Source organism: Fodinibius saliphilus, from assembly GCF_005869845.1.
Taxonomy (GTDB): domain Bacteria; phylum Bacteroidota; class Rhodothermia; order Balneolales; family Balneolaceae; genus Fodinibius; species Fodinibius saliphilus.
This window is the reverse complement of record NZ_VAWF01000001.1, coordinates 1672471-1730141: the sequence shown is the minus strand read 5'-3', so window position 1 is coordinate 1730141 and position 57671 is coordinate 1672471. Positions and strand designations below refer to the sequence as shown.

Sequence of the window (57671 nt, the reverse complement as noted above, 5' to 3'; positions counted from 1 at the left end):
TATTCCAGAGCAAAAGGAACGTAAACAATTTATTTCGCATGAACTGCCTGGTGATGAATTTAAAGAGATATCTGAGGTAAGTAAGACGGTAGTAGCCCAGCAGACAGCGGGTCTCAATTTTATTAACATCAGAAGCATTTTGTCTAATGCTCTCCAAAATAAGGAGAAGATAACCCACGACCGTCTTGCAGAGGCAAAGAAAGAACTTATCGAGGCAGAAGCTTATGGGCTATTGGAATTTGTTGAAACAGATTACTCTTTAGATGACGTTGCCGGACATACCAAGGTAAAAGAACATTTGCGGCATGCGGTTGCTGCACTCAAAAATGGCCGGCAAGATGTACTGCCCATGGGATATTTGGTGTGTGGATCGGTTGGTACGGGTAAGACTTTCTTGGTAACCTGTTTTGCAAATGAAGTTGGAATTCCGATGGTGAAACTGAAGAACTTCAGGAGTCAATGGCAGGGAGTAACGGAGGGGAATCTTGAAAAAATATTGGGGCTGTTGAAAGCAATGGCTCCTGTAGCAGTAATGATTGACGAGGCCGATGCCTATTTGGGTGATCGGGATGCAAGTGGAGACAGCGGGGTATCGAGTCGTGTATTCTCTCAAATTGCTACTTTTATGAGCGATACACGAAATCGCGGACAGATTCTCTGGTTCTTGATGACGGCGCGTCCCGATCTGATGCCGGTGGATCTTAAACGTCAGGGTCGAGCAGAAGAGCACTTGGCTCTATTTCCTCCTCATACAGAAGAGGAGCGGATAGAACTTTACGAGGCTATGAAAAAGAAAACTGGTTTGGAGCTTACCGAAGATTATGTGCCTCAGGTTATTGCACAGGGATTAAAATCGTTTTCCGGTGCTGATATGGAAGCTGCCCTAACACGTGCTAAATTTCGTGCTGCTGCTGAGGGCAAAGAGAAGGTAACCCCCGAAATACTAGATCTGGCTCTTAATGACTTTTTGCCGCCTACCTATCCTGAAGAGGTAGAGCTGCAAACGCTTAGCGCTGTTATAGAGTGTACTTCAAAAGAACTGCTTCCCGAACGATACCAAGAAATGGATCGAGGGGAGATTCTTTCTAAAATTGAAGAATTAAAATATCGAATTGGCTAATAAGTACGTATCCGTTGTTCTAAAACCCGCCTGATATTTCTCAGGTGGGTTTTTTTATGGCTAATGAAAATCTTTATTGGATCAATCAAAAAATTAAACCAAATGGTTGAATTTGTTAGTTGGTACTGATATCTTGATCTGTAGTCAGAAAGCAGGAAGATTATGAGAGTTTTTTTTGATTGATGTCAACCAGATGGTTGAACAAGTAAGTTGGTTAATTTTTAACAGGATTTATTGATCATGACTAAAGAAGAGAAAGATACCGAAGAATTAATTTTTGATGCCGCATGCCGTGTGTTTCAGCGTGAAGGGTATGATGGGGCAAGAATGCAAGAGATCGCTGATGAGGCGGATATCAATAAATCGATGTTACACTATTATTATCGAAGTAAAGACAAACTTTTTCAGAAAGTTTACCAACGAGAGATGAGTCGTTTTTTTCCGGTTATTTTTGGGGTACTAGGCTCTGACATGCCGATAGATGAAAAGGTTGAGCAAATTATTGATACCTATTATGCTTTTCTGGAAGGGAATCCGAATATTGTTCAATTCCTGTTTCATGAGATGAATAAAAACCCCGAACGATTAAAAGAGTTTGTGGACAAGCAGGGAGCCCATCCGCCAAGAAAATTATTACAGCAGCTGAAAAAAGAGGCGGAAGAAGGAAAGATGGATAATGTTAAACCACGACAATTTTTAACAAGTATTGTCGGTTTGATTTTGTTCCCCTTTTATGCCCAGGCGATGATAAAGGGTGTCTTTGATATGGATGAGGAAGGTTTTGTTGAATATCTGAAAGAGCGAAAAGGCTTTTTACTCAATTTTATTTTGAATGGAATTAACTATAAAAGACAATGAAGATACTAGCATCCATTTTATTTATTGCAACTTTTACAGCCGATCCGGCACCATCTGACTCTGTGGGCCTGCAATATTGTTACGATAGTGTTTCAGAAACTTACCCAGTGGCGAAAAAGATAGACTTGCAACGCAAAATAACTGCGTTGAATAAAAAGATTATCAATACCGGATACTATCCTCAGCTGAATATCGGTGCTAAAGCAAGTTATCAATCGGAGGTAACGGAGTTTGGAATACCGGGTATGGCTACTGCTCCATCAGTAAGTAAAGATCAGTATGAAGCAAAAGTTAATGTTACTCAAAATATTTTTAACGGGGGTGCGGTAGGTATTCAAAAAGAGCTTGAACACGCAAAGGGTATGCAAGATATTCATGAGATTGAAGTAGAAATGCATCAAGTCCGATCTCAAATTAATCAGGTATATTTTGGAATTCTCTTATCGAAGCAGCAACAAGAGGTAAATGGCTTACTGATCGATAATTTAAAAGAGCAATTAGCTTCAGTAAAAGCAAAAGTACAAAATGGAGTTTTATTACGAAGTCAACAAAATATCTTGGAGGCTGAATTAATAAAGGCCCAACAGGATTCGGCAACTATTCAATCTACTATTCGGGCAAGTTACAAGGTACTCAGTGAGATCATCAATGACGATATTTCTCCTTCTACGCCTCTGACACTTCCTAAGGTTAATGTTAGTTATCGATCGTTACAACCCAAACGAGCAGAGTATGATCTATTTGATGCTACTCAAAAACTGATGGAGCAGAGAAAGGAGTTGGTCGAAACGAAAAAGTTACCCAAGGTATCAGCTTTTGGCTCTGCTGTATACGGAAGACCGGGTTATAACTTTTTGAACGATGATTTCCATGAATACTACATGGTTGGTATTCAGCTACAATGGAGCCTGTTTAACTATTTGAATTCAGATCGTGAATTGCAGGCGCTTAATATTGAACAGAAAAAAATAGAACAGAACAGAAAAGCATTTAATCGCCAATTGAATAGCCAATTGGAAAGGATAGGAGAACGTCTGACAGTAATAAGAGAAAATATTAAAGGCGATAAACAGATTATAAAACTACGCAAACAGGTTGTTAAAGAAAGCGCTAGTAAGCTAAAAAATGGTTCTATAACAGCAACAGAGTATGTGACGGAATTGAACCAGGCAAATAAGGCGAAGCTCTCTCTCTTTATTAACCAAGTAAAACTTAGCGAGGCTCAGATTGAATATGCAACGGTACTTGGAGTACCATTGAAATAAATTGAATAGGAGGTTTGTGATGCATATTAATAACAAAATTTATAGGCAATTTACGGTGGCTATTGTTGGGATCTGGTTAGCGATAGATGCTCTAAATAAGTTATTTGCTTCTCAGGTTTCTAGTCTTACGTACCGGTTTTACGAATATGGAATCCTGGATTTGATGATTCCCTGGGCTTGGATACAATTATTTGTTGTTATGCTGTATATACGAAAGAAAAGTCGTTCTACAGGGTACGTTTTGCTAACTGGAGGATTGCTATTGATAAGTTTTTTTCGCCTACAGAATGGAGATGGGATAGCAGTTCAGCTACTACTCATATTTGCAACAACTTTCGAGCAGTTGATAGGCTCTTTTTCGACTAAGAACCTTAGCAAAAAGATACAAAGTATGTTATGTAACAATTTTACGACTATAAAAAGACATTTTGACTGTTAATAAAACAAGGGCACTACAAATGCTGGTTTGCAGTGCCCCGAAATATAATCAGAGCATCATAAGATGCTCCTCAATCATTTAAAATGTACGGAGGTACATTATGCAAGTCAATAAACAAAAAGTTATAGGACTCACATTTATTCATATTATGATATTAATGGTTTGGGCCGGCGCAACTGTCAATGCTCAAACCACCACACCGTTACATTGGGGTGCAAAAGCCGGGGTCAATGTCTCATCGCTCTACGGTGATGCCGTTGATGATGTTGAGGCTTTAGCAGGATTTAACGGGGGACTTTACCTGAATTACCGTTTTAGCAAAAGCTGGTCTTTACAGCCAGAAGTGTTATTTAGTATGAAGGGGGGAGAAACAAAAAATAGTTTGTCCGGTCAAGCTATTACAACTGAGTATGAGTTGGGATATTTATCGATTCCAGTTCTGGCAAAATATCATTTCACAACAAATTTAAATATTGAGCCCTCCATATATTTTGGACCACAATTGGGTTTTGGGTTATATGGAGATGCTAACGGCCGGGAAATTGATGATAGTCTTGCGGATGCTGAGTTTGGATTGGCATTTGGCGGTGGTATAGATCTGCTCACTGCTAAACAGTCAACAGATTTAATACAACGTGTAGGCTTAGATCTGCGATATACATTAGGATTAACTGATACTTTTGACGTTTCCGGCGATCCCGAAGCTAAGAATGGCGTTTTTAGTGCGGTTTTTGCAGTTGGGTTTTAACCCACAATACGTACCCTAACCCACAAATCTGGCAGGATGGAACAGTTCCTGCCAGGTTCTATTAAAAAAGCGGAAGATATTATGTTTTTAATTAGTTCACGAAGGGGCTTTACAAGCAACAAAGCATTCAGCAATACTGATCTAGTCAGTATCATTGGGGATGTGAAAACTCGGGTTTTAACAACAGAAGAGCGATTCTTATCACATATTTTGTCAGAAAAAATACTGTTAATTGTACACGGCTTTAATAATCCCTTCTCGTATATATTGCCGGAATACATGCAGTTGAGAGAGCAGTATAAAAATCAGCTTGGTAATCATTATGACTACATAGTGGGATATACGTGGCCTGCAGGAGAATCTGAGATTGATTACTTCCAAGCCAAGAAGAACACCGATACCGCTGCAAACCGATTAAATGACTGGCTCTGTAAATTAGATGATATCAACTGTACAGTTGATATTGCCGGCCATAGTATGGCTGCTATGGTGGGATATAAATCCTTATCGCAAGAAACTTCTGCCCAAATTAGGAATATTTTTTCATTTGGGGCTGCTATACCAAAGAAAATGCTTTTGAAAGAAAATATAGTGAATCAGGCTTTAGGAAAAGTAGAACATGTGTACGCCTTCTATAATCGCAATGATCATATTTTGAAATATCTGTTTCGATTGATGGAAGGATCCCAAGCTTTGGGATGTGCCGGACTACCAAATAGTGGGTATTTTGAAAATCAAAAGGGAAAGATAACAGCGATAGATTGTACCGATATTAATATCAGTCATACAGGTTATATGCGGTCATCTGAAGTGACAGAATTTATGGAAGCTGTTTTGCGAGGTCAGGATACAGGGCGATTTACCAAGCTTGAAAAAAGAGATATGGATACTTCTTCCTCTCTCAGAATGGATTATGAGTACGCGTTAAACTGAAGTTAAATATTGAATTTTTATAACTAAATATATGTCAATCATGAAATCTTGGATACGTAAAAATATACCGACGATGAATGTGGGAAAATGGTTAATCGCGAGGTCAGTATATCTGATAATCACTTTAATACTAGTGCAGTTTTCTTTATCCGGCTGTGGAAATAATGGAAAGTCTGATGCATACGGGCAGTTTGAAGCTACAGAGACAACGATATCAGCAGAAGCATCTGGGAAGCTTCTACAATTTAAGGCCTCAGAAGGATCAAGACTTGATACCGGACAAAAAGTGGGGATGATTGATACTACGCAGATGGTACTTCAGCATGAAGAGTTGGAATCTCAGTTGGAATCTATTGAGGCCCGTATTACGAATATCAATGCCGAGGTAGAGGTGCAAAGAGAAGAACTGGCTTTGGCGCAATCGAACCTCAAGCGAATTCGTGCATTAAAAGAAGACAGGGCGGCTACTGAACAGCAATTGGATGATGCAGAGGCAAGAGTAAAGACGACAAAAAAGCGAATTCGTGCACTGCAGACACAGAAACAGTCGGTGCGGGCAAATATCAAAGCAACTCAGTCACGTATAGCCCAACTGAAAGAAAAGATATTGGATGCTCGTATTGTAAATCCGGTAAGTGGAAGGGTTCTGACTACTTTCGTAGAACAACATGAGTTAGTACAACAGGGACAGCCGCTCTACCAGATCGCCAATCTAGATACACTGGATCTTCGCATCTATATCAGTGGCGCACAGTTGCCTTCAGTAAAACTGAACCAACAGGTTGAAGTGTTAGTGGATAAAAATGCAGCTGAAAACCAATCGTTAAGTGGGAGAGTCAGTTGGATCTCCTCAAATGCAGAGTTTACCCCTAAGATGATACAGACCAAAGAAGAACGGGTGACCCAAGTGTATGCAGTCAAAGTAAAAGTTCCTAATCCGAAAGGGATACTTAAAATAGGCATGCCAGGAGAGGTTAATTTCAAATAAAAAAATCAAAAAATAGCTATCGGTTAATTTATTGGCCGAGTTATAACTGGTAATAATTAACGATTAACCAAACCTATGAAACCCATTAAGATCCAAAACGTTACGAAAAGCTACGGAACTGAGGAAGCCGTTAAGGGTATCTCTTTTGAAGTGGATGAGGGTGAGCTCTTCGGTTTGATTGGTCCCGATGGCGCTGGTAAAACAACTATTTTTCGGATTTTGACAACACTGCTTACGCCTGATAAGGGAGAGGCTTTCGTATTGGCCAAGGATGTGGTTGAAGATTATAGAAATATCCGCTCTCGTGTAGGGTATATGCCCGGACGTTTTTCGCTTTATCAAGACCTCTCGGTACAAGAAAATGTGGAGTTTTTTGCATCTGTATTCGGAACGACCGTTGAGACCAACTACGATCTGATTAAACCAATTTATAGGCAGTTAGAACCATTTAAAGATCGCCTGGCGGGAGCATTGTCGGGGGGGATGAAACAGAAGTTAGCATTGAGTTGTGCTCTTATTCATAAGCCGGAAGTCTTATTTCTTGATGAACCAACAACCGGTGTGGATGCAGTATCCCGAAAAGAGTTTTGGGAGATGCTACACCGCCTGAAAGAGCAGGACATTACGATTCTAGTTTCAACCCCTTATATGGATGAGGCTGAACAATGCGATCGTATTGCCCTCATACAGCAAGGTAATATCTTATCTATCGATACCCCCGAGCATACCACCAACAGCTTCGATTCAAGATTATGGGCAATTAAATCAAATAATAAATATCAGCTTTTAAAGCGTCTTAATGAATATAAGTATGCCGAGTCGGTACAGCCTTTTGGAGAGTATGTGCACTACACCGATCAGAGGGTAGATGCCAAAAGTTCCGATTTGAAAACCTATTTAGAATCACAGCAGATAAGCAGTCCGGAGGTTAAAGAGATAGAACCGGATATCGAAGATACATTTATGCGATTAATGGAGCAGGAGGATAATGATGGATGAATTAATGATAAAAGCAAATAGGTTAACCCGTATGTTTGGTGATTTTACCGCTGTGGACCATATCTCTTTTGAAGTTGGACAAGGAGAGATATTTGGATTCTTGGGTGCTAATGGCGCGGGTAAAACAACGGCAATGCGGATGCTGACGGGGCTTTTAAGTCCTACCGAAGGAGAAGCCGAAGTGGCCGGTTATGATGTTTATGAACAACCGGAACAGATTAAGAAACGTATTGGATATATGAGTCAAAAGTTTTCGCTGTATGAAGATTTGACCGTGCGTGAAAATATCAGGTTGTATGGAGGGATCTATGGATTGTCGGATAAAGAGATCGCACATAAATCAGGTGAACTCATTCAGACTCTGGATATGCAAGAACTGCAGGAAAAACGAATTGGCTCTTTGCCGCTGGGTTGGAAGCAGAAGCTGGCGTTTTCAGTAGCGGTGCTGCATGATCCCCATATCGTTTTCCTGGATGAGCCTACCGGTGGTGTTGATCCTATAACACGCCGACAATTCTGGGAGCAGATTTATAAAGTAGCTGATGAGGGGACCACCGTTTTTGTGACGACCCATTATATGGATGAAGCAGAATACTGTGACCGGGTATCTATTATGGTTGACGGGCGCATTGATGCCCTAGATACTCCGGCCGGATTAAAAGAACAATTTGAAGCTGAGGATATCGAAGAAGTATTTATTAGGCTGGCTCGAGGTGCCAATCGTAGTGAGTAACAGCATACAAAATAAGCTGGATGCATTTATTGGTTTCGTTGTAAAAGAGTTTAAGCAGATCTATCGTGATAAGCGTACCCTGCTTGTTCTTTTTGGGATGCCCATTATTCAGATGTTGCTATTTGGTTTTGCAATCCGAAATGAGGTGGAGAATGCTCATATTATGGTGCTGGATGCTTCGCAAGATCAGGTAACTCGACAGCTAATTAATAAAATTGATGCCTCTAATTATTTTACTGTAAAAGGAGAAATTTCGAATTATGATAAGATCGACGAGCTTTTTCAACAGGGGAATATTGATGAGGTACTGGTTTTTGAGGCGAATTTTGAGCGTAAGCTGAAACGTGGCGAACAGCCTTCGATTAACATTATTACGGATGCTTCAGATCCTAACCTGGCGCAGCTTATTCAGCAGTACTCTACCTCAATTATCATAGATTATCAGAAAAAACGGGCTCAAGGTGGGCAGCCGAGACAGGGGGGCGTTACCACCAATGTAAGTATGCTTTTTAACCCGGAGTTGGAGAGCGTAAACCTTTTTGTACCGGGACTCATTGCTGTAATATTAATGCTTATTTCAGCGTTGATGACCTCCATTTCTATCACCCGTGAAAAGGAAATGGGGAATATGGAGATCTTGCTGGTTTCGCCATTACGCCCCGGGCAGATTATTATTGGCAAAGTGCTGCCTTACTTGGTTTTGGCCTTTGTAAATGTATTAACAGTCTTAGCCTTGGCACGATGGGTCTTTGGAGTGCCGTTTCGAGGATCATACGGGCTATTCTTGGCAGAATCACTGCTATTTATCTTTACTGCCTTGGCACTGGGGGTCTTTATCTCGGCACGGGCCAACGACCAGCAAACGGCAATGATGGTATCACTGGCAGGGTTACTATTGCCGACGGTCTTGTTATCCGGATTTATATTTCCGATCTCCAGTATGCCTGTTCCCCTTCAGTTATTAAGTAATCTTATTCCCGCGCGATGGTTCCTCGTAATCGTACGCAGTATAATGCTCAAGGATTCTAGTTTGCTTTTTGTGTGGAAGGAGACCTTGATTTTGGGCATGATGACAGCCGGATTTGTTCTGATGGGGATCCGAAGTTTTAAGGAGCGATTAGAATAAAGGGCGGTGAACAAGTAAACTTTTTTTGAAAAAATAATTGTATAAAAAATAAAAGATTTAGCTAATGAGAACGATCAAATTTCTGCTGCAAAAAGAGTTTCTCCAGATTTTCCGTAATAAAGGAATGCTGCCGATTATATTTCTGATGCCTATAGTTCAGTTGGTATTGCTGTCTTTTGCTGCTACCTATGAATTGAGGGAGGTGAATTTTCACTTAGTAAATTTTGATCAATCGGCTACTTCTCAGCGCCTGGTTAATAAATTAGAGGCTTCGGGATATTTTAATCTGGACAGTCGTTCCTTTGATGTGAATGATGGTATTGAAAAGATGCGGAGAAATGAAGTCCGTATGATGTTGGTGATACCCGACGATTTTGATCGTAAGTTAAATGCTGGTCAAACCAGTTCGGTACAGTTGAATATTGATGCAGTGGATGGTACTACTGCCGGATTAATACAGGGCTATGGGCAGTCGATTATCCAGGATTTCAGCAGTGAGATTGAACCTGAAGTTAGAGTAACGAAGCAGCCCCAAAAAGCAGGAATAAATATTGTGCGTGCCAGCTGGTACAATGCGAACTTGGATTATATCAAATATATGGTACCTGGTATTCTGGTAGTACTGGTGTCGATGATTGGAATGTTTCTTTCGGGGATGAATATTGTGCGTGAACGTGAAATTGGTACTATAGAACAATTAAATGTTACTCCTATAAAGCGCTACCAGTTTATTACAGGCAAGTTACTTCCTTTTTGGATTATTGGTCTTTTTGAACTGGGATTGGGATTGCTCATTATGCGGTATGGTTTTCAAATTCCCTTTGTAGGTAGTGTCTGGATCTTGTTTATGGTAGCGGGCATTTACCTGTTAGTGGTAGAAGGTATTGGGCTTTTTATATCTACAGTAACAGATACACAACAACAGGCGATGTTTATTGCTTGGTTTTTGATGGTTGTCTTTATTTTGCTTGGTGGTCTTTTTACCCCTATAGAAAGTATGCCGGGGTGGGCCCAGGATTTAACGGTTGTCAATCCTATTGCTCACTTTATTGAGATCATGCGTAAGGTACTGCTTAAAGGTGCAGGGTGGGGCGAAATTGGTCAGCAGGTTGGGGTGCTTAGCTTGATGGCTGCTATAATATTGCCTGCTGCTGTTTTCCGATATCGTAAGGCTACTTCATAAAACCTTGTCATCTTATGCTTGCCATCGTTAGTGTCTATTTTTTGTTATTGCAAGTTGTATCCTGCGATTCGCCCCAGCCCTTTTTAAAACTCCATAAAAAACAGTGTCATTACACGGAAGAGTGTTTTTACTCTGACGAAGTAATCTTCTTTTTAAGGTTCACTTAGGCTCTGAAGGCTGCCCTTCAAAGTTTAAGTTGCTATGATAGGGAGATCGCCACGTTTTGTTTCAGGATTTCAGTATAAATATGAAAATTACAGTAGAGTAAGATGTGAAGATTAAAGATTGAGTCGCATAAATTATAAAGTTAAAATATTTTTAATTTCTCTTTCATAAGAGTATTCAATCCAATATTCTTAACGATTCACTTTATACAACAATATTTACCGCAGAGATGGCTGATAAGTTAGAATCGATAAGAAAATTACTCGACGAAACAGACAAAAAGATTATAAAAGCGCTAGCAAAGCGTCAGGAGCTGGTACGTGAAGTATCATCATTTAAGCTGGATGAAGAACGTAATATCCGTGATACTGACAGGGAGGAACAGCTGCTGAGTAAAATCACAAAACTGGCACGTGAAGCTGGTCTGGATCGCTATTTTGCTGAAGAGCTTTTTAAAGATATCATCCATCATTCTGTTCGCTTTCAAACGCATACCCTGGTTGATCACCAAAACGCCAAAAAAGATGATGAAATTGTACAGGTAGCATACCAGGGAACCGACGGAGCTTTTAGTCACCAAGCGGCTTATCGCCATTTTGAGGAACGTTATGCTGAAGTTCATTCCTACGGTTATAATACTTTTCAACAGGCAGCAAAGGCAGTAAAAAATAAAGAGGTCGACTATGCCATACTGCCGATAGAAAATACGACAGCCGGTTCAATTAACGATACCTACAATATTCTTGGAGAAGGAGACCTTCATATTGTTGGAGAAGAAGCGTTGCGTATTGTTCATTGTCTGTTAGCGCTCGAAGATGTAGCTATTGAACGTATTCGTAGGATTATGTCACACCCCCAAGCTATTTCACAGTGCAGTAATTACTTGGCAAAACTGCACGACTGCAAAATAGAATCCTATATCGATACAGCGATGTCAGCTAAAAAAGTGTTGGAGGATGGCGACCTTTCGCAGGCCGCGATTGCCGGTAGTTATGCAGCAGAGATATACGGACTTGAAATTTTGAAGCGTGATATTGCTAATCAGCCTGAAAACTTTACTCGTTTTGTCATTGTGGGGCGCGACCCGGTTGAAGTGGATCTGCAGATTCCATGTAAAACGTCGTTATTGATGGTGACTTCGCACGATAAAGGGGCTCTTATCAAATGTCTCAATGTGATTGATGACCATGATATTCGAATGACGAAGCTTGAATCCCGTCCTAAGCCCAATGAACCTTGGAAGTACCAGTTTTACCTGGATATCGAAGGGAACATTGCGAAGCCTGATACGAGGGTAGCTTTAGAAGAGCTGGAGCAGGAAGCCAGTTCGCTTAAGGTACTTGGGTGTTATCCGGCCCAAGTTGGGAATGGAGATGATTGATCGCAGGGGACCGTTTACAGTTTCCTTTTTTTAGTGATCAATGAACAGTTATTTTAAAGCTAAGTGAGTTTAGTGATCTATTTAAGTGTTGATGTTCTAGGTGCTAAGTGTCCAACTTCTAAGTTTGAAGTGGTTGGGTAAGCTTTATATCAAAAAATTATCGTATCATCACTTTTCCATCGCTGGTAGTACCGTATGAGGTTGGATATTGAGTAGAATAACAAAAATGTAGCTGCCAGATAGGCTACCGATTCGGGGTTGGCGATGATAAGGGCCGCAATGATGAGGGTGATTATTCCCAAGAGTGCAAATTGAAATCCAAATAAAAGGATAAAGCCAAAGAAGGCTAAAAAAGTAGCAAGAGTAGCGGGAATAAGCTCCGGGAAAAAGAAGATGATAACGCCACTGACAATAGGAATGGCAGCAACCGCAGGTGATACTCTGAACATCACAAATAGTAATCCCAGCCCAACGAGATAGGCTCCTGCTATCAAGTACAAAAAGTTGGGATAAGCAAGAGTGAGAACACCTGTTGCCAGGGCTAGCAAGGCGTTAAAGAGTTGATGCTGTCTGCCTTTGTGTTCAACATGAATGCGGTACTGTTCGAGCATGTCATCAGGATTAATTTACACTTATCTTCATTAGTAGTATGTATAAAAATTTACATACGTCAAATACTCTTTTTTAGCCTACTTTAGTTTTGCCATCTTTCCACTCAATCGTAGCGGGGCGATCGGCATCAAAATTCTCCAGTGTTTGAACCCAGTTCCCTTTTTGCCAGATACGAGAATATCCTTCTTCCAGGGCGGTATTAGGATTTTTGAGCTCCAATCGATGTTGTAGTTCCGAAAGTTTTTCCCGCTTTTGCATAAAGTGAAGTTTTTTTCGATGTCGCAGCCGTTCCGTCAGATTATTAACACGTTCATGATTATTAGCAACGGTTTGTTTGACCACTCGTAAAGCATGTGATTGTACCAACTGCTGTACTCGTTCCTTTTTCTCGCTCACCCGACTCTCCATGATATCATGTAAGCGATTGGTAAGGTCATCAGCATACATACGTACTTCATTGATGTCAGGGGTAGCTACAATAGCTGCCTGGGTTGGGGTAGCAGCACGGGCATCGGCCACGAAATCTGAGATGCTAAAGTCAACTTCGTGACCCACTGCACTGATAGTAGGAACTTTGCAATTAAAAAGTGCGCGGGCTACAGCTTCCTCATTAAATGGCCAGAGGTCTTCCAACGAACCACCGCCACGACCAACAATGAGAAGGTCTACATTGTTTTCCAGGGAGAAATGATTGATTGCTTTAACAAGTTCAGGGGCAGCATTTACGCCCTGAACACTTGCATGATGCAGCAAGACATCTGCTATAGGCCAGCGGCGCTCCAGGGTATCCCGTATATCATGAAACGCGGCACCGGTAGCCGAAGTGATAACGCCTATTTTGAAAGGGAATTTGGGTAGTGGTTTTTTATGGCTATCCTCAAAAAGCCCTTCCTCTTTCAGCTTTTTTTTCAGCTTTTCAAAAGCTTCTTGCAGTGCACCTTTTCCGGCTTGTTCCAGTGAACGAACAATAAGCTGATATTTGCCGTGGGGGGGATACACCTGGATGTCACCTCCGGCAATAATGTGTTGTCCATCTACTACTTCTGCATCAATAGATCTAGAAACACCGCGCCAAATTACGCACGAGAGCTGTGCATCTTCGTCTTTGAGCGTAAAATAGGTATGTCCGCTTCGGCTGGTAGATGCATTGCTGACTTCTCCCTCTACTTTAACATCCAGAAAATTTCCTTCGAGCACTGCTTTAATATCTTGGGTTAGTTCGGTGACAGAGAGCGTTGCAGATTCGAAAAGGTCAGACTGAGGCATGTTGAGTAGAGAACAGTTTATAGTTGAAAATGATCAGTTACAGTTAGCAGCGGCTTGTCACAAAGTATTTTCTGGAGAAGACAAAGTGATAATATATGTATTAAAGAGAATCGACAAAATCAGCTTCATCAGCGCCTTGGTTTTTGTATATTTAGCTTCATCAAAAATAACGGAAAGTTTTTATGAGTTACACACCTAATTTACTGCTTAAAAATATAAAGCCGGTTGGCGGCGATTTTGACGGTTCAGATATTGTTGATCTTCGTATTATCGACGGGAAAATTGCTGAGATCGGTAATGAACTAAATCCCAAAGAAAATGAAGAGGTCCATGACGGGAAAGAAGCCTATCTTTCCGGTGGTTGGATGGATATGCATGTACATTTGCGTGAGCCCGGTTATGAGCACAAGGAAACCATCGAGACCGGTTGTGCTGCGGCAGCTTTTGGTGGTTTTACGGAGGTAGCATGCATGCCGAATACGAACCCTGCTATTGACAGTCGAGATGTAGTAGAGTTTATCAAGAAAAAAGCAGAAGACCTCCCGGTTGAAGTTCATCCGATTGGGTGTGTATCTAAAGAGCGAGAAGGTAAATCTATTGCTGAAATGGGGGATATGAAGAAGGGAGGTGCTGTCGCATTTAGTGATGACGGTGATCCCGTTTATAATGCTCAGCTTATGCGCGTGGCACTGGAGTATTCTTCCATGCTGGAGATGCCTATTATTAATCATGAAGAGGATCTAAAGCTTTCTCGCCCCGGTCATATGCACGAAGGGAAAGAGTCGGCCAAGCTCGGCATTGACGGCACTCCGGGAATAGCTGAAGAGGTGATGATTGCCCGTGATATTTTATTAGCAGAATTTACCGGCGGTCATATTCACGTGGCACATATCAGCACGGCCAAAGCGGTGGATTTAGTGCGTCAGGCGAAAGCCAAAGGTATTAATGTGACTACAGAGGTATGTCCACATCATTTTGACTTGACGGATGAAGAGATTGAACGACGCGATTTTGATACGAATGTAAAGATGCATCCCCCGCTTCGCAGCCAGGAAGATGTAGATGCGATGATCAAAGGATTAGCAGATGGTACTATTGATGCGATCTGTACCGACCATGCACCACATGCTATCCAGGAAAAAGAGGTAGAGTTTATTTATGCTCCTAATGGAATTATTGGGTTGGAAACAGCTTGGAGCGTGAGCGTACGGCAGCTTTTGGATTCGGGTGTTTTAGATCTGAACGAACTTCTTGCCAAGATAGTAGAGAAACCACGAGAAATTTTAAATCTTGAAATCCCTAAAATAGAAAAGGGAGCTAAGGCCAATTTGACGCTCTTTAATATTGATGAGGAGTGGACCTTTGATGAGGATAAAGTGCATTCTAAGTCCGCAAATTCTCCATACCTGGGTGATCAGATGAAAGGGCGAGCTGAAGCAATCTATAATAAAGGGCGATTTGTTATTAATGAGATATAATCTCAGAAGGGAAATATATGCGAAATTAAAATAGATTGCATAATCTTATCTTTCTATTCACGTTCTAGGTCTTAAGAAAAAGTGTAACTTAATTTTATACTTCATTAATCTGCAGAATGCAGATCCCCATTTAGAGGTCGCTGAATTATAATCTTGATTCATGTTCACAGTATTGTATCGCTATACAGTAATTATTGGTGTTAGTCTCCTCGTACTAACATCCAGTCTATATGCTCAACAGTTTCAAGATGCAGATTTTGGCGTTATTCCTGATTCTTTATACCACTTAAGCAGTTCTGGAGCTCCTTATACTATTACTAATAAGGAGATGGACGTCTCTTTTGAAGAAAAGGGGGGCTCTATCGTTGCCACTCTTGAACATCATGTTCGTCTCAAAGTGTTTGATAAAACAGCTCGAGAGGCTTCTATTATTTCTATTCCATATTATTATGATAACAACATGGAACGGATTTCAGATATCAGTGGGTGGACGCACCTGCCGTCAGGGAATCAGATAGCTTTACGACAGGATGATATCCGAACGGTAAATATCAACTCACGGTATAACGTTAAAGAGTTTACCATGCCGACGGTTGTTGATGGGGCTATATTGGAATATCGATATACTATTGAGCGTCGTTATATAGAGGAGTTACCCGACTTTTTCCTCTCACATCCTGTTCCTACTGAAGCTGCTAAGCTGACGATAACCTATCCCAACTATTTGCGCTACAAGCAGTTGACGGAAAACTATAGTGGATCGGTTGATAACAGTTTTGTCTATACGGATACCAGCTCTGTTCCCAAGATTTTTACTATTCCACAGCCCAAGCCTATCGTCACAGAACGGTGGATGGCCTATGATATCCCTGCTACCGAGAAGGAACCCTACATAACATCTTTGGATGATCACCGGGCGAAATTTAAATTTATGATGAGTGAGTTCGGGATCCCGCGACAGACGCTTGATATCGGTTGGGATGTGGTGGTTGCCAAGCTCCGTAAGAATACAAATCCACTGACTGAGATAAGAAAAAACAGCTATGCTCATGCAAAGGGGGATTCTATTGCCAAGGCACATACCGGGAATAACGCAAAAGAGATTCAGAATCACGTTTTCCGATATTTGAATGAGCGGATGAGTTTTTCCGGAGCTCATTCTCCCTATAGTAATACAAGAAGCAGAGCCGTTTTAGCAGGCGAGGTTGCTGATCAGGCTGCAATCAATCAAACGTTGGTAGCAATGCTTCGTGGGGCAGGAATTAAAGCTTTTCCGGTGCTGGTTTCCACAAGAAAATCGGGTGCTATTAATAAAAGTTTCCCCTCTTTCTACCAGTTTAATGCCCAAATGGTACGCTCACACATCGAGGGGCAAACATATGTAATGGACGCCAGTTTTAGCCACAGTCAGCCCGGACTTATTCCTGTGGATATGTACAATGATGAAGGATTAGAGTTTAAGACTCGTTCTTTTGAGTGGTTTAAGATAGCCCCTAATAAAAGTCGATTCGATATCGAAGTGGACGTTGAAGCTCAGCTGACATCCCAGGGAACCCTAAGAGGTACGATTATATCCCATCAAAAGGGATATCCTACACAGCAGATACGTAGGCAGCGTACTGATGGGATGAATGATGCCGATATTGTTAGTAGAGCTCTATTTGACGGATATGGGGATATAAAATTAGATAGTGTAAGTATTCGTAATTTAAATGAATATGACCGCTCGGCAGAGATTTCTGCTCGTTTTGAAATTGAAGATTATGCAACTAGTTTTTCGAATGGTCTGGAGTACCGTCCCATGATTGTGGGCTACCGGATGAGTAATCCTTTTGGCGATGCCAGCCGCGATCTGCCAGTTACATTGGATGCTCCTGAAAAGCTTAATGTTTCATATTCAATTACATTGCCTTCCGGTTTTTCTGTTGAGGGTATAAGACGAGATCAGTCTCTGAGTATGGATGGGGCCGAATTTAGCGAGCTGTACAAGCTGGAACCGGAACAGTTAAATTACAGTTACCAGATCAATATTAACCGGAAAGATTTTTCAGTACAGCTATTTCCCCAGCTATATAATTTGTATAGCCGATGGGTGCAGCTTAGTAATAGTAAGTGGCTTATTAAACGATAGCAATTGTATTTTTTTTAAATTTAACTAACTCAAATAATGCCCATGCTTTTGGCTATTGAAACAGCAACAAATGTTTGTTCTGTTGCTTTTTGTAACGATGAAGGATCCACATATGAACAACGGGTAGAAGAGCGTGGTACGCACTCTGAGACGCTTTTTCGGTTTATAGAACAATTAAAGCAAGACCATGGTTTTATAGTTCGTGAACTTGAGGCTGTACTGCTAAGCCAAGGGCCTGGTTCTTATACCGGTCTGCGAATTGGAGCGAGTGCGGTAAAAGGGCTGTTGTTTGATACGGAGGTTCCTTTGTATGGCATTAACACCTTGGCGTCTTTTGCTATGCAGGCATTTTCAAACAATGATGATTTGCAAACGATACATAGTATAATTGATGCCCGGCGCGTGCACGTTTATCATCAACAGTTTGATGTAAAGGATGGGATACTGAGCACCAATGACGAGGTGGAGGTCATCCCCATTGAAGGATTTGAAGGAATGGTTCGGAAGGGTGATGCCATTATTGGTACCGGCTTACCAAGAATTAATGACCAGGTAACGAATAAGACAACTACCTTTGGGGCCGACGCCATTACTGCAAAGTCACTCATTAAACTCTACCAGGCAGGGGCTGAACCTTTCATTGAACAAGCCAGTCCCGCATCTTATGAACCAAAATACTATACTTCTAATCAGGTGAGATGAAAGAGGGCATTACCAAGCTTTGATCTTTGTGTTAAGCGAATACTGTCGTCATTTTTTCTTTTACGAGGAATATAACTCTCTCGGAGCTGTTGGGTGATAAAATGTGCAAAAGCCTATAATAGTGATTGCAAACTGGATTAATATTTCTGTAATGACGATAGCATCCTGTTTATTCGATGGTAATACTGTTTATCTTAGCACAAGAGGAATACTTGTATTTTTTTTACATTGGTCGATCCGGTCAATTAAATTTAGTTATTACGATAATTCACCGAACTTATCGCTCTTGAAATCTCTGACAACTTGCATTACCTCTTCTATGCTATTCATCAGAAACGTTCCCAGGGCAGCTATAATTGGTTTGATATGTTTAACGGTAAGTGCTTATCAAGATTAAGTACTTACAACTTTTTAATATTAAATTAATTAACATAAATCTAATTAGGCAGAGAGGATTACAGTATCCTAAATAAAGAGGCGCAAAAAAGATTTTAGCTTCAGGCCAGAATCGTTATTTTTGGAATCCATTTATCACAAATGAAATTGCTCTATTATGGCTTGGTTTAAGAGAAAAGATAAGAATATACAGACGGATCAGCGAAAGGATATGCCGGAAGGTGTTTGGGTAAAAGTACCCAAAACCGGAGAAACTGTTCACCGTCGAGAATTGGAGGACAATCTGTGGGTAGACCCGCTGAGCGGATACCACTTTCGGATTGGGAGTGAAGAATATTTTTCTTTCCTATTTGATGACGGGGAGTTTGAAGATATTGGCCAGGAAATTCAGCCAACTGATCCCCTGGAGTTTGAAGATCGTAAGAAATACAGTGATCGTCTGGAAGAATATCAGGAAAAGACGGGTCTGTCTGATGCAGTACGCGTTGGAGTTGGAAAGATGAATGATCTGGATGTGGTTATTACCTGTATGGACTTCAGTTTTATTGGTGGTAGCATGGGGTCTGTAGTTGGTGAACGTATTGGTATGGCTATTGATCACGCCCGGGAAAACAAGAAACCACTTATTATTATTTCACAGTCGGGAGGGGCACGGATGATGGAGAGTGTACTCAGCCTCATGCAGATGGCTAAAACGTCTGCAAAACTTGCTCAACTAGAAGAAGAAGGCGTTCCCTATATTTCATTGATGACCAATCCAACTACCGGTGGAGTTACCGCTAGTTTTGCTATGTTGGGTGATTTTAATATAGCAGAACCAGAGGCACTTATCGGTTTTGCGGGACCTCGTGTAATTCGCCAGACCATTGGCCGTGATCTGCCAGAAGGTTTCCAGCGGTCAGAATATTTGCTTGATCATGGATTTCTGGATTTTATTACGCCACGTAACAAAATTAAGGGCAAGCTTACCCAATTGTTAAAGATATTACTTCACAAATACGAGGAGTAGTTCATTACAGCAGTTTAAAAGCTAATTGATGTTGTCCGGCTTTGCGTATAGTAGCTTATACTGTACGGGGTAATACTTCTATGTGCTTGGATCAATTAACAAAAAAGTTATTAAAACAATGAGAAAGCTTTTATTTCTGTTTCTATTATGCGGTTGGATTATACAGCCGGTACAGTCACAGCAAAAGAAAGAAATCACATTCGATAATGTAGTAAATGGAACTTTTTCTCCCTCGGGTATCCAACAGGTTAACTGGATGCAAGACGGACAGTATTATACGGCTGTAGAGCGTACAAAAAGAGATATTGAGCTTCGTAAATATAATATCCTAACTGGAGATTATGAGGTATTGGTTACTACTTCTGACCTTAAGGTTGAAGGGCGTAGCAAGCCTATTTTAATTCAAGGATACCAGTTTTCTGCAGATGAGACTAAGATCTTGATAAAAACTGATGTAGAGCGTATCTGGCGTCGCAGTACCCGTGAACATTATTTTATTTATAATCTTAAAACGGAGAATACCCAGAAGCTTACACAGTCAACCAAGAAACAACAATATGCCAAGCTATCTCCCTCTGGTGATAAGGCTGCTTTTGTTCAAGACAATAATTTGTACCTCGTAAATCTTAAAAGCGGTGAAGAGAAAGCTATTACAACTGACGGGAAGTTTAATCACATTATTAATGGAGCTACCGATTGGGTGTATGAAGAAGAATTTGGTATTGCGCGGGCATGGTATTGGTCTCCTGATGGAGAAAAAATTGCATTCTATCGATTTGATGAAAGCCGGGTAAAAGAATTTTTTATGACCGATTGGGGAGACCTGTATCCTGGTTTAACACGTTTTAAATACCCTAAAGCCGGTGAAAAGAATTCAGTTGTAAAGATTGGAGTTTATGACTTAAAGCAAGATAAAACCACTTGGATGGATGTCGGTTCAGAAAATGACCAGTATATTCCTCGAATTAACTGGACAAAAGATTCTGACCTATTAGCGATTCGTCGCATGAATCGTCTGCAAAACAAACAGGACCTTATGTTGGCTGATGTGAAATCGGGCCAAACAGAAATTATCAAAACAGAGACCAGCGATGCCTGGATTGATGTTAACGATAATCTTAAGTTCCTGAAAAATGGAGAGCAGTTTATCTATACCAGTGAAGAGTCCGGTTATAATCATATTTATTTGTACAATATGTCGGGTGAACGTATTCGACAGATAACCGAAGGGGATTGGGAAGTAACCAACTACCTGGGCTATAGCGAAGATAATGGCAAGATTTACTATGTGAGTACTGAGGAATCTTCTTTAGAACGTCACTTGTACAGTGTTAATATTGATGGGAGTGGTAAGAAAAAGCTGACTGATGGCACGGGTTGGAATCGTATTAACATGAGTCGTGATTATAAATACTATATTGAGACTTCTTCAGCGCCTCAATCTCCGCCACAATATACCCTGCATAAGGGCAGTGGAGAAAAAGTACGTGTTTTAGAAGACAATCAGGAGTTGGAGGATACCCTCACTAAATATGCTATGCCGTCAAAAGAGTATATCGAGATCCCCCTTGAGCAAGCTACATTAAATGCATACATCCTTAAACCTCACGACTTCGACCCGAAAAAGAAGTACCCGGTCTTATTTTATGTATATGGCGGTCCGGGCAGCCAGACTGTATCTAAGCGTTATGGGGGGAGTCAACGTCCTACATGGCACCGATACCTGACAGAACAAGACTATATTGTTGTAAGTGTTGATAATCGAGGAACCGGGGCTCGCGGTCGTGATTTTGAAAAACAGGTATATAAGAAACTGGGACAGTACGAGGTTCAAGACCAGATTGCATCCGCAAAGTACTTAATTGATGAATACAATTTTATTGATGAGTCTCGTTTAGGCATCTGGGGATGGAGTTACGGAGGATATATGTCGAGCTTGGTTCTGGCCCAAGCTAACGATATCTTTAGTACGGCTATTGCTGTTGCACCGGTAACCAACTGGAAGTATTACGATACCATTTATACCGAGCGTTTTATGCAGACGCCACAGATGAATCCCGAAGGATATAAAAAAGGATCGCCCTTAACTTATGCGGGACAGATTAAGGGTGAGTACTTGTTAGTCCATGGAACGGGGGATGATAATGTCCATTTCCAGAATGCAGTTGAAATGGTTGATAAACTTATAGCTGAAGATGTGCAGTTCGAAACAATGTACTATCCGAATAGAAGTCACGGTATCTATGGTGGAAATACCCGTAACCATCTGTTTAAAATGCTTAATAACTTTATTATAGACAATCTCTAGTATGGGACGAGTTCAGTTTGCCGATTACGCAAAAATATATGTTACCGGTGGAAACGGCGGACCGGGATCAGTACATTTTCGAAGAGAAAAGTATGTGCCTCGTGGTGGTCCAGATGGGGGAGATGGCGGTGATGGCGGTGATGTGATTGTAAGAGGAAACGAGCAGCTTAATACCCTCTTAGATCTCCGGTACCGAAAGTATGTAAATGCCAAAGACGGAAATCGGGGGGGATCCAGTAAAAAGAAAGGAAAATCGGGGGATGACGAAATCCTGGAAGCACCCTTAGGTTGTGTGATCTATGATGCCGATACCAAGGAGCGGTTAGGTGAGATTACTGAACATGATCAAGAGATTGTTGTGGCTGAAGGAGGCAAGGGGGGGCTTGGCAATTGGCATTTTAGAACAGCTACTAATCAAACTCCCCGCCATGCACAGGATGGGGAAGAGGGAGAAGAACGAGCCATAGAGATTGAGCTGAAGCTAATTGCTGATGTTGGACTTGTAGGCTTTCCTAATGCTGGTAAAAGCACTTTGCTATCAGCGATGTCGGGAGCCAAACCCAAGATCGACTCCTATCCTTTTACTACCCTTTCTCCGAATCTTGGAGTAGTAACGATGCCAGACTACCGCACCTTTGTAATGGCAGATATCCCGGGTATTATTGAGGAAGCACATGAGGGACGGGGACTGGGAATACAGTTTTTGCGCCATATTGAACGGAATAATCTATTGCTTTTTATGGTGAGCTCTCAGCAAGATATCGAGTATGAATACCAAGCCCTGTTAGATGAGGTTCGTCAATATCGGGCAGATTTGTTGGATAAACCCAGAATACTTGCTATCACGAAAATGGATCTGGTGGAGAATTATGAGCTTGATGAAGAGAAAAAAGTAGATTTAGATATCCCGGTAGTTGAAATTTCGTCTGCAACTAACTACCATATAGATGAACTTAAAGAAATCATCTGGGAGAAATTACAAGATATTGAATCTACAAGAGAAGACGTATGATCCACCGGTTAGAGAATTTGTAGCCCTACACCTAATGGATAATCTGGGTGCGCAACGCATCCGATTGTTATTGCAGTCTGTCGCCCATCCACAACTAATTTTTAGGTTAGAAAGGCATGAGCTAGAGTCTATTCGAGGGATTGGGCCTAAAACAGCTGACGAAGTGGTTACCTTTAACCGATGGGATGAGGTCGATGATATCCTTAAAAAGACCGATGCTACCGGAGCAGATATAATGACTTACTGGGATGATGATTATCCTTCGTTGCTCCGTGAAATTTACGATCCTCCACTTCTGCTTTGGATCAAAGGGGATAGAAAAGTTTTGGATAACACCAGTCTTGCGATAGTGGGTACCAGGAAAGCCGGAGAATATGCTATTGATATAGCCAAAAAGTTTTCAAAAAAACTGGTGGAACATGGTTTGACAATAATCAGTGGATTAGCATATGGTGTTGATGGTGCTGCCCATCGGGCAACCCTATCGGCAGGCGGGACAACAGTAGCAGTGTTGGGCTCCGGCATTGATTGGATCTATCCCAGTGATCATAAAGGTTTGGCATCTGATATTATAAAGAACAAAGGAGCTATTATTTCGGAATTTCCCTTGGGCACAGCTCCGGAAATGGGTAATTTTCCGGTACGAAATCGCATTGTCAGTGGCATGACGCTTGGTACCTTAGTGGTGGCTTCGGGCCTGGAAGGGGGAAGTATGATAACAGCAAAGTCTGCGCTGGATCAAAATAGAGAAGTATTTGTAATTCCTCATCCCATAGGTCATCCTAATGCTATAGGCTGTAATAGTTTAATCAAAAGGGGGATGGGCAAGCTGGTACAGAATGTCGAAGATATCTTAACAGAAGTTGAGGTTCATATTTCCCCTGATACTACCACCGGGGATAGTAAAGAAGCCGTTTTAGAAAAGAAATGGAAATCACAAGAGTTAGGTATTTTAGCTACTGAAATATGTGAGAAGTTGGAAGAGGATTCTCTGCATATTGATCAGTTGGCAAAGCAGATGGGTAAACCAACCCACCAATTGATGGCAAAGCTTTTAGAGCTCGAAATGGAGGGGTATGTTCGCCAAAGTGCCGGCCAAAACTTTGAGATACTTTAAGTCTGGGTGCGAACAGTTGTGAATTTAGACCTCTATGAGGAGTTCGCATTTTCCTATCGCATTATGAGGTTCTAAATTACTCACAACTATAACTTTATGCATTAAACTTATCTGAGGTTTCGCTTGAATCTGCGTATGACTTTTGATGAGATATTGCTATTTATACGTATTTCCCAGTAAGGGGTACAGCGAAATAGTTTTCTGGCACCTCTTTGATTCCCGCACAATAAGGAATGATAATTTGCTAACCGGGTTTTTAAATACGCAATCAATTGCATAATTAATCCTATAATTTTTTAAGTTATCGTTAAAGGGTTGCAATCGTTTGCGATAACCAGGCAGTTGGCGTGAAGGAATCAGTATTTAAGTTAGCCCTGATAAAAAGTATTTTTTAATAAAATGTTTCGAGTTCGAAATACCATATTATCTGAGGATATTGCTACGGCAAAATTTGCTTGTGATTTACCCAAGTGTAAGGGGGCATGTTGCGTAGTTGGAGATGCCGGTGCGCCCGTGTCGAAAGATGAGGTTTCGAAGCTTGAAAAAGCATATAAATTGTTAAAAGGTAAATTACATCCCCAAGCTCAAAAGACAGTGGAAGAAAATGGAGTTGTGTATGAAACGGTATCTGGGGGACGACGACTGTCTTGTCGAGATAACGAAGAATGTGTATTTGTCTCATATGAAGATGATGTAGCCTATTGTGCTATTCAGCATGCATTTATAAAGGGTGATATTGATTGGGAAAAACCGTTGAGTTGTCACTTATATCCTATTCGCCTAAAGAAAATTGCAGGAGTTGAATATGCTAATTTCGATTACGTGGAAAAGCTTTGTGGAACTGCTTGTACAAAAGGAGAACAGGAAGGAGTTTATTTGTCTGAGTTTTTAAAAGAATCTTTAATTCGTAGGTATAACAATAGCTGGTATAATGAGTTTAAGAAGTCCTGTAAAGAAATTAGAAATAAAAACGAAGGGGCTACTGAAGTATGATTAAAACTGGTCAACAGATGAATCAGAAACAGTCGCAGCAGCAGCGGCTGTCGCCACAGCAGATACAGTATATTAAACTGCTGCAGCTCCCCACCATAGCTCTGGAGCAACGCATAAAAGAAGAGCTGGAAGAAAACCCTGTGTTAGAAGAGGCTGAAAGAGAAGATTCACTTGAGGAGCTTGACCAGTCTGAATGGGAAGCAGAGGAAAGTTCAGAAGATGAGCTTGAACCCGTTGATCAGAATGAAGAGATCGACTGGGAAGAGTTCATGAATAACACTGAATATGAAGGGGAGAATTATAGCGGGGGATCCGGTTATGCTGGCGGTGGAGGAGATCAGACGTGGCGCGATCTTCCTAATCCATATCATGAATCGCTTTTAGAAGAGTTGGAACAACAAGTGAGCCTGCTCAACTTTGATGAAGAGCAGAAGCTTATTGCCAATCAAATATTAGGTTCACTTGATCAAGATGGATATTTCCGACGCGAAATTGAAGCAGTGGTAGATAATATTGCTTTTAATGAGGGAACACTGACCAACAAAGAGGAGGTTGAGAAAGTACGTAAAGAGATTCAGCGATTAGATCCGATAGGTATTGCATCTCGTGATTTGAGGGATTGTCTGTTGGTTCAACTTGAGATGCTCGGGGATGACTCTGAAGGCAGACAGATCGCTATTGAAATGTTGCGTGATTACTGGGAGCTCTTTGAGAAAAAGCATTTCAAGAAATTAAAGAAAAAGCTTAATGTAGCTGATGAACAGCTAAAGGCCGCTTTTGATTATATTAAAGGTTTAGATCCCAAACCCGGGGGCGGGGGTAATGTGGTCGATGATACACAGAACTACATTGAGCCGGATTTTGAAGTTTATTATCAACCTGCCGCACGTGATCAGAATGGGCAAGAACGGGAGGGAGACTTTGTTATTCAGTTAAATAATGGAAATGTACCACCGTTGCGTATTTCTCCACGTTACAAAGAGATGTGGGATGATCTGAAGAAGAAGAAAAAGAAAAGCAAGCAAAATAAAGAGACGAAAAACTTTATTAAGAGCAAGATTGAATCAGCGCAATGGTTTATTGATTCTATTCGTCAGCGACAAAATACGTTGATGAATACCATGCAAACCATTGTAGCCCTTCAAGAGAACTTCTTTAAACATGGAGAGGGATTAAAACCGATGATCCTCAAAGATATTGCGGATCGGGTTAATCTGGATATTTCTACTATTTCTCGTGTAGTTAATGGCAAATATGTTCAAACACACTTTGGTGTATTTGAGTTGAAGTATTTCTTTAGTGAGGGGCTGGAAACAGTAGATGGGGAAGAGGTATCGAGCCGAGAGGTTAAGAATGCGGTACAGGAAATTGTTGACAATGAAGACAAACAGAAACCACTGAGTGATCAAGCTATTGCTGATAAACTAAAAAGTCAGGGATATAAGGTAGCAAGACGAACAGTAAGCAAGTATCGTGAGAAGCTGAATATTCCGGTGGCACGTCTTCGTAAGCAGATTTGCTAATTTATTTTTATAGTGAAACTGCTAAATAGATCGTTTCTGTTAAAGTAGATGAAGTTGCTACCCAGATAAAAAATGCAGCTACTAAAAAAGTATATAAACCACTTGTAAGCATCAGGTAAACCAGGGTACGAGAGGATAAGTAGCGTGCAGAATCAAAAGATGTTATAACAAAACTTGCGAGCTGAACCACTATCGTTAAAATGCCAGCCGTTACTATATAGTAGGAAGAGGCTCCGGAGGAAAAAAGGACAATTAAAATTGACGTAATAATTAAATTAAGCTGAAGGGGCCAAGCATAAATTGTAGCAATTTGTGTTAAAGAGGTTATATTTTTGTGACTTATATATAACCATATAATATTTATTAGGGCAAGGAGCAGTGAGATAAGGAAGCCCCAAATGGCAAGAGCAGATACTCCACTTCCCCAAAAAACTATTCCGGGAAGATGGTATACAAGGGCATCAAAACCTTGAGAAGAAAATATGGTTACACTAACTGCACAGGTCGAGGTGGCGATTAAGAAAGCATTTTGGAAGATTAATATAATGGCGGGTACTACCGATCGAATGTGGCGCTGAAAGATATCATCAATAAAAAACTTGTGTGCAGAAAAATAACGGAATAAAGATTTCCGGTATAAAGGGCTACTATTGTAATGGAGAGCCACACTCGCCCAAATTAGTACCAAGATAATGATCGGTGCTGGATAGGTTTGATCTGTGGGGAGAGATTCATTGGGTAAAGGGAAAATAAGTTCTGATTCACTGGTTAGCGTCTGGATAGTGGTACTAAATGTAGGCTCTCTATTTGCGTTTTCAAGTAACCATTTACTATTGATAAAGATAGGTTTGTTCGGATAATCAGCGGTTACAGAAAGAAAATGTTTAAAGGGAGTTAGATATTGCCGTATAGAAGGGGCAGGTGAAAAATGATATGCTGCTGCCCGTTCAGGATAGGTAATAGCAGATGTAAAAATATTTGCAGGTTTTAGCCAGATATCTTTAATGACAAAACTACTATCGACCTCATTATGAATTAACGATTGCTGATTACTTGCAGTAAAATAAACTCGCCTAACCCTCCCTTTTTTAAGTTCCCTGATATAAGGTTGAATAGCATTTTTGAAGCTTTCTTTTTCAATAGGAGCATATTCAAAAAGACCTATTGCTTTAACGGAAGACTGCTGCAAAAGTATTCCAGACTTATTGCGTATCTTTCGGAGAAGTGAAGAGTCCGGTTGTGCAAAGGTTTCTGTTATGGGATATGAAATATCAAGGTCGCCATAGACCGTAAATCCTAATTCTTCAATTTTTTGCCAGATAGCGGGTTCTGCGGGAGGGCTAAACTTGAGAATTGAGATCCCCATATTTTGAAATTGCTCTAGCTGGTGTAATGCTTTTTCATTTTGTTTTGGGATTTCCCACTGTACCCCTACTGTCCGTTGGGCAATGGCCAGAGAGCTGCTAAACGACAGAAAAAGAAGAATGAGGAAAAAGAAGCGATATTTGGAATACGCCAATGGAAATGGGCCGAATGTAATTATTTGGGTTCAAATGTATTTTCAATGGGCAATTCAGCCGTTTCTTTAAAACTACTTAATACTACATTCGAACGACTTTTACTTACCCCGGGCCAAGATTGGATTTGGGAAAGTAGTTTCTCAAATGAAGCGGTATTTTCTGTTCGAATTTTTAGGATATGAGAGCCATCACCAGTAATAGAATGGCACTCCAGAATTTCAGGTTCCTCAGTAGCAGAATCAATAAACTTGGGATAGTTTTCGGACCCATCGACTTCGACAAATACAAAAGCGGTAATATCAAACTTGAATCTTTTGGAATCCAGTACTGCATGATATCCCTGAATCAGTTCCTTCTCTTCAAGCTTGCGCATTCGCTCCGAAACAGAGGGTACAGAGAGGTGCACAATTTCAGCAAGTCTGTTACGCTGGGCACGACCGTGTTTTTGTAAATGTTTCAGTATTTTAATGTCAATCTCATCCAGTCCTTGTGCCATCTAAACCTAAGTTTTCCTAATTTTTCTATGATTTATGGAAAATAACTTTAAATAATTAGGATATCAACTGATTTAATGCTTTTTAACTCCTTCTAATTATTGCTAATAACATAAAAAAAATAGGTTATTTAAGGTTCAAACCTTTGATAAAACTCTATTATCTTTACCCCAAACTGATTTATAATTAAAAAGTATTTAGCAGATGCTGGACGTCACATACATTCGAGAAAATGCCGAAAAAGTTAAACAGGCGATGCAGGATAAAGGAGAACCTAATTCTGATGTTGTTGATAAGGTGATTAATGTTGATGAGCAGTGGCGTTCGCTGGTGCAAGAAACCGATCAGCTTCGAAGCGAAAGCAACGATAAAGCCAAGAAGATTGGTGAGTTAATGGGGCAGGGCAAAAAAGAGGAAGCCCAAGAGATTATTGAGTATACCAGCAAGTTAAAAGAAGATATTAAAGACAAGGAAGTAGAACTTCGGTCTTTAAGAAAACATCGTGAAGACCTGTTGCTTCAGATACCGAATGTCCCACATGAGTCTGTCCCGGTAGGTAAAACAGAGGAAGATAATGAAGTTTTCAAAAGCTGGGGCGAACCCGATAAAGAGGAATGGCGAAAACCCCATTGGGAATTGGTTGAAGAGCAGGGATGGGTCGATTTTGAACGAGGATCTAAAGTTACGGGTGCTGGTTTTCCTTTTTATGTGGGACCTATTGCCCGTCTCCAGCGTGCTCTGATTAATTACTTTCTGAATACAGCTGCTGAGAACGGATATACTGAACTACAGGTTCCTTATTTTGTGAATGAGGATTCAGCACGTGGTACGGGACAAATTCCTGATAAGGAAGATATGATGTATGAGATTCCGAGGGATGGTTTTTTCACTATACCCACTGCAGAAGTACCAATAACAAACTTTCACCGGGATGAGATTATTGATAAAGATGAACTTCCTCTCTATTATGCTGGCTACACTCCTTGCTGGCGAAGAGAGGCCGGATCTTATGGTAAAGATGTGCGGGGTTTAAATCGGTTGCATCAGTTCGATAAAGTAGAACTGGTAAAGATGGTGCATCCTGATACTGCTTATGATGAGCTGGAGAACCTGCGCGAGTATGCTGAGTCATTGTTAGAAGCTCTTGATATTCCCTACCGTACATTATTGATGTGTACTGGAGATATGGGCTTTACCCAGACAAAGAAGTATGATCTTGAAGTATGGAGCCCGGGCCAGCAGCGCTGGCTTGAAGTTAGTTCTTGCTCTAATTTTGGAGGTTTTCAGGCACGCCGTATGATGCTTCGGTATCGTAAAGATGATGGAGATACAGAAGTATTGCATACACTGAATGGTTCAGGGTTAGCCCTGCCAAGGGTCGTAGCCGCGATATTGGAAATTTATCAACAGGAAGATGGAAGTATTCTTGTACCCGATGTGTTACAGTCTTTTATGGGGACAGATATTATTACTTCGTAGCATATAATCAAGGAAAATGAGTTTTTTATGAATGAAAATATCTGGGGTAATATTTCCCTTATAGATCAAGGGAAACGATACTTTTCGATAGGAGATCTTCATCTTTGGTTAGCTTATCAAAATGATGAAATATGGATTTCCTATGCGTATGAATCGGATCTGGAAGGGCCGGTGGATCGAGATCACCCACCCAAAAATGCAGAATGGTCGCGCTGGGCTCATAAAATCAGTTCCAGTGAGCTAAATATTCGTCCGGTATTTCCTGATTTGCCGTTGGTCGTTCATTCTGAATATACACTTAAAATTAGTCCTAAAACCCAGATCCAGATCTATACCCGCATTCCCATCTGGGTACGCATTTCTATTGCTGATAATGACTATCAACTTATAGAGTTACCTACTGCTAAGTTATCGAGAACATGGTTCGGCACCCCCACAGAAGGAGAGCTTTGTTACCATGCTGTTACTAAGGCTCGCCGTGATTTGTCGGACGTTGAACAAAAGCCATATTTAGTAAGTTGTCCTATTACTATTTCAAATCGGTCTGAGGGGGAGTTGAACTTTGAACATTTCTGTTTTCGGGTAGAGCGACTAAGTATGTACGGATACAATAATGCGTTTTGGGCTGATGAAACCCAGATAATTTTTCAGGGTGAGGATCTTAACAGTGATGTTATTATGACCGGGAAATTATATGATGGAATAACAAAGGATCAGTTGTTATCTCCTCCTCGCAAGAACATACAAAAGAGTTTGGCAACACGGACCTTCAAAATTTTTGAAGATGCATTAACCTTCGGACGATAGTTTATGAATAATTTCCAAGATTCTGTATTCAATATTTACCACTATATTTCTGAGGAAAGCTTGCAGCTTATTTTTAAGGTAGCTCTTATTATAGTAATTACGCTACCTTTTCTCTATATCTTGAGAGGATGGGCAAAGCGGTTTTTTACCAAAAAGTATGCTCCCCATTATGGTATGCTAGCAGGTAAGCTTGTTTTCTATTCCGGTTTGATTATTATGCTCGTTACCGTAATGGGCGAACTTGGAATTAGTTTAGCTCCTCTGCTAGGAGCGGCCGGAATTGTGGGTATTGCTATAGGTTTTGCATCTCAGACCAGTGTTTCTAATATCATCAGCGGTTTATTTCTAATTGCTGAGCAGCCCTTCAAAGTTGATGACATTATTACCATCAACAATACAACTGGGATTGTAATGTCAATTGATATATTGTCGGTTAAGTTGCGCACCTTCGACAACCAGTTTGTGCGTATTCCGAATGAGATGATTATCAAAACGGAAGTTACCAATGTTACTCGTTTTCCTATTCGGCGGTTCAACGGGGTAGTTTCTGTAGCCTATAAAGAAAATATTGGCAGGGTTCGTGAGTTACTCATGGAAGTTGCTGAAAAGAATAAGTTCTCATTAAGTGAGCCCGAACCATTAATAATTTTTGATGCTTTCGGGCAATCCTCCATTGATTTAAGATTTTTGGTTTGGGCTCCAAGAGAAGATTTTATCCAGTTGAAAAATTCTATACAAGAAGAGGTTAAGGCCAAGTTCGATGAAGAAGGAATTGAAATTCCTTTCCCCCATGTTTCTCTGTATGCCGGTTCAGCTTCTGAAGCTCTTCCCATTAAAATGGTAAATAAATCTGATGAGCTAGCAGATAATGAAAACAAAGAAAGCAGTAATTAACGTTTTCTTTTTCTCCTCAGTAAGCTAGTAGTTATTTGAATTATTATTGCTTTCTGTGATTGCTTTATAAATCAGATAGATGCCTGCAATAGCTAGCATCAAAATAATTAAGGTGCCCCAAAATATATAAGCCAGATACGGAAGGATAATGACCAACAGAATGCTGGTTACAAATCGAACAGGGTTAGTATAAAAGCTATAAGCATTAAGTCCGGTCGAAAGCAGGCGAAGTAAGCGTTGCCACATAAAAGAGTCATTTTTTTAAAGGCTAATAAGAAGCATACGCCCGGAAGAATAAAAAGATTCAAGATTTACAAAACTATGATGCAGTAGCAAACATTTTTTCATTCTTGAATCGTAGCATCAGATCGATAATAGGTTGCATTTCACTCTCTTTCATGATATCAGCTCGCAGATGACGACTATTGTGCACCCCTTTGAGGTATTGACCGTAGTGTTTCTTCATGATGATAACTCCATATCGTTCACCATGGTGTTCAACAGAGCGGCGCAGCTGGTCAATGCACAGGTCAATTCGGTCTTCGACTGTTGGTTCCGGAAGCAGTTCGCCCGTTTCAATATAATGACGTGATCGCTCAAAAATCCATGGATTGCCGATAGCACCACGTCCAATCATAACGCCGTCAACACCGGTTTCGTCGAACATACGTTTGGCGTCTTCTGGAGACGTCACGTCTCCATTTCCAATAACAGGGATTTCAAGTCCTTTTGTATTTTTAAGTTTTTTTAGCCATTCCCAGCGAGCATCTCCTTTGTACTTTTGACATCGTGTTCGAGCGTGTACTGTTAAAGCTTTTATGCCCAGGTCCTGTAGCATTAGGGCCGCTTCTTGGATTTTAATGGTACGATCATCCCATCCCAGTCTTGTTTTTACGGTTACCGGTTTATTTTCTACCGCATCAACTACCGATCCGGCCATTGATTTCATCAAGTCCATGTCTTTTAGACATGCGCAACCGGCCCCCTTTTTTACAATTTTATAAACCGGACAGCCAAAATTGATGTCTACAACATCCGGGTCGTTAGATTCAGCAATCTTGGCAGCTCCTTCCATTGCTTCTTCGCGTCCGCCAAAAATTTGCACCCCGAAAGGGCGTTGTTCTTCAGTGAAATCCATTTTATGCATCGCCTGGTCATTATCACGAATAATGGCTTCAGAACTTATAAATTCAGTATATACAATACTGGCCCCTTTTCTGCGACATATAGTGCGGAACGGAGAGTCAGTAACATCCTCCATAGGAGCTAATAAAATAGGTTTATTTCCTAAGTCAAGATCGCCGATCTTCATAAAAGTGGGGTTCTTTTCAATTTTTGAAGCCTTGAAATATACGGAATTTTTGAGGGAAGATCGATATAGGGAAGTAATTTATATAGTACCACTAAACAGCATGATCCGACTAGTCATTTCCTTTTTTATCACTTATATTAGCAATCTCATAAATTTAATCTTATTGAAATAACGGGAGCAACGCTATGGCTTTAGCATCAAAAAGTATTGAAGAACTCTTAGGTGAGGACGCCGAGGACCTATTAAACCATAAATGTGAAACGATTTCAAAAGAACGGATTCATGTACCAAACCCGTCCTATGTTGATGATGTATTAGGACAGTCTGATCGGAGCCCTCGTGTTCTTAAGAATATGCAGGAGCTGTTAAATCATGGCAGGCTTGGCGGAACCGGCTATATTTCTATACTGCCGGTAGATCAAGGTATTGAACACTCAGCCGGAGCTTCTTTCGCGCCTAATCCCGATTATTTTGATCCGGAGAATATTGTGAAGCTAGCTATTGAAGGTGGATGTAGTGGTGTTGCCTCTACGTTTGGAGTGCTGGGTTCTGTGGCGAGAAAGTATGCCCACAAGATACCTTTTATTGTAAAGCTCAATCATAATGAGCTGATGACGTATCCCAATACGTATAACCAGATCATGTTTGGCACTGTTGATCGCGCTTTTGATATGGGAGCTACTGCAGTTGGGGCTACAATTTACTTTGGTTCTCAGGAATCAAGCCGTCAGATTCAGGAAGTAGCACGTGCCTTTGAGCGGGCGCATGAACTCGGAATGGCTACTATTCTTTGGTGCTACACCAGAAATTCTGCATTTAAAGTTGATGGTACAGATTATCACTCAGCAGCAGACTTAACAGGGCAGGCTAACCATCTGGGGGTCACAATTCAGGCAGATATTGTAAAGCAAAAGCAGCCTACCCTAAATGGCGGTTATAAAGCTTTAAATATGGGTGATTCTTCGTATGGTAAGCTCGATGAAGATATCTATGATGAGTTATCCAGTGATCATCCTATTGATTTAACACGTTACCAAGTAGCAAATAGCTATATGGGGCGTTCGGGTCTTATCAATTCTGGCGGTGCATCTGGAGATAACGATTTTGAACAGGTTATTCGTACTGCTGTTATTAATAAACGCGCAGGTGGTATGGGACTTATTACCGGCCGAAAGGCATTCCAGCGCCCTATGGATGAAGGCGTTCGGATACTAAACTTCATTCAAGATGTTTATTTGGATGATAATATTACTGTAGCATAATAGAACCTGACTTAAGGCCTTATGGAACTGAATCCATAAGGCCTTTTTTGTAAACATTTTATTGTAGCATACATTAAAGTAATATACTATTCCCAATTACTCCCTATTATTGGTATAATTAAAAGTATCTATTTTTAATAATTATTGACCATTCTTGGCTGATAACGAAGATCAAATAAAGACGAATCCAAATAAATACTTTTCGAAAAAGTATTTATTTATTTCTATAGGATTGAGTATTGCCACAATGGCATTCTTGATCTACCTAACGTACACTCCCGGCGTACTAGAACATCTGAAATTAAAGCGGATGCCGGGTATTGTGATTGCTATTATCGTATCTTTCATGCGATTATGGTTTTCAGCAGCAAAAATTCGTGCACTATCAGAAAATTCACTCTCTTGGTTAGCATCCTTCCGCGTAATGTTGAGTTGGGATTTCACCTCTTCTATAACCCCTTCTACTATTGGCGGTGCCCCCATGGCAACTTATGCTATGACGAAGGAGGGGTTTAATGTTGGTCAGTCGACAGCAATAATTTTGTATAGCGTTCTTCTTGACCAGCTTTGGTTTGCTCTGGCTGTCCCAATTTTATTAATATCCGGATTGTTTTTTGAGGTTGTTCCAAATAATACAGGAATGGTGGGGCATGTTTCTATGGCAATGCTCTATATAGGGTTATTGAGCTATGCCGGCTTAATGGCTTATGGAGTGCTTAAAAACCCCAATGCCATAAAAAAAGTAGTTAACTTTTTGTTTAAGCTACCCTTCCTACGACGATGGAGAGAGCAGGTTAGTAAAGAAACTGATAACCTGGTAGAGTATTCTCATGAACTTCGTAAAAAACCTACCAGCTTTTTGTTAAAAACATTTTTCTTATCTACAATGTCGTGGCTGTGCCGAATTGCCTTACCCACTATTGTAGTACTAAGTTTATTGCCGGCGGATGTTATTTTATCCACTTTGCGAAGTTTAGCGATGAACTTAGCATTTTTAATAATGCCAACCCCCGGAGGAAGTGGCGGCGTAGAGGGGCTTTTTGCCATATTCCAGGGCCCACTTATTGACCGTAAAGCATTTATAGGGCTAGCTGTATTTGCGTGGCGTATAATCAGTTATTATATCACCGTTGGGTTAGGGATGATGGCGACAACCTGGTACATAAATCGTTCGGTTGTGGAATTGCGAAGCGAGAGTGATAATTCGAAAAAGACTATAGAAAGTGAAGTCTCATCTACAGACACAGTATAGCTGATGCCTAAAGATAGAATGCAATATGTTTGTGGCGATTGTGGCCACACCTCTACAAAATGGTTGGGCAACTGTCCCAATTGTGGCGCTTGGCATACTTTTAAAGAGTTTAAAGTAGAGCGTAAAACGAAATCTGAGAAAGAGCATAAGGGAAAAGTAGACGGACTAGCCGACTCCCAACCTCCTCAAAAGCTCGATGAAATTGATTCAGACTCACAAGAACGATTTTTAAGCAATATTCAAGAGTTCGACCGTGTACTTGGTGGAGGTTTTGTATCAGGATCATTTGTACTTATCGGAGGGGATCCCGGTATTGGTAAAAGTACGCTTACCTTACAGATTGGAAAGTCGAATCCTGGTCTTGAAATATTGTATTGTGCTGGTGAAGAGTCAGCTGGACAGATAAAACAACGAGCTCAACGGTTAGGAGTAGATTCGGATAGCTTTTATATCTATACCGATACCGATATCAATAAGGTGATTAAAGAGGCACAAAAACTGGATCCTGATCTGCTTATTGTTGATTCCATACAAACAGTCTATCGTACTGAGCTTACCAGTATGGCGGGTAGCGTACAGCAAGTAAAGGAGTGTGCTGCATTGCTGCAGCAGCTGGCTAAGAAACAGGATATAACGACACTGGTTATAGGACATGTAACCAAAGATGGAGCTATTGCCGGTCCTAGGGTATTGGAGCATATGGTAGATACGGTGCTACAGTTTGAGGGAGACAGCAATTATAACTATCGCATGCTTAGAAGTATTAAAAACCGTTTTGGCCCGGCACAGGAAGTAGGGGTTTTTGAAATGAAACAACAGGGGCTTATCGATGTACTTAACCCTTCGCAGCTGTTTTTATCGGAGTTTGACAGCACAGTAAGTGGAAATGCAGTAATCTGTTCTATTGAAGGTTCACGTCCATTACTGGTAGAAGTACAGGCCCTGGTAACCCCCAGCAATTATGGTACGCCACAGCGTACGGCCAATGGTTTTGACTATAAACGTCTGTCGTTATTACTGGCTGTTTTAGAAAAGAGAGGGGGATACCAATTTTCCGGGCAAGATGTATATTTAAATATAGCCGGTGGATTGAAAGTCAATGACCCGGCTGCAGATCTGGGGGTAATGTTGGCTTTGGTTTCCAGCCTGGTAGATAAACCGATTTCAGATGAGATGGCTTTTCTTGGCGAAGTGGGGTTAGGCGGAGAAGTGCGTGCGGTTAATAAGGTAGATCACCGATTGGGAGAGATCCAAAAGCTTGGATTTAAACATGCTATTGTACCCAAAGCAAATAATCCGCAAAAAGAGGGCGGTTTAGCTATAACAGGGGCTACCAATATCATGAGTACGATAAAAAAAGCCCTTCGGGATTAACCAAAGAGCTTTTTCTGTACTAAAAATCGTGCTTAATACTGGTGGCGACTACGACGTTTTTGTTCACGAATACTTTTCTTCAGAGCCTCACGACGTTCTTTGGAAGGCTTAGTATACTGCTGATTATCTTTGTATTCATTCAGAATTCGTGAACGGGCAACCAATTTCTTAAAGCGATTGACTGCGCGGTCGATGCTTTCGTTATCTTTTACTTTAACTCCAACCATATAACTAAAATTGTTTTACTTTCAATTCTCGGACGCGAAATATAAGGATCTTTTTGTTAATGTGCATAATAATAACAGAGAAAAGTTAGATATCATTTCTTACACTCCGTTCGGCCCATCGAAGGCATCCCCGAGGCTGCCTTTTGTCAGGCTACTGGTGTTGTCGTCCGACGAATCATTTAGGGAACAAAAGTTATTCCCCTCAAATATTGGGTTTCTTTTAAAAAATCACACTAATTCCTGCCCCGAGCTCAAAACCGGCTGTCGAATAAAAAAAGGTGTTCTCTCGTTCAACTTTAACATTATTTGAGGGGTCATTAGTGGGTTCAACAGATGTGATAGTTGATTTTTCGCCATTAATAATTCGATAACCGGACCGTATGAAAATGGAACTAAATCGTAAGAAATCCCACTCAAACTCAATAAATGGTTTGAACACATTTCCCCTTGAGGTAAAATTAACGTCTCCCACATGTGGACCGAATCCTTTTTTCTCAACATCCACATCATGAAGGTCTATTTTGCTAAAGCTTAAGCCAAGGTTAACATTTGTTGTATTGGGTTCTCCAAAGATGTATGCCAATCTAAGTCCCAAAGAACCACTGGCAACACGGCCGTAGCCTATAAAAAAGTGAAAACCAAGCTCATAGGGCAGTCCATCATAGTCAGAGATCGTCCACCGTAAGACAACAGCTTGTACGTTGTGCACGGAGGCTTCCACCGATTAGAAACAAGATTAAAATAAATAATGAGCGCATTGTAAATGTGGGGTCTTAATATTCTTCATGAGATTATAACCGATCAGGATTTTGTAAAACCATGATAGCGATGAAAGTTATCTTCAATAGATTTACCATACATCTGAAATATCTATTATCAGTAGTTAGTATAACTTTAGGCTCATTCCAATACCCAACTCAAAACCGGAGCCATAGAATTTGGTGTTATGGGATGCACGGTATGATTTAACCGATCCATTTTCGTAACGGGATCTAATCTCCGTTACTGTTTTAGTTTCAGTGCGTAGAAACCGGTATCCTGCTTGTGCAAATAGACTTATATATTTTGAAAAATTCCACTGCCACTCTACGAAAGGCTTAAATGATTCGTGAAACTCATCTTCTAATACAGCCCCAACTTCGACGGTGTCATCAAATGAATTCATTTTAAAACGTCCAACATTAATACCCGCCTCCAGTAGTTGCGAACTGTTAATTGGATACAGATAAGCCAAATTTAGTCCGTACAAAATTGCTATATATGAGGAATAGCCCCTGGAAAGATAAGCCCCAGCCTCAATGGGAGTAATCTCACTATTATAAACGGAAACTTCCAGTTCCCAAGGGCTAAGCCCAGTATGGTGTTGGTCATAGAGCTCAAAGTTGGGAGTAACTTTTTGTTGAAAGCTGAGTAAGAATCCCTTGTGCTCCTGAGCATATATATGGGGGGCTACTATGATGAGAGTAATACTGATGATTAGTAAACGCATAAACTGTTAAAAGTTTAGTTGAACGTTAAATAATAAAGTGCTCCCGTACTCCTCTTTGTTTAACGGAATATTGACCTTCGGATTTACTACCAGGTAGAAGGAGTCTGAAAGCCTAAAGGGTACGTCAAAGCCTACTTTCGGGCCAATGATAAACCCATCAAATCCCTGTCGCAGACTTGCCGTGCTGTATGGTGCTGAATAGTTACCATATCCCAGGAAGGCCCCAAGGTTTGGTAGCAAAGAGATGCTCTTGGACAAAGGAATATTCCAGAATAAGGAAGAAGAAACCATCCCGGAAGTCAATGACGGTTCTGGTATGTTGTTATAACCTTCCGTATTGAACGTTATAGCTTGATAAACAGAAAGTTCCGAGCGCAGCAAAAAACGATCAGAAAGATCAGCTGTACGTCCCAAAATAACTCCGAGATTAAGCAGGCTCATTTTGAGAGTTGGCCTAAGTCCGGAATTATATTCATTGGACAGAAATTCGGTATGCAGCGTTATATCATACCTTGAGTTGAAACGGTAACCCACCGCAGGTCCGATAAGTTGGGCATCTTCAAAAAATCCCCCGCGCAGGTACAGTGATTTTACAATAGGGGTAAAGAAGCCGGAATCTTTTTTATAGGTGGTTTGGGCGTGAGAGATTTTGATCAATGGTGTTATAAATAAACTAATTATAAATGCAATTATAAGTGATGTGGCAGCTTTATTCATCATAATACTCAACTGTGCAGCTCTTTGGATTGAAAAAATTAGAAGCTGAGATTTATATCTCAACTTCTAATAAATGTTACTATTATTTTTAAAAAATACCTTGAGTTGATTTTCGACCGGTAATAAAACCTAGATGATACCCATCATGTTTAAGCGTATGTTTAGATCTCAATATTTCAAGATCAAAATCTACAGCACTATTTTCAACATATGGAGGAGCATTACTTACTATCGCTGTTGACCAGTCATACCCTTTGCGTATTTTTTTAGCATCATATTTAGTCTTTGTATAGGATCGATAGACTTTTTGAGGGCCCATGTAAATATCATAAGTATCCGGACTGCTATGTTTAAACACATTTATTTTTATTTTCTGTCCTGATATTTGGTCTAATAATATTTTAGTAACTGTTTGATTGCTATTTAAGAATGAAATTTCACTTAAAAAACTTTCAACTTTATTAGCAGCGAAATCTCCCCAATTAACTTCTAAGCCGACTTTTATTTTATGAAATGGTATCTCTTTTTTACCGTACCCATATTTCACAAAAGAGTCTAACGTAATTTTTTCAGCACTTCTGTTCCACCAGTTTAGCCAGGTATGACGCTGGTGAACTGATTTGGCTCCAATACTGCTATATATAAAAAAATCTTGACACCAAGATTTGCCTTTTAAACGACCTTTTGTTCCGCCACTTCGATATTCTTGTGTTATTTTATCTGGATAATTTTTGTCCAAGTTTTTACGTGGGTCAAGGTCAATCACATCTTGGTTCGGGTATGAGTTGTCGTCGTCATCGTCTCCGGGGTCATACGATCCTCCGCCACTTCCTCCACAATTTTCCACTCGATAAACGTCTTGTCTTATCCGAACAGGTTCTTGTCGGATTTCCTCGCAAGGTTTTACATAAGAGAGACTGGGATTGGATGATTTTTTCTTAGGAGGTTGAAAATTCTGATAGGCCCCCTTGTCTTTGAAGATATAGGTATACTTATTAGTAATTTTGAATATCTGTTTACCGACCTGAAATACCCCATCTTTATTCAAGATACTAGCAAAGGCTGGGTCTTCAACATTTAAGTACAGAATTTTTTCTTCCTGAATGGTAAGATTATTGCTTTTATTTTTAGTTTTCTTTTTTCGGATGTGTTCTTGGGCCATTTTTAGAGATGTGAAACCATGTGCTTTTTGCTTCACAAATTTATCTAATTCGCTATAAGATTTCTGTTGAAGATTTTGAACAAAACCTTTGAAATCATTACTTGAATCAAATACTAACGATTTTCCTTCTACAGAAGGTGTTTTTATTTGTTTGTTACCTTCTTTTGTATTTTGATTTATTGAGGTAGTGTTATCTTGGCAAGAACTAAAAAAAAGAGTTAACACTAAGATTATACTTATCGGATATAGTTTTCTCATGATGGTAAAGTTTAAGGTAGCTTCACTATTGATTTGGAACTCTTACTTGAGGTTCCTATTAACCAAATATGATATTCTATATAGTCAGTATAATCAACGATGTTAGTAATTTCTAATGCGGTTGTTATTTATGTGTTTTGATTTTGTCAAAGCACTTCCGGATTCAAAATATACTCCTCCGGGATACCATCATCAGCTACTCCCAATCCAAAGAGGGCATAGTCATATTTGGCCGGATCCTGTGGATCAAGTAATTGTAATGCTTCAGTGAGTTCTTCAACAGCCCACCAGTCGTTATAGGTTCTTGTTAATAGCCCCAGTGCGCGAGCTTGCCGGGCCACATGTACATCCAAGGGAATATATAACTCTGATGCAGGCATAAAATCCATAATCCCCAAGTCAACGGGACTATTTTTGCGTATGGCCCAGCGAAGATAGAGGTACAAGCGTTTACAAGAACTCTTTTTATCGGCATTGGAAACATGTTTGCGGGTCCGTTTGGGAGCTTCAGGTTGTTGGGCAAAAAATTGCTCATGGAATACCGACATCATGGGCCTGTTATTTTTTGTTGCTCGCTGGTAGCAAAAGGTCCAAAAGTCTTCAAATGATCCATAGTTAAGGAGTATTGATTGCAGTATCTTTACCAACCACTTCATATCGACAGGTTTGAAGGTACGATGTTTGAATCCTTCGAAGTATTTGGCGTCACGATCTGCAAAGTTTGTGATGAATTCAGTAGGACGATTATTCATGCGGTCCAGGAAATTACGCACTTTTCGGATTACGATATCACGACGTCCCCAAGCCATAGTGGCAGCAAAGAATCCGGCCAATAGTTGATCTTCCTTATCATTAAAGGCATGCATAAACAGTACGGGATCATCATCAATATATCTGGGTTCTTCGATGTGTTCCACCCATTCATCGAGGAGAGGTTTAAGCGCTTTGATTTGTTGTTGTGATCTTTTGGTGAGCTTTCGGCTCATGGGGCTTGGTTTGATAACAAACTTTCGGTGTCTTCATAAAACCGAAAGTTTAGTGAGTTAAAGAGGGGTTATATTTCCAGTTCTTGCTGGCCTTGATCGATATTCATGAGTTTTTCAGTGAGTTTCCTGTTGGCTTTAGGAAACGGATAGTCTTCCAGTTCATCGATGGAGATCCATCGTACCTCTTGGCTGCTTTTAGGTTCTGGCTTACCCGCTACCAGCTCACACAAATAGGCATGCATTGTGATTTTAAAATGGGAATACGCATGATCGAGTTTCATAAATGGTTTTGTAACCGCGACCTCGACCCCCAACTCTTCATGAAGTTCGCGAGCTACCGTATCCTCCATATCTTCGTCTTCTTCTTGTTTTCCACCCGGGAACTCCCACATTCCGCCCAGCATGGCATCTTCAGGGCGCAGGGCGATAAGAACTTCTTCATCCTCATTCATTATAATTCCAACTCCAATTTGGTGGTGCGGTCGTTTTTTAGCAGGAGACTTATAGGGAATTTCTTCGGTTTTCACCTGTTTATATGCTCTGCATCCGGCTTGTAGGGGACATTGTTCGCAATCAGGGTTAGAAGGAGTACAGATTGTGGCCCCTAACTCCATTACAGCCTGGTTAAAGTCACCGGGTCGATCTGCGGGGATACGTTCATCGGCCGCTTCCTGGATCGCATTTTTTGTTGCTGTTTTTCGAACGTCATCTTCAATACCCAGGTACCTGCTTAAAACACGAATGACGTTCCCATCCACAACAGCATACTGTTTTTGGTAGGCGATACTCAAAATTGCAGAAGCCGTATATGGTCCCACTCCTTTAAGTTCCGTAATGTTATCCCAGTTATCCGGTACAGTTCCGTTAAATTTTTCTGTTACGAGTTTGGAAGCATCATGCAGATGTCGGGCCCGACTATAATATCCCAGGCCTTCCCAAACCTTGAGTACCTCTTGCTGGTCAGCTTTTGCCAGGCTTTCAACCGTTGGAAAACGTTCCATGAATCGATTGAAATAGGGGGTGGCCTGGTCTACACGAGTTTGCTGTAGCATGATTTCAGAGATCCAAATTTTATAAGGATCTCCGCAATCGCGCCACGGCATTTCTCTTTTATTATTATCGTACCAAACCAACAGGCGTTCTCGAAAATCAATATTATCCAATAGAATCTAAGAAATCAGAGAAGTTAAAAAGAGTTTAAGAATGTATCCGGTTTAGCTATCTGAGGTACCGCGGTCAATACGTTCAATCACGTTGATAGTGATATCTACCGATTTAGCAGCACCGTATTGATCTGTAGCAATGACACGAAAACGGTTTTTACCCACCTGGCGGGCTTTGGGTGTCCAGTTAAATTCGCCGGTAGACTCGTCGATGGTTGCCCCATCCGGCATATCTACCCCAAGAAAGCGAACAAGATTTTTTGTTGATCCATCAGGATCATTTGCCTGAATAGGCAGGGTAAAGGCTTCACCCACAGGAATTGTAATAGGGCGAATAGGGGCAAACCGAGGTGGTGCATTAAAGGATCGTACATTAATGGTAAACGAGGTGCTGTCGGTCTGGCTACTACTGGTAGTGGCAATAATCTTTACCGTATGCCGTCCTATATCATTGGAACTTGGACGCCAGTAAAAGCTTCTTCCTCGCACCTGGGCATTACTAATGTCTTGAGATTGGTAGGTGATTTTTACCGCATTAGCCGGTACCTCCGTAGTAAAATTAATGGGGGTAAGAAGTGGTTTCGTATGCGGAATATCCTGATTTGATATCGATTTTAGTTCTAAATTACCTGAAAAGTTGGGTTGGGGATTTTTCTTCTGCGATATCGACTTTTTATCAGAAGTAATAATTTTACTTAGCTGGTTATACTCACACAACCATAAGGTTCCGCCGCTAACAGTGAAATAGTTGCCCGCTTCACGATCTTCTTTCCAAAGATTAGGGCTGCGATTTTTATAGGATGTCCATATTCTGTTAGAGCTTCCGCTGATGATAAGCCAATCTTTCCAGGCCTCAATTTTATTAACGGTCTCACCAATGCTACCGAGTCCCGCTAAGTTACCCTGCTGGTCAATTTCATAGATGTTGCCATCCGCATCAGAACCGTATAACGTTTTGTTAACAAGAAAAATCTTACTTAATGGCCTTGAGAGCGCAAATTCACGTTCCAGGGTTGTAATGTTATCTTCGGTATCGTGCTTAAACTGAAAAAGGGTTTGATTTCGTGAGAGTGCAAAAAGCTGGTTGCCTGTTTTTTCAATATCCTGAATATAGGTGTTACTTAGTTTTGAGCGGCTTACAAAGGTAACCATAGAATCAACAGTGCTCGGTGTTTCAAGAGAGAGTCTTCCCAGGCCTTTATCACCAAGAGCAACATATAAACTCTGGCCGATGCGTTGAGCATCTAACGGATTTGAAGGTAAGAGCGTGGCGGAATAGACTCCGAGCACCGAGGTTGGCTCCAGAACTGTAAGCCGTCTGTTATTGCCAAAAAGGTAAGCAAAGCGAATATCAGCTGTCATTGTACTTCCGCGCTGTGCCATCCCGGTAGAAGAATACAGCCATTGCAAACTATCTTTTTGTGTCCGGAAAACGGCCATGCCTTCGGTATCTGAAAGTACATAGAGGTGAGCAGGGGAGCTTCCCATAGTAACGACAGATGGTATTTCCATCACATAGGAATAATCCTTTTCAAGTGTTGGTTGGGCTGTTGTGAGTTGGCTAAAAGTTAAGAATAATAGGCAAAATAGTACGGACAAAAATCTATTCATAGAATTATAACCAATGGTGTCTTTGGTACCAGTGAATTGTTCGAGAAATTCCTTCGCCAAGCGAGTATTCGGGATGAAAACCGAGTTCGTTTTTGGCTTTTTCGCTGGAGCAGGTCCATTCCAGAATCAGCTCCTTCGCTTTTTCCCTGTTTAAAACGGGATAAATCCCAAAAAATGATGCAGCTTTTTCAACTGTTTTAGCAATATTTTTAACAAACTTAGGCTTAATATAAATGGGTACAGATTTCTTACCCAAAACCTTAGCTGTAGTTCCACGAATTTCATCCCAGGTATGAATATTATCATCTGAAATGAAATAGGTAAATACCCCTTTTTCTTGTTGTTTAACTGCATCGAGTATTCCATTCACAACATCGCCTACATATATCATTGATATGCGTGGTCGTTTACCATCACCGATAATGGGGCATATGCGTTTGTCAGCCATTTTAAAAAAGGAGTAAATTTGGTCTTCGCGGGGTCCATACACAGCGGGTGGACGTAGGATCGTAATGGAGGTTTCTTCGTTAGCGATGTCGTGTATCACAAGCTCCATCTGTTTTTTTGACTTCCCATAATTACTGATGGGATTCATCGGTGCATCTTCGCTTATAGGTTCATTTTTGCTGGGCCCTACTGCAGCAAGGGAAGAGAGTACTACAATTTTTGGGACTCCCTCTTTTTGAGCTATCCGTAAAAGGTTTTCAGTAGCTTCAACATTAGCATGGGCAAGGTCGGCATAAGTAGGTGCCTTAACCCGTCCCGCGATATGAAAGATGACATCGACTCCCTCAACTGCTTTTTTAAGCACAGCCAAGTCATCTAAATCTCCATTAATACGTTTAAAATGTTTTCCTTTCAGCCACTTTTCATTACTTCGAATCAGGCATCGTACCTCTGAGTACTTGTTTGACTCAATTAAATGATCAGCTAAGTGACTTCCAATAAAACCTGTTCCGCCGGTTACGAAGGCTTTCATCAAATTTTGTATATTTGGGCCCTTAATTAACTGTGTTATTATATATACTTTTATTTTAGCTGAATATAAATCAGCATTGCAAAACTGCCAGCCATTAACATATAAATGTTGATTACATTATAGTTATTAGTTGGTTCAAATTGCGCTTGCTAAAAGCAAGGTTAAGATACAAATATCAATGATGTATTGGAAAATTTATGAGTGATCTTCGAGTAGCGATATTCACTGGAAATTATAATCATATTCAAGATGGCGTATCACTTACGCTAAATAGGCTGGTAGCTTTCCTGGAAGAGAAAAATATTCCGGTAATTGTGTTTGGTCCCACCATAGATGAGCCAGAAATTGATCATGAAGGAGAGTTTGTTCCTGTACCTTCGGTGCCGGTGCCGGGACGTCCCGAATATCGTATAACGGTAGGGTTTCCAGAAAAAGCACAAAAGAGACTGCGGGAATTTAATCCGACGCTTATTCATCTTGCCACACCCGATGTGCTTGGTTTTCGGGCAATGCGGTGGGGGCAGGCTAATAATATTCAGATTGTGGCTTCCTATCATACCCATTTTACCAGTTATCTAAAGTATTACAATTTAGAGATGCTGAAATTACTGGGGTGGAAATATTTGGGATGGTTCTATAGTCAGTGTAAACATATCTATGTGCCTTCACCTTCAATGGCTGATGAACTAAACGAAGAAGGGATTGACGAAGGAATTCGAATATGGGCACGAGGTGTAAATACAGATGATTTTAATCCCGATTATAGGGATATGGAATGGCGGCGGTCGGTGGGTTTCAAAGATGATGATAAGGTTGTGACATTTGTATCACGACTTGTTTGGGAAAAGAATTTACAAACTTTTGTAGATACGGTTAAAAGATTACAGCAGACCCATGATAATATTAAATCGATGATAGTGGGTGATGGGCCTGCTAAAAAGGAATTGGAACATATGTTGCCAGAAGCACATTTTACCGGTTTTGTAACCGGGGATGAGCTGAGCCGTGCTTATGCCAGCAGTGATATATTTTTATTTCCTTCCGAGACTGAAACATTTGGCAATGTAACTCTCGAAGCAATGTCCAGCGGTTTACCTTGTGTGGTAGCTGATGCTACAGGAAGCCGATCATTGGTAGAGTCTGGTGTTAACGGTTTCTTGGCTCCTCCGAGAGATACTAAAGCTTTTGCTAAATGTGTAGCCAGGTTAGCAGATGATGGGGAGCTGTGGCAGGAGATGGGAGAAGCAGCTCGTCAAAAAGCTATTGCGTACTCTTGGGAAAATGTAAACGGGAAGTTGCTTGATAATTATTACAAAGCATTAGAAGAACCCCGCCCTGCACTCAAATTTTAGTATTAAAGGAATAAAAGGTTACAACGTGCGAATACTATATGTTTCTCATACCCATCCGCCTGAAGGAGAGATCCTTGAAAATGTAGGTGGTATGCAGCGGGTAAGTCAGCAGTTGATTCAAGAACTGAAGCGTAAAGAATCAGTAGACGTGATCACTGAAACAATTAATGTTTCTGAAAAAGGAAAAATCGCTTTACAAACCATTGGTTTTCTACTGAAACAAATAGTGAGCTTACCTCATAAAGTTCGCGAGTCAGATGCAGATATCATCCTTTTTTCTTCGATGGTAACAGCAAGTCTGGCGTTTTTTATTCGCCATAAAATATCGGTGCCGATGGTTACCATTAATCATGGGAGAGATGTTACCCTCCCAGTACGGGCTTATCAATGGTTTGTGCCCAAGATTTTTGATAATCTCGATGGTGTGATTTCAGTCTCCAGGGCTACCCGTGAGGAGTGTATTGCACGTGGGATGGATCCTGAAAAAGGAGTTGCACTGCCCAATGGGTTCGATTTTAATAAGTTGAATAATTTTCCGGATAAGAAAAAAGCACGAAATCGCCTGCAGGAGAACTTCAGAATTCCGTTGGAGAGTCACAGGATGTTGCTCACTGTTGGTCGTATGGTTAAGAGAAAAGGCCATGAGTGGTTTATACGTGAGGTAATGCCTAAGCTTAATAAGCAGATGGTGTATGTAACTGTAGGTGATGGGCCAGAGTTTGATAATATCACCAAAGCTGCTGAAGGATCTTCATTTAGTGATCGGATTTTCATTCTGGGGCGACAGCCCGATGAAGTGCTAAAACAAGCATATGCTGCGGCAGATCTATTTGTGATGCCTAATATTCCGGTACCGGGAGACATGGAAGGGTTTGGTATTGTATTGTTGGAAGCTAATATGGCAGAAAATCCAGCAGTTGCTGCCAACCTGGAAGGTATTAAAGATGTAATTGGTCAGGGAAAAAATGGGTATCGTGTGCCACCTTTAAACGCAGATCTATTTGCCGAAAAGATTGAAGAAATATTAAGTGGCCCGTTGGAACAATTTTCAAAGAATAGCCGTAACTATGTACAGGAACAGTTTAGTTGGCAACATGTATCACAGCAATATGTTGACTATTTAGAAACTATAGCACAGCACTTCTGAGTTTAGTATCAAGATTTATAATATCTTATTCATAATTTGATTGATGCTTAATATGGAAGTATATTTACGTTGATAAGCACTTTTCAAAAAGCCGAAAAAAGGACGAATGGCCGACTCCAATTCTGATGTAAAAACGAACGATATTTTTTCAAAGGCTTATGACTTTACAAAAGCCGATGAAATTAAAGAAAAGGGTCTTTATCCCTATTTTAAGCCTCTCCAAGCCACTGATGGTACTACCGTTCAAATTGATGGACGGGAAGTTATTATGGCCGGTTCCAATAATTACTTAGGATTGACAAACGATCCCAGGGTTATTGAAGCTGCCCGTAATGTTATAAAAACCTACGGAACGGGATGCACAGGATCTCGTTATTTGAACGGAACACTTGATTTGCATTTAGAGCTTGAAGAGAAGCTCGCAGCATTCATGAACAAAGATTCATGTGTTCTTTTCAGTACTGGTTATCAAACCAATGAAGGTTCGATTCAAACCATCGCCGGCCGTCGAGATATTATTTTTTCTGATAAAGATAATCATGCTTGTATTGTTTCCGGTACGCTTGTTTCTAATGCTAAGACAATGCGATATCAACATAACGACCTGGAACAGCTGGAAAAACTGCTGCAGAGAGCTGACAGCGAGGCCGGTAAGATTATTGTGAGTGATGGTGTGTTCTCCATGTCGGGGACAATAGCTAAAGTTGACAAACTTGTGGAGCTTAAAAAGGAATTTGGTGCTCGTTTATATCTTGACGATGCCCACGCTATTGGGGTTGTAGGGGAAGGAGGACGTGGTTCCGCTTCTACTTATGGTCTGATAGATGAGGTTGATCTTATTAGTGGAACTTTTTCAAAGTCTTTTGCATCGCTTGGTGGCTTTCTGGTAGGAGACCATGAAGTAATAGAGTATATTCGCCACAATTCACCGGCACATATTTTTAGTGCATCTATGCCCCCTGCTAATGTGGCTACTGTATTAAAAGCCCTAGAGATACTTCAGGAAGAAACATGGAGGCTTGATCGGCTTGCAGAGATTTCTGATTACATGCGGAACTCGCTTCGCGATATGGGTTTTAATGTGTGGAGTAGCCAAACACCTATTATACCTGTTGTAATCGGTGAGATGATCGATTGCTTTGAGTTTTGGAAAGGTCTTTTCGAAGCAGGTGTGTATGTTAATGCGGTTGTGCCTCCGGGTGTACCGCGCGGGCAGTCTCTTGTTCGTACCAGTTATATGGCTACACATACTGATGACCATCTGAATAGAATTTTAGAAGCTTTCCGCAAGGTGGGTATCGAACAGGGTATTATAGATCAGAACGGCCACTCGCTATTGGAAAAGGAGTAAATTGTGGAAGACGTACAGCAGGTAAATGGAATAACCCTTGCTACAACCAAGAAGGAACGTAAGCAGTTTATAAACTTTCCGTACGAGCACTATTCTGACGATGAGAAATGGATTGCCCCTCTCAAGATGGAGCAAAAAAAACTCATCGATGAGGAAAACAATCCCTTTTATGAAGATGGTAACATAGCCTTATTTCTTGCCGAAAAAAATGGCGAGGTTTGTGGGCGGATAGCAGCTATTCAAGATCGCCGGTATAATAAGCATCACGGTAATAATACCGGTTTTTTTGGATTTTTTGAGTGCATTGACGATCAGTCGGTAGCAGACCTATTGGTGAAGGTAGTTACTGATTGGCTGCGTGAACGCGGCCATACCGATATTCTGGGGCCTTCTAACCCCAGTATGATGGATGAGGTTGGAATCTTGGTTGATGGGTTTGAATATTATCCCAGTATTATGATGCCCTATCATAAACCCTATTATGATCGGTTGCTTAAAAATACTGGTCTCGATAAAGAGATGGATATGTATGCCTACCGCCAGAAAGTAAGTGAGATGAATCTGGACAGGATGTACCGGGGTGAAGAGATTGTACGGCGACGCCTGCCGAAATTGAAAATGCGGGAAGTGGATCTTAAAAATATTGAACAGGAAGTAAAGATTGTTCGAGAGATCTTTAATAAGGCATGGGCTAATAACTGGGGGTTCATCCCGCTAAAAGAAGAAGAGGTTGCAGATCTTGCCAAGGATCTCAAACTAATTATCGATCCCAAGTTGGCTCATATCATTGAGGACGATGGCAAACCGATTGCTTTTTCTATTGCACTCCCTGATATCAATCAGGCATTAAATCATATGGATGGCACGCTGTTTCCCACGGGTATATTTAAATTCTTATGGCACAAGAGAAATATTGATCGCTTGCGCACAGCTTTGATGGGGGTGTTGCCAGAGTACCAAGGTAAGGGTATTGACGCGCTACTTCACAAAGAGGCTACTGTTAATGCAAGAGAGGGTGGATATAAATCTTCAGAGCTTGGCTGGGTACTTGAAACTAATAAGGCTATGATTCAAGTTGCTGAAAGGCTGGGAGCCTACATCGAGAAAACCTACCGTATGTACAGCAAAGAACTGTAAGTCTTTGCCTTAATAATTGGCAATAGTGGAAGGTTTTTGCATTGAAATTTAAGTAGAATGCAAAACTCCGAAATCTCCCAAAAATTTCCTACCTTTGAGTGCTCGTTTAAACAAGGTGAAAAAACGAGGAAAAGGAAATTTTGACCAAAATTATGTAGAGATTATGAGTGAGTCTCGTATTGAAACTGATTCTATGGGAGATGTAGAAGTGCCTAAAAACGCTTATTACGGTGCACAAACACAGCGTGCCGTTGATAACTTTCCTGTAAGCGGTATTCGTTTCAGCCGTTCTTTTATTCAAGCCCTAGGAATGGTGAAAAAGAATGCTGCCAAGGTTAATGATGCACTGGGCGAACTGGATAACGGCATCACCGATGCCATTCAGAAAGCTGCCCAAGAAGTTATTGAAGGGAAGCACGACGATGATTTCCCTATCGATATTTTCCAGACGGGTTCGGGAACTTCTACTAATATGAACTCTAATGAGATTATTTCTCGGCGGGCTAATGAGCTAAAAGATGAGGCCGTAGAAGTTGAAATTCATCCCAATGACCACGTCAATTACGGACAAAGTTCGAACGATGTGATACCTACATCCATAAGGGTAGCTGCGGTATTGGGTGTTTCAAATGATCTTATCCCCGCCCTTAAAAAGCTCAAAGATGCATTCTTAAAGAAAGGAGCTGAATTTTCAGATGTGGCCAAAACAGGGCGTACCCACTTAATGGATGCAATGCCTGTTACTATTGAACAGGAGTTCCAAGGCTATGCGCGACAAATTGAGCTCGGTATTGAACGATTAGAAGCGGCACTTGATCGCATGACGGAGCTGCCGCAAGGCGGTACTGCTGTAGGAACAGGGTTGAATACAAATCCTGAATTTGGCAGTAAAGTGGCTGAAGCATTATCTGAAGAGACAGGAATTGATTTTAAAGAAGCAGAAAACCATTTTGAAGCACAGGCAACTGTTGATGCACCTGTTGAATTGAGCGGCCAACTGAAAACGATAGCCGTAGGATTGATGAAAATAGGTAATGATCTTCGCTGGATGAATTCCGGCCCTAACAGTGGAATCGGAGAGATTCAGCTTGAAGCACTACAGCCGGGCTCATCAATTATGCCCGGTAAAATTAATCCGGTAATAGAAGAGTCTATAACAATGGTATGTGCTCAAGTGATAGGTAATGATTCAACTATTACGGTAGCAGGGCAATCGGGAAATTTTGAACTTAACGTAATGTTACCGGTAGTAGCACATAACCTGTTGGAATCAATTGAAATTTTGAGCAATGCTGTAGATAATTTTGCCGAGCGTTCTGTTTCTCGATTGAACGTCAACCGAGAAAAAATTGCTGATATGGTGGGACGTAATCCGGTGCTGGTAACAGCCTTGAATCCACTTATCGGTTATGACAAAGCGGCTAAAATTGCCAAAAAAGCGTTTAATGAAGAACGGCCGGTTAAAGAAGTAGCCCGCGAGATGACTGATTTGAGCGACAAAGAGCTTGATGAGGCGCTTGATCCAATTAAGATGACTAAAGGAGGTTTTATGGAGTAGCGATTAGCCGTTACTTTCGAGTACTGCATCTGGCAAAATCACAATATATTAATATCTCCGGCTGATCTGATCAGCCCATAACCATGAACAGGTATTATGGCACAAACAGAGACAAAAGAGCAGACATCACTGGCATCACAACTGGCATCCGGTTCTTATACCGATGACTATAAACAGGAGATTCTGGATGATTACAAATTGGCGGTAAAGAGCCGGGAAGCTTCCTATATTGGCCGGAAGGAAACCCTAACGGGGAAAGCCAAGTTTGGGATTTTCGGTGATGGTAAAGAACTTCCCCAGATAGCCATGGCCAAATACTTTAAGAATGGTGATTTCCGGTCGGGATACTATAGAGATCAGACCTTTATGATGGCTATTGGCCAAGTGACGGTACAACAATTTTTTGCTCAGCTCTACGCCCATGCCAATGTGGAAGAGGAACCCCATTCCGGGGGGCGTCAGATGAATGCGCATTTTAGCACGCGCAGTCTTAATAATGACGGCAGTTGGAAAGACTTGACGGAGATGAAGAACACCTCTCCGGATATTTCCCCAACTGCAGGACAGATGTCTAGACTTTTGGGACTGGCCCAAGCTTCTGAAATCTATCGGAACCACGAATCACTCTTAGAAGACGAGGACTTCCAGCGATTTTCTGAAAATGGAGATGAGATTGCATGGGGCACTATTGGAGATGCCAGTACTTCTGAGGGTGTTTTTTGGGAGACTATAAACGCGGCCGGTGTACTACAGGTACCTATGGTGATGTCGGTTTGGGATGACGGCTACGGAATTTCCGTACCTCGTAAGTATCAAACTACCAAAGATAGTATTTCTGAGGTGTTAGCCGGTTTTCAGCGTACTGAGGATCAAGAGGGACTCGAGATTTTAACTGTTAATGCCTGGGATTATCCTGCGCTATTACAGACATACAGCCAGGCAGAACAGATTGCCCGAGAAGAACATGTGCCAGTGCTGATTCATGTTCAGGAAGTTACACAGCCACAAGGACACTCAACCTCTGGTTCACATGAACGGTATAAGTCTGATGAACGTCTTGAATGGGAAGAAGAATTTTGCTGTATCAATAAGACTCGTAACTGGCTGCTTGAAGAAGGTATTGCTTCGGAAGAGGAACTGGAAGCTCTTGAAGAAAGGGCTAAGGAAGAGGTAAAAGAGGCGCAGAAGGCAGCATGGAAATCGTTTAAAGATGAACTTAAAGGAGAACTGCAGTCAGTAGAAAACATATTGGATGACCTAATTGCTGAAAGCAGCCATAGTGAGTCACTTAAACAAGTAAAGAAGGAGATGGGAGCTCCCTTGATTCCCCTCCGGAAATATATTGTAACTGGGGCTCGTAAAGCACTTCGTATCACGCGTAGTGAACAATTAGATAGCAAGAGTGAACTCCGACAGTGGCTGAATGAATATAATGAAGCCAACACCAATCGATATCATAGTCACTTATATAGCGAAACGGATATGTCACCGCTGAATATCGAGGAGGTAGAACCTGTTTATTCAGATGATCCGGAAAGTGTTGATGGACGTTTGGTACTCCGTGATAACTTTGACAAGCTTTTTGAAAAATATCCCGAAACGCTGATCTTCGGGGAAGATACCGGAAAGCTGGGAGATGTAAACAAGGGGCTCGAAAATATGCAGGATAAATTCGGAGAGCTCCGCGTTCGTGATACCGGTATCCGTGAGGCTACTATACTTGGACAGGGCATAGGAATGGCGCTAAGAGGCTTACGGCCTATAGCCGAGATACAGTATCTCGACTACCTATTGTACTGTTTCCAGGGATTAAGTGACGATCTTGCTACGGTACGCTATCGCAGCATGGGCGGACAGAAGGCTCCGCTTATTGTGAGAACGCGAGGTCACCGACTTGAAGGCATCTGGCACACTGGATCGCCTATGGGTATGATTATCAACGGGATACGTGGTGTGCACGTATGTGTACCGCGCAACCTGACGGATGCCGCCGGGATGTATAATACACTGTTGCAAGGTGATGATCCGGCACTCGTTATCGAGCCACTTAACGCATACCGTTTGAAGGAGGATAAACCCGATAACTTAGGTGATTTTACGGTACCGCTGGGTATTCCCAAGGTCGTTTCTGAGGGATCTGATATCACAATTGTATCATATGGATCTACCTGCAATATCTGTGAGTCGGTACTACCGGAGTTGGAAGAGGCAGGTATCTCGGCAGAGCTCATTGATGTGCGCACGCTCTTACCTTTCGACCGCAACCACGATATTGTAGAATCGCTCAAGAAAACGAATCGCATTCTCTTTGTCGATGAGGACGTGCCGGGCGGGGCATCGGCATTCATGATGAACAAGGTATTGCAGGAGCAGAAAGGGTACTACTATCTCGATTCTGAGCCGCAGTGCCTGACGGCCAAAGAACACCGCGCAGCTTACGGCTCCGATGGGGATTACTTCTCCAAACCTAATGAAGAGGATATCTTTGAGGCGGTTTATGCTTTAATGAGTGAAGCCAATCCGGCGAAGTACCCGCCTATTTATGAGTAATAGCTTTATTTTATAATATAAGCTTAACCCTCGGTACTTTTAAAGTTTCGGGGGTTTGTTTTATAACCATTTTCCTCTTGCACTACTATAACTTTTGCTGGGGTTAGAACGGTTATAATTGATATCAAAATGCCATCGTGCAAGCGTCTCGCTTGTGCGGTAGTTAGTGTTATTCTGTGTAGGGGACGCTTGCTCTATTGAATCAGAGTATAGAAAAGAAAAAAGGAAAGGGATCTTCTCGGTTATGAAAAGGTCAGAGTTATGAAATAAATGCGAAGTATTTCACATTCTTTGTGTGAGTATTCCTACAAAATAAGCAGATCTAAAATAACGAATACCCAGATAAGGGGAAGATATCCGAATGAGGCAAACATCAATTTTTTGGCTGATGGTTTGTCTCTTTTGATGGTAAAGATGAGGCCATAGTATAAAAAGAGGATACTGCAGATGAGTGAGCCCGAAAGATACAGCCAGCTGTTCATACCAACATGATATAAACCGTAACAGACAGGAAGTAGCGCTATAAGACAGGGAAGAATGAGTGCTGAAGCCTTATAACCCTCGGCATCGTTCTTGGGAAACATTTTGAAGCCGGCTCCGCTGTAATCATCCTTACACACCCACGCGATTGCCATTACGTGGGGGACTTGCCAAAGAAAAACGATGGCAAATAAAATCCACATAGCAGTACTGCCCAAGTGGCCTGTTGCTGCTGCCCAACCACCGACGGGGGGCAAGGCACCGGGAACTGCACCGATAAAAACATTAACAACCGATACACGTTTCATAGGAGTATAAATTCCCAGATAAATGAGTGTTGTTGCCAATGAAACAGCACCGGCTACAAAATTCACAACAGATATCAGGTAGATAAGACCTGTAGCGATGAGCGTCATTGAAAAAATTACACTCTGTTTTGGGGATATTTTACTGGCAGGAACTGGTCGGCTTTGGGTGCGCTTCATTTGTCCGTCGTAGCGCCATTCCATAAATTGATTATGTGCAGCTGTTCCGGATGCAATCAGCCAGGTCCCGAGTGTGGCATGCAACATCAGGATGTAGTTTATTTCATTTCCTGAACCCAACACAAAGCCAATAATCATACTAGCCAATACAGTAAGGGTAATTCCGGGCTTAGTTAGTTCATAATAAGCCGAAATTATTTCTGTATTAAAAAACTTTGAAAGGGTAGAATCTGTAATTAACTTCATGCGCATCTGTATTTTTAGGACGGCTTAAGTTACCAATTTTATATGAAAATTGTTACTCTCCCAGCGTATAATTCAGTTTTATACTCCAAGGGGAACAAAGAAAGAAGGAAAGGCGAAATATGAAGCTTAATACCTATCAGAAAGTTGCACTTACAACTTTAGGGGCTACCATATTTCTCATTTTTGTGGGGGGATTGGTACGAGCAGCCGGGGCCGGGCTGGGGTGCCCGGATTGGCCAAAATGTTTTGGGATGTGGATTCCGCCTACATCAGTTTCAGAGTTACCAGCAGGCTATGAAGTAACACAATTCAATGTCTTTAAAACATGGACCGAATACATTAATCGCCTTATTGGAGTTGTAATTGGACTGCTTATTAGTGCTACGGCTGTTTCGTCAATTCGTTATCGTAAAACGAAACCTAAAGTATTTTATAGTTCAGTTACAGCTTTTGTATTGGTGCTAATACAAGGATGGTTAGGGGGGCAGGTAGTAACAACAGGGTTGGATGAATGGTTGATAACCTTGCACATGCTTTTGGCGATGATCATTATGATGGCCCTTATTTACGCGGTCTACAATGCATCGTCTGATAGTTTTACTGTGCAGCTTTCAGACGATTCGAAACAGATGTTTTTTGTTGTTACTGCTATAGTGATAGCAAGTACCTTTATACAGTTAATCTTAGGAACGCAGGTTCGTGAAGTTATCGATGTTTTGAAAAATCTCACAGAACCGCCACCAAGAGAAACGTGGATTTCGAGAGTGGGTTTTGTAGATGAAGTACATCGTAGTTTTTCGTGGATAGTGTTTTTTGCAGGTACAGTGTTATTTTATCTAGCCCGGTGGAAAAATAATTCTCAAATTATTAAGAAAATTGGTACGGCTGTATATGGACTTATCCTTTTACAAATTACGACGGGTATTGGCTTATATTATTTGAGTCTCCCCCCTGTGTATCAAGTTGTACATCTTACCGGTGTTGCCTTTCTAATAGCATTTGAGTTTCTGCTCTTCTTGCTGATAAAAAACAGCGTTTTTCCGGTAGCTGAGTAATTTTGGTACGATATAAATTTAAGGTTTAAAAAAAATCTTTTGAAAGATAAATGATCTTAAGATATAGATTATATTGATAGGTATAAGAGAGGAGGGGAATACCAAAAAAGCCGATTAGAGTGGCCCCCTAATCGGCTTTCAAGAAATAAGGTCTGCTTTAGAACCCTGGCATTACTTCAGGTCGGAATAAAGTGTCTAACAGGGTAAAACCTACTAAGAGTGCAAAGAATGCAATAGATGCTACGAATAGTAAGGTGTTAAATTGTTCATCCCAGTAGAGGTTCATAAAGAACATTGCTACCAGGGTTGCCTTAAAGATCGCAATCCCCATAGCAACAATAATTGACCACGGGCCGGGAATATGGATAAAGTGTACTGCTACCGTTAAAATAGTGAGGACAAACAGAGCCCCCGCAACGCCGAGTAATGTTTTGTCAGTTGATATATGATGTCCGCTCATGAGCTAAAAAAATTTAGAGTTATCAATCAATTAGGTAGAAGAGTGGGAAAAGGAATATCCAGATGATGTCGACAAGGTGCCAATAGAGGCCAGTTATTTCGACAGGGGTATAGTATTCGCTGTCGAAATGGCCTTTTAACGAGCGCCAAAGCAACCATGCCATTAATCCCATTCCTATTACCACGTGAATGCCGTGAAGGCCGGTCATCAGGTAATACAGGCTAAAGAATATGTTGGCTTTAGGATGATCAATTCCTTCAAAAGAGTAGAACTCTCCGGGGAATATTCCAATATGAAATTTGTGAGTCCACTCAAAGTACTTAATAACCATAAATACGGCGGCTAGTGCTAACGTAATGGCCAAATTAATGGCAATATT

The 57671-nt window shown here is 41.1% G+C and carries 51 protein-coding genes (2 of these 51 only partly in view); 33 read left to right on the top strand and 18 right to left on the bottom strand.

Annotated elements, in window-relative coordinates; translation table 11 throughout:
* From FCN14_RS07255 to pheA, 11 genes are all read left to right on the top strand, one after another.
* Nucleotides 1-1120, top strand: partial view of an ATP-binding protein gene (locus tag FCN14_RS07255; protein WP_138430537.1) — the 3' portion only. It extends 593 nt beyond the left edge of the window; the window shows 1120 of its 1713 coding nt (coding positions 594-1713); its start codon lies off the left edge, out of view; it ends in the stop codon at nt 1118-1120.
* A gap of 240 nt (nt 1121-1360) precedes the next feature.
* A complete protein-coding gene (locus FCN14_RS07250) occupies nt 1361-1978 on the top strand; it encodes a TetR/AcrR family transcriptional regulator (RefSeq protein ID WP_138430536.1) in 618 nt (205 codons plus the stop codon).
* Nucleotides 1975-3243, top strand: coding sequence for a TolC family protein (locus FCN14_RS07245; protein WP_138430535.1), 1269 nt, complete (start codon nt 1975-1977; stop codon nt 3241-3243). Before FCN14_RS07250 ends, FCN14_RS07245 begins: the two co-directional genes overlap by 4 nt.
* A gap of 539 nt (nt 3244-3782) precedes the next feature.
* Nucleotides 3783-4430 carry a porin family protein gene (locus FCN14_RS07240; protein ID WP_138430534.1) on the top strand — a complete coding sequence of 216 codons (648 nt, stop codon included), beginning with the start codon at nt 3783-3785 and terminating at the stop codon, nt 4428-4430.
* Nucleotides 4431-4466: 36 nt separating this feature from the next.
* Nucleotides 4467-5363: a DUF726 domain-containing protein gene (locus tag FCN14_RS07235; protein WP_138430533.1), complete on the top strand. Its 897-nt coding sequence runs from the start codon at nt 4467-4469 to the stop codon at nt 5361-5363.
* A 133-nt stretch (nt 5364-5496) separates the two neighbouring features.
* Nucleotides 5497-6351: an HlyD family secretion protein gene (locus tag FCN14_RS07230; RefSeq protein WP_212747581.1), complete on the top strand. Its 855-nt coding sequence runs from the start codon at nt 5497-5499 to the stop codon at nt 6349-6351.
* A gap of 75 nt (nt 6352-6426) precedes the next feature.
* The gene (locus FCN14_RS07225) at nt 6427-7350 is read left to right on the top strand and encodes an ABC transporter ATP-binding protein (RefSeq protein ID WP_138430532.1); all 924 of its coding nucleotides are present in this window, start codon (nt 6427-6429) and stop codon (nt 7348-7350) included.
* Nucleotides 7340-8083, top strand: coding sequence for an ABC transporter ATP-binding protein (locus tag FCN14_RS07220; RefSeq protein ID WP_138430531.1), 744 nt, complete (start codon nt 7340-7342; stop codon nt 8081-8083). The genes FCN14_RS07225 and FCN14_RS07220 overlap by 11 nt, the downstream gene beginning before the upstream one ends.
* Nucleotides 8076-9209 carry an ABC transporter permease gene (locus FCN14_RS07215; protein WP_246043120.1) on the top strand — a complete coding sequence of 378 codons (1134 nt, stop codon included), beginning with the start codon at nt 8076-8078 and terminating at the stop codon, nt 9207-9209. The genes FCN14_RS07220 and FCN14_RS07215 overlap by 8 nt, the downstream gene beginning before the upstream one ends.
* A gap of 64 nt (nt 9210-9273) precedes the next feature.
* Nucleotides 9274-10392: an ABC transporter permease gene (locus FCN14_RS07210; RefSeq protein ID WP_138430530.1), complete on the top strand. Its 1119-nt coding sequence runs from the start codon at nt 9274-9276 to the stop codon at nt 10390-10392.
* 394 nt (nt 10393-10786) lie between these two features.
* Nucleotides 10787-11938, top strand: coding sequence for a prephenate dehydratase (pheA, locus tag FCN14_RS07205; RefSeq protein WP_138430529.1), 1152 nt, complete (start codon nt 10787-10789; stop codon nt 11936-11938).
* Nucleotides 11939-12087: 149 nt separating this feature from the next.
* Here the strand turns inward: pheA and FCN14_RS07200 are convergent, their stop codons facing one another.
* The gene (locus FCN14_RS07200; protein ID WP_138430528.1) at nt 12088-12549 is read right to left on the bottom strand and encodes a hypothetical protein; all 462 of its coding nucleotides are present in this window, start codon (nt 12547-12549) and stop codon (nt 12088-12090) included.
* A gap of 73 nt (nt 12550-12622) precedes the next feature.
* A complete protein-coding gene (xseA, locus tag FCN14_RS07195; protein WP_138430527.1) occupies nt 12623-13816 on the bottom strand; it encodes an exodeoxyribonuclease VII large subunit in 1194 nt (397 codons plus the stop codon).
* A 182-nt stretch (nt 13817-13998) separates the two neighbouring features.
* Between xseA and FCN14_RS07190 the strand changes: the two genes are divergently transcribed.
* The 9 genes from FCN14_RS07190 (at nt 13999) to rpoN (ending at nt 26485) form a co-directional block, all read left to right on the top strand.
* On the top strand, nt 13999-15294 hold the full coding sequence (locus tag FCN14_RS07190; protein WP_138430526.1) for a dihydroorotase: 1296 nt from the start codon (nt 13999-14001) through the stop codon (nt 15292-15294).
* A gap of 160 nt (nt 15295-15454) precedes the next feature.
* Complete coding sequence (locus FCN14_RS07185) at nt 15455-17425, top strand: DUF3857 domain-containing protein (RefSeq protein WP_138430525.1); 1971 nt, start codon at nt 15455-15457, stop codon at nt 17423-17425.
* Between the two features lie 36 nt (nt 17426-17461).
* Complete coding sequence (gene tsaB / locus FCN14_RS07180; RefSeq protein ID WP_138430524.1) at nt 17462-18127, top strand: tRNA (adenosine(37)-N6)-threonylcarbamoyltransferase complex dimerization subunit type 1 TsaB; 666 nt, start codon at nt 17462-17464, stop codon at nt 18125-18127.
* Between the two features lie 553 nt (nt 18128-18680).
* Nucleotides 18681-19532, top strand: coding sequence for an acetyl-CoA carboxylase, carboxyltransferase subunit beta (accD, locus tag FCN14_RS07175; protein WP_138430523.1), 852 nt, complete (start codon nt 18681-18683; stop codon nt 19530-19532).
* Between the two features lie 118 nt (nt 19533-19650).
* Complete coding sequence (locus tag FCN14_RS07170) at nt 19651-21840, top strand: S9 family peptidase (protein ID WP_138430522.1); 2190 nt, start codon at nt 19651-19653, stop codon at nt 21838-21840.
* A 1-nt stretch (nt 21841) separates the two neighbouring features.
* A complete protein-coding gene (gene obgE / locus FCN14_RS07165) occupies nt 21842-22852 on the top strand; it encodes a GTPase ObgE (RefSeq protein ID WP_138430521.1) in 1011 nt (336 codons plus the stop codon).
* On the top strand, nt 22788-23969 hold the full coding sequence (gene dprA, locus FCN14_RS07160; RefSeq protein ID WP_138430520.1) for a DNA-processing protein DprA: 1182 nt from the start codon (nt 22788-22790) through the stop codon (nt 23967-23969). Before obgE ends, dprA begins: the two co-directional genes overlap by 65 nt.
* Nucleotides 23970-24368: 399 nt before the next feature.
* Nucleotides 24369-24962, top strand: coding sequence for a DUF3109 family protein (locus FCN14_RS07155; RefSeq protein WP_138430519.1), 594 nt, complete (start codon nt 24369-24371; stop codon nt 24960-24962).
* A gap of 17 nt (nt 24963-24979) precedes the next feature.
* On the top strand, nt 24980-26485 hold the full coding sequence (gene rpoN / locus FCN14_RS07150) for an RNA polymerase factor sigma-54 (RefSeq protein WP_246043119.1): 1506 nt from the start codon (nt 24980-24982) through the stop codon (nt 26483-26485).
* Between the two features lie 7 nt (nt 26486-26492).
* Here rpoN and FCN14_RS07145 read toward each other — a convergent pair whose 3' ends face one another.
* Together FCN14_RS07145 and FCN14_RS07140 are read right to left on the bottom strand one after the other, a co-directional pair.
* Nucleotides 26493-28004 (bottom strand): hypothetical protein, encoded by a 1512-nt coding sequence (locus FCN14_RS07145; protein WP_138430517.1) that lies wholly within the window; start codon nt 28002-28004, stop codon nt 26493-26495.
* A 20-nt stretch (nt 28005-28024) separates the two neighbouring features.
* Complete coding sequence (locus FCN14_RS07140; protein ID WP_138430516.1) at nt 28025-28501, bottom strand: Lrp/AsnC family transcriptional regulator; 477 nt, start codon at nt 28499-28501, stop codon at nt 28025-28027.
* Nucleotides 28502-28703: 202 nt separating this feature from the next.
* Between FCN14_RS07140 and serS the strand changes: the two genes are divergently transcribed.
* The 3 genes from serS to FCN14_RS07125 are packed head-to-tail and all read left to right on the top strand — an operon-like array spanning nt 28704 to nt 31679.
* The gene (gene serS, locus FCN14_RS07135) at nt 28704-29978 is read left to right on the top strand and encodes a serine--tRNA ligase (RefSeq protein ID WP_138430515.1); all 1275 of its coding nucleotides are present in this window, start codon (nt 28704-28706) and stop codon (nt 29976-29978) included.
* 27 nt (nt 29979-30005) lie between these two features.
* Nucleotides 30006-30785: a DUF432 domain-containing protein gene (locus FCN14_RS07130; RefSeq protein WP_138430514.1), complete on the top strand. Its 780-nt coding sequence runs from the start codon at nt 30006-30008 to the stop codon at nt 30783-30785.
* 3 nt (nt 30786-30788) lie between these two features.
* On the top strand, nt 30789-31679 hold the full coding sequence (locus FCN14_RS07125) for a mechanosensitive ion channel family protein (RefSeq protein WP_138430513.1): 891 nt from the start codon (nt 30789-30791) through the stop codon (nt 31677-31679).
* A gap of 24 nt (nt 31680-31703) precedes the next feature.
* On the opposite strand, the gene FCN14_RS07120 is transcribed toward FCN14_RS07125, so the two are convergent.
* Entirely contained in the window at nt 31704-31925 is a 222-nt protein-coding gene (locus tag FCN14_RS07120) for a hypothetical protein (protein ID WP_138430512.1), read from the bottom strand.
* 73 nt (nt 31926-31998) lie between these two features.
* Nucleotides 31999-32991 (bottom strand): tRNA dihydrouridine synthase DusB, encoded by a 993-nt coding sequence (gene dusB, locus FCN14_RS07115; protein WP_138430511.1) that lies wholly within the window; start codon nt 32989-32991, stop codon nt 31999-32001.
* A 185-nt stretch (nt 32992-33176) separates the two neighbouring features.
* On the opposite strand from dusB, the gene FCN14_RS07110 reads away from it, so the two are divergent.
* The 3 genes from FCN14_RS07110 (at nt 33177) to radA (ending at nt 36879) form a co-directional block, all read left to right on the top strand.
* The gene (locus FCN14_RS07110; RefSeq protein WP_138430510.1) at nt 33177-34253 is read left to right on the top strand and encodes a class I fructose-bisphosphate aldolase; all 1077 of its coding nucleotides are present in this window, start codon (nt 33177-33179) and stop codon (nt 34251-34253) included.
* A 154-nt stretch (nt 34254-34407) separates the two neighbouring features.
* Nucleotides 34408-35505 carry a lysylphosphatidylglycerol synthase transmembrane domain-containing protein gene (locus FCN14_RS07105; protein WP_246043118.1) on the top strand — a complete coding sequence of 366 codons (1098 nt, stop codon included), beginning with the start codon at nt 34408-34410 and terminating at the stop codon, nt 35503-35505.
* A gap of 3 nt (nt 35506-35508) precedes the next feature.
* A complete protein-coding gene (gene radA, locus FCN14_RS07100; protein WP_138430509.1) occupies nt 35509-36879 on the top strand; it encodes a DNA repair protein RadA in 1371 nt (456 codons plus the stop codon).
* Nucleotides 36880-36911: 32 nt separating this feature from the next.
* Here the strand turns inward: radA and rpsU are convergent, their stop codons facing one another.
* The 9 genes from rpsU to FCN14_RS07055 all read right to left on the bottom strand — a co-directional run bounded on the left by rpsU (nt 36912) and on the right by FCN14_RS07055 (nt 45471).
* A complete protein-coding gene (gene rpsU, locus FCN14_RS07095) occupies nt 36912-37106 on the bottom strand; it encodes a 30S ribosomal protein S21 (protein ID WP_138430508.1) in 195 nt (64 codons plus the stop codon).
* Nucleotides 37107-37326: 220 nt separating this feature from the next.
* Nucleotides 37327-37815, bottom strand: coding sequence for a hypothetical protein (locus FCN14_RS07090; protein ID WP_138430507.1), 489 nt, complete (start codon nt 37813-37815; stop codon nt 37327-37329).
* Nucleotides 37816-37989: 174 nt separating this feature from the next.
* Nucleotides 37990-38595: a hypothetical protein gene (locus FCN14_RS07085; RefSeq protein WP_138430506.1), complete on the bottom strand. Its 606-nt coding sequence runs from the start codon at nt 38593-38595 to the stop codon at nt 37990-37992.
* Nucleotides 38596-38601: 6 nt separating this feature from the next.
* Complete coding sequence (locus FCN14_RS07080; protein ID WP_171032839.1) at nt 38602-39252, bottom strand: hypothetical protein; 651 nt, start codon at nt 39250-39252, stop codon at nt 38602-38604.
* A 148-nt stretch (nt 39253-39400) separates the two neighbouring features.
* Nucleotides 39401-40732: a hypothetical protein gene (locus tag FCN14_RS07075; RefSeq protein WP_138430504.1), complete on the bottom strand. Its 1332-nt coding sequence runs from the start codon at nt 40730-40732 to the stop codon at nt 39401-39403.
* A gap of 146 nt (nt 40733-40878) precedes the next feature.
* On the bottom strand, nt 40879-41718 hold the full coding sequence (locus FCN14_RS07070) for a TIGR02757 family protein (RefSeq protein WP_138430503.1): 840 nt from the start codon (nt 41716-41718) through the stop codon (nt 40879-40881).
* Nucleotides 41719-41786: 68 nt separating this feature from the next.
* Nucleotides 41787-42881, bottom strand: a complete 1095-nt coding sequence (gene mutY / locus FCN14_RS07065) for an A/G-specific adenine glycosylase (protein ID WP_246043117.1) — start codon at nt 42879-42881, stop codon at nt 41787-41789.
* 51 nt (nt 42882-42932) lie between these two features.
* Nucleotides 42933-44492 (bottom strand): Ig domain-containing protein, encoded by a 1560-nt coding sequence (locus tag FCN14_RS07060; protein WP_138430502.1) that lies wholly within the window; start codon nt 44490-44492, stop codon nt 42933-42935.
* Nucleotides 44493-44496: 4 nt separating this feature from the next.
* The gene (locus FCN14_RS07055) at nt 44497-45471 is read right to left on the bottom strand and encodes an NAD-dependent epimerase/dehydratase family protein (RefSeq protein WP_138430501.1); all 975 of its coding nucleotides are present in this window, start codon (nt 45469-45471) and stop codon (nt 44497-44499) included.
* A 197-nt stretch (nt 45472-45668) separates the two neighbouring features.
* On the opposite strand from FCN14_RS07055, the gene FCN14_RS07050 reads away from it, so the two are divergent.
* The 6 genes from FCN14_RS07050 (at nt 45669) to FCN14_RS07025 (ending at nt 54566) form a co-directional block, all read left to right on the top strand.
* Entirely contained in the window at nt 45669-46823 is a 1155-nt protein-coding gene (locus FCN14_RS07050) for a glycosyltransferase family 4 protein (RefSeq protein ID WP_138430500.1), read from the top strand.
* Nucleotides 46824-46848: 25 nt separating this feature from the next.
* Entirely contained in the window at nt 46849-47970 is a 1122-nt protein-coding gene (locus FCN14_RS07045; RefSeq protein ID WP_246043116.1) for a glycosyltransferase family 4 protein, read from the top strand.
* A 106-nt stretch (nt 47971-48076) separates the two neighbouring features.
* Entirely contained in the window at nt 48077-49321 is a 1245-nt protein-coding gene (locus tag FCN14_RS07040) for an aminotransferase class I/II-fold pyridoxal phosphate-dependent enzyme (protein ID WP_138430499.1), read from the top strand.
* 3 nt (nt 49322-49324) lie between these two features.
* Nucleotides 49325-50458, top strand: coding sequence for a GNAT family N-acetyltransferase (locus FCN14_RS07035; protein WP_138430498.1), 1134 nt, complete (start codon nt 49325-49327; stop codon nt 50456-50458).
* Between the two features lie 163 nt (nt 50459-50621).
* Nucleotides 50622-52016, top strand: a complete 1395-nt coding sequence (locus FCN14_RS07030; protein ID WP_138430736.1) for a class II fumarate hydratase — start codon at nt 50622-50624, stop codon at nt 52014-52016.
* A gap of 96 nt (nt 52017-52112) precedes the next feature.
* Complete coding sequence (locus FCN14_RS07025; protein WP_138430497.1) at nt 52113-54566, top strand: alpha-ketoacid dehydrogenase subunit alpha/beta; 2454 nt, start codon at nt 52113-52115, stop codon at nt 54564-54566.
* 305 nt (nt 54567-54871) lie between these two features.
* Here the strand turns inward: FCN14_RS07025 and cyoE are convergent, their stop codons facing one another.
* Nucleotides 54872-55777, bottom strand: a complete 906-nt coding sequence (gene cyoE / locus FCN14_RS07020; RefSeq protein WP_171032838.1) for a heme o synthase — start codon at nt 55775-55777, stop codon at nt 54872-54874.
* Nucleotides 55778-55896: 119 nt separating this feature from the next.
* Here cyoE and FCN14_RS07015 point away from each other — a divergent pair, with 119 nt between their 5' ends.
* The gene (locus FCN14_RS07015) at nt 55897-56832 is read left to right on the top strand and encodes a COX15/CtaA family protein (protein WP_138430495.1); all 936 of its coding nucleotides are present in this window, start codon (nt 55897-55899) and stop codon (nt 56830-56832) included.
* 157 nt (nt 56833-56989) lie between these two features.
* On the opposite strand, the gene FCN14_RS07010 is transcribed toward FCN14_RS07015, so the two are convergent.
* Nucleotides 56990-57292 carry a cytochrome C oxidase subunit IV family protein gene (locus FCN14_RS07010; RefSeq protein ID WP_138430494.1) on the bottom strand — a complete coding sequence of 101 codons (303 nt, stop codon included), beginning with the start codon at nt 57290-57292 and terminating at the stop codon, nt 56990-56992.
* A gap of 22 nt (nt 57293-57314) precedes the next feature.
* A protein-coding gene (locus FCN14_RS07005) for a cytochrome c oxidase subunit 3 family protein (protein ID WP_138430493.1) crosses the window boundary here: on the bottom strand, nt 57315-57671 show its 3' portion. It continues 303 nt past the right edge of the window; only the last 357 of its 660 coding nucleotides appear in the window; the start codon falls outside the window, past its right edge — the gene reads right to left on this strand; its stop codon occupies nt 57315-57317.

Excerpts from the sequence above, each read along its gene's own strand:
- obgE (WP_138430521.1), top strand. The coding sequence starts at position 21,842 with ATGGGACGAGTTCAGTTTGCCGATTACGCAAAAATATATGTTACCGGT.
- FCN14_RS07220 (WP_138430531.1), top strand. The coding sequence starts at position 7,340 with ATGATGGATGAATTAATGATAAAAGCAAATAGGTTAACCCGTATGTTT.
- FCN14_RS07010 (WP_138430494.1), bottom strand. The coding sequence starts at position 57,292 with ATGAGCGGACATCATATATCAACTGACAAAACATTACTCGGCGTTGCG.
- serS (WP_138430515.1), top strand. The coding sequence starts at position 28,704 with ATGCTGGACGTCACATACATTCGAGAAAATGCCGAAAAAGTTAAACAG.
- cyoE (WP_171032838.1), bottom strand. The coding sequence starts at position 55,777 with ATGAAGTTAATTACAGATTCTACCCTTTCAAAGTTTTTTAATACAGAA.
- FCN14_RS07185 (WP_138430525.1), top strand. The coding sequence starts at position 15,455 with ATGTTCACAGTATTGTATCGCTATACAGTAATTATTGGTGTTAGTCTC.
- FCN14_RS07025 (WP_138430497.1), top strand. The coding sequence starts at position 52,113 with ATGGCACAAACAGAGACAAAAGAGCAGACATCACTGGCATCACAACTG.
- FCN14_RS07240 (WP_138430534.1), top strand. The coding sequence starts at position 3,783 with ATGCAAGTCAATAAACAAAAAGTTATAGGACTCACATTTATTCATATT.
- FCN14_RS07245 (WP_138430535.1), top strand. The coding sequence starts at position 1,975 with ATGAAGATACTAGCATCCATTTTATTTATTGCAACTTTTACAGCCGAT.
- xseA (WP_138430527.1), bottom strand. The coding sequence starts at position 13,816 with ATGCCTCAGTCTGACCTTTTCGAATCTGCAACGCTCTCTGTCACCGAA.
- FCN14_RS07120 (WP_138430512.1), bottom strand. The coding sequence starts at position 31,925 with ATGTGGCAACGCTTACTTCGCCTGCTTTCGACCGGACTTAATGCTTAT.
- FCN14_RS07055 (WP_138430501.1), bottom strand. The coding sequence starts at position 45,471 with ATGAAAGCCTTCGTAACCGGCGGAACAGGTTTTATTGGAAGTCACTTA.
- FCN14_RS07235 (WP_138430533.1), top strand. The coding sequence starts at position 4,467 with ATGGAACAGTTCCTGCCAGGTTCTATTAAAAAAGCGGAAGATATTATG.
- FCN14_RS07110 (WP_138430510.1), top strand. The coding sequence starts at position 33,177 with ATGGCTTTAGCATCAAAAAGTATTGAAGAACTCTTAGGTGAGGACGCC.
- FCN14_RS07155 (WP_138430519.1), top strand. The coding sequence starts at position 24,369 with ATGTTTCGAGTTCGAAATACCATATTATCTGAGGATATTGCTACGGCA.
- rpsU (WP_138430508.1), bottom strand. The coding sequence starts at position 37,106 with ATGGTTGGAGTTAAAGTAAAAGATAACGAAAGCATCGACCGCGCAGTC.
- FCN14_RS07200 (WP_138430528.1), bottom strand. The coding sequence starts at position 12,549 with ATGCTCGAACAGTACCGCATTCATGTTGAACACAAAGGCAGACAGCAT.
- FCN14_RS07190 (WP_138430526.1), top strand. The coding sequence starts at position 13,999 with ATGAGTTACACACCTAATTTACTGCTTAAAAATATAAAGCCGGTTGGC.
- FCN14_RS07060 (WP_138430502.1), bottom strand. The coding sequence starts at position 44,492 with ATGAATAGATTTTTGTCCGTACTATTTTGCCTATTATTCTTAACTTTT.
- pheA (WP_138430529.1), top strand. The coding sequence starts at position 10,787 with ATGGCTGATAAGTTAGAATCGATAAGAAAATTACTCGACGAAACAGAC.
- FCN14_RS07140 (WP_138430516.1), bottom strand. The coding sequence starts at position 28,501 with ATGGCACAAGGACTGGATGAGATTGACATTAAAATACTGAAACATTTA.
- FCN14_RS07085 (WP_138430506.1), bottom strand. The coding sequence starts at position 38,595 with ATGCGTTTACTAATCATCAGTATTACTCTCATCATAGTAGCCCCCCAT.
- FCN14_RS07210 (WP_138430530.1), top strand. The coding sequence starts at position 9,274 with ATGAGAACGATCAAATTTCTGCTGCAAAAAGAGTTTCTCCAGATTTTC.
- rpoN (WP_246043119.1), top strand. The coding sequence starts at position 24,980 with ATGAATCAGAAACAGTCGCAGCAGCAGCGGCTGTCGCCACAGCAGATA.
- FCN14_RS07030 (WP_138430736.1), top strand. The coding sequence starts at position 50,622 with ATGAGTGAGTCTCGTATTGAAACTGATTCTATGGGAGATGTAGAAGTG.
- tsaB (WP_138430524.1), top strand. The coding sequence starts at position 17,462 with ATGCCCATGCTTTTGGCTATTGAAACAGCAACAAATGTTTGTTCTGTT.
- FCN14_RS07170 (WP_138430522.1), top strand. The coding sequence starts at position 19,651 with ATGAGAAAGCTTTTATTTCTGTTTCTATTATGCGGTTGGATTATACAG.
- dprA (WP_138430520.1), top strand. The coding sequence starts at position 22,788 with ATGAACTTAAAGAAATCATCTGGGAGAAATTACAAGATATTGAATCTA.
- FCN14_RS07050 (WP_138430500.1), top strand. The coding sequence starts at position 45,669 with ATGAGTGATCTTCGAGTAGCGATATTCACTGGAAATTATAATCATATT.
- accD (WP_138430523.1), top strand. The coding sequence starts at position 18,681 with ATGGCTTGGTTTAAGAGAAAAGATAAGAATATACAGACGGATCAGCGA.
- FCN14_RS07250 (WP_138430536.1), top strand. The coding sequence starts at position 1,361 with ATGACTAAAGAAGAGAAAGATACCGAAGAATTAATTTTTGATGCCGCA.
- FCN14_RS07125 (WP_138430513.1), top strand. The coding sequence starts at position 30,789 with ATGAATAATTTCCAAGATTCTGTATTCAATATTTACCACTATATTTCT.
- FCN14_RS07040 (WP_138430499.1), top strand. The coding sequence starts at position 48,077 with ATGGCCGACTCCAATTCTGATGTAAAAACGAACGATATTTTTTCAAAG.
- FCN14_RS07075 (WP_138430504.1), bottom strand. The coding sequence starts at position 40,732 with ATGAGAAAACTATATCCGATAAGTATAATCTTAGTGTTAACTCTTTTT.
- radA (WP_138430509.1), top strand. The coding sequence starts at position 35,509 with ATGCCTAAAGATAGAATGCAATATGTTTGTGGCGATTGTGGCCACACC.
- FCN14_RS07130 (WP_138430514.1), top strand. The coding sequence starts at position 30,006 with ATGAATGAAAATATCTGGGGTAATATTTCCCTTATAGATCAAGGGAAA.
- FCN14_RS07070 (WP_138430503.1), bottom strand. The coding sequence starts at position 41,718 with ATGAGCCGAAAGCTCACCAAAAGATCACAACAACAAATCAAAGCGCTT.
- dusB (WP_138430511.1), bottom strand. The coding sequence starts at position 32,991 with ATGAAGATCGGCGATCTTGACTTAGGAAATAAACCTATTTTATTAGCT.
- FCN14_RS07225 (WP_138430532.1), top strand. The coding sequence starts at position 6,427 with ATGAAACCCATTAAGATCCAAAACGTTACGAAAAGCTACGGAACTGAG.
- FCN14_RS07015 (WP_138430495.1), top strand. The coding sequence starts at position 55,897 with ATGAAGCTTAATACCTATCAGAAAGTTGCACTTACAACTTTAGGGGCT.